This window comes from Ruegeria arenilitoris, from assembly GCF_013032445.1.
Classification (GTDB): domain Bacteria; phylum Pseudomonadota; class Alphaproteobacteria; order Rhodobacterales; family Rhodobacteraceae; genus Ruegeria; species Ruegeria arenilitoris_F.
Window position 1 is genome coordinate 114,136 of record NZ_WQCA01000003.1, and the last position, 55,057, is coordinate 169,192.

A 55,057-nucleotide genomic window follows, 5' to 3' on the forward strand; every position below is an offset into this window, starting at 1 on the left:
GGAACGCCCGAAGACGTGGCCGCGGTCGAGCGCAGTCATACCGGCCGGTATCTGAAACAAATGCTTGATGGCGCGCGGGTCGCTGCGGAGTAGGGGGCTGATCCTCAGTTGAGGATATCAACCACCGCTCCGATCAGATTCAGCACCTTTCGTGTGTCGGGATCAACGCGATAGACATAGTCACCAGCGCGGATATAGCTGCCGCGGTCCAGCCCATAGCGGTAAGGATCATTGATCCAACGATAGTTGCGGTTGATGTAGTCACCCGTACGATACAGGTTTTTGACCTGTCCCGGCGGAACGCAGGGTACGGCTTTCTTTGCCAGACCCGGCGGGCAGTGCCCGGCTTTACCTTTGCCGTTCCCGGCCATGGTCATGCCAGAGCTGAGCGCAAGCGCCAGAATTGCCGTCGAAATGGTCAATACGCGTGACATCTTGCTTCCTTTGCTTGAACACTGTGGCCAAGGATAGATGGCCGCAGCCGGGCTGCGGGTCAACCCCATGGGCAGGAAGCCGCCCATGGGGTCCGCTCTTAGCCTCGTCCGCGTTTTTCGAACCTCGGCAACATGGCCGAGAAGTCCATTCCTAGCCCGTCTTCGGCCTCGACGAATTTCTGATAGAGCGCGGTAGCAACCTGACCCATCGGCGTGTCCGCATCCGCGCTCTCCGCAGCCTGTTGGCTGAGCCGCAGATCCTTTAGCATCAGTTCGGCGGCAAAGCCGGGCTGGTACTCGTTATCCGCCGGGCTGGTAGGGCCGACGCCGGGGGCAGGGCAATAGGCGTTCATCGTCCAGCTATAACCCGAAGAGGTGCTGACCACGTCAAACATCTTTTGCCGGTCCAGCCCCAATTTGTCGGCCAGCGCAAAGGCCTCGCAAGTGGCGATCATGGTGACGCCCAGGATCATGTTGTTGCAGATTTTCGCGGCCTGACCGGCACCGGATTCGCCACAATGCACGGCTTTCTGGCCCATAATGTCAAACAGAGGCTCGGCCTTGACAAAAGCGTCGTCGCTGCCGCCGGCCATGAAGGTCAGCGTGCCAGCGGCCGCGCCACCGATCCCGCCCGAGACCGGCGCATCAACCGAGAGGACACCGGCATCTTTCGCCTGATCCGCAACGGCGTGGGCGCTGTCAACGTCAACTGTCGAACAGTCAATCCACACAGACCCAGACTGCATCACGGGGATGATTTCATTCGCCACCGCGCGCAGGATTTGTCCGTTCGGAAGCATCGTGATGACGATGTCGGCACCTTCGGCAGCATCGGCACCCGAACCGGCTATGGTGACGCCGGCAACATCAACATCGGCCATGTCAAAACCCGTCACCTCATGCCCGGCCTTGGCTAGGTTGGCGGCCATTGGGTTGCCCATGTTGCCTAAGCCGATAAACCCGATTTTCATCTCTTATGTCTCCTCAAAAGTCAGCATGTCTTTGCCCAGTGGCTGCAACATCTTTGACACAGCGACCGCTGGCACGGCCTGATCGGCAAACTGCCAGCGCGGCGTGCGGTCCTTGTCGATGACCTGGGCGCGAATGCCTTCCAGAAAATCTCCGTGCTCCATTGCGCGGAAGGTATAGCGGTATTCCAACTCCAGCGCTTTGCGCAGTGTCAGGCTGGGGGTGCGCAAACGGTGCAGCATCTCAACCGTACACGCCATGGAAAGAGGCGAATTACGGTCCATGAATTTGCGCGCCTCAATGGCTACTGTGTGATCGGAATGGGTCAGGGTGTTCAGGATGTCCCCGAGAGTTTCACCGTCAAAACTGGCATCGATCTCAGGTTGCTGTTGCTCCAACTCGCTTTCGGGTGGCGCCACCGAGTGTTTCTGCAGCATCTCGGTGTCCCCCGATGCCTCGAGCATCTCGATCAGATCGGACCACTCGGCGAGGGGAATGTAATGATCAGCGAAACCGGCAAAGATGGCGTCTCCGGGGTCCATGCGGTGGCCGGTGGTGCCCAGATATTCTCCCAACCGACCGGGGGCCAGCGCCAGTATCAAAGTGCTGCCAACATCCGGAACCAGGCCAATGGAACACTCAGGCAAAGCAATTTTGGAGCTTTCACCAACGATGCGGTGACTGCCGTGACATCCGATGCCAACGCCTCCACCCATAGTGAACCCCTGCAGGAAGCTGACGACCGGTTTGGGGTATTCGAAGATCAGCGCGTTCAGACGGTATTCATCCCGCCAAAATGTGTGCCCGTAATCGTAATCCCCCTTGATGCCGGTTGCGTAGAGGTCGGCAATGTCTCCACCTGCGCAAAAGGCCTTGTCGCCCTCGGCATCCATGATCACCAGATCCACGGCGTCATCTTCGCGCCAGTTCCGCAGCGCCGCGTCGATCGCCATGCACATATCATAGGTCAGCGCGTTCAGCGCTTTGGGGCGGGTCAGGGTGATGCGCCCGGCGCGGCCAGTGATACGGATGTCGATGTCAGGCATGGGCCCCTCAGCGGTCTGCAAGCATTTGTCGGGCGACAATGACCCGCATGATTTCGTTCGTGCCTTCCAGAATCTGATGCACGCGGAGATCGCGGACCAGTTTCTCGATTCCATAGTCCGCCAGATACCCGTAGCCACCATGCAGTTGCAGACACTGGTCCACAACCTTGGACCCGGTCTCGGTCACGAATTTCTTGGCCATGGCGCAGAATTTGGTCGCATCGGGTGCGCCCTGATCCAGTTTCCACGCCGCCTGCCGCAGGAAGGTGCGGGCGGCCTGCAGTTCGATCTCCATATCCGCCAGCCGGAATTGCAGCGCCTGAAACTGGTCGATGGATTGGCCAAAGGCCTTGCGTTCCGACATATATTGCAGGGTCATGTTCAGCCCGGTCTGCGCGGCCCCCAGCGAGCAGGAGGCGATGTTCAACCGCCCGCCATCCAGCCCCATCATCGCGTATTTGAAGCCGTCGCCCTCGGTGCCAACAAGGTTGCCTGCCGGGATTTCGCAGTCGTCGAACTGCACCTGCGCCGTAGGCTGGCTTTTCCAGCCCATCTTCTGTTCCAGCGCGCCAAAGCTGAGGCCGGGCGTGCCGTCCTCGACATAGACGGTCGAGATCCCCTTGGGGCCGTCCTGACCGGTGCGCACCATGCAGACATAAGCGTCGGAATAACCTCCGCCCGAGATAAAGGCCTTGGTGCCGTTCAGTGTGTAGCCTTCATTGGTGCGATCCGCTCGGGTTTTCAACGCGGCAGCGTCCGAGCCCGATCCGGGTTCGGTCAGGCAATAGCTGAGGACTGTTTTTAGACTCAGCACATCGGGCATGATACGGGATTTCAAATCGTCGCTGGCGAAGCTGTCAAGCATCTTGGCGCACATATTGTGGATCGACAGAAACGCCGCGACCGAGGGGCAGGCCATCGAAAGTGCCTCAAACACCAGTGTCGCATCCAGACGGGACAAGCCCGAACCGCCGCTGTCTTCCGAGACATAGAGGCCACCGAACCCCAGCTCTCCGATCTGGGGCCACAGGTCTTTGGGGATAGTGCCGTCGGCCTCCCACTGGCGGGCGTTGGGTGCGATGTTGTCCTGCCCGAAGTCATAGGCCATATCGAAGATCGCGGTTTGCTCTTCTGTCAGTGCAAAATCCAAGGGTTGCCTCCCACGCTGTCGAATGAATTGAACGACTGTTTATTTCTGAATTCTTACAGAAGTTTTGCAGGGCCAGCAATCACGCGCTGATATGTCAAAGGTCCATGTGATATTCTTCGATAAGATGCCGGACCACCGCCTTGCCCGGATTGTCGCCCTTTGCCACGGCCTCGGCGTATGTGCGGCGTTGTCGCGTGGCTGAAGTGCCGGTTTGTGCAATCTGCTGCAGGCGAGCCAGCTCTGTCATGGTGCCCAGCGCCTCGGCATCTTCTGCCAGCATACCCATGAGTTCACCCATCAGTTCGGGCATAGGTTTGATCGAGCGGTCACCGAAATCGATCAGACCTTCGCCGACGCCGTACCGCTGCGCGCGCCAGCGGTTTTCGCCGATCAGAAACTGGTCGTAATGCCGCCAGCGCAGATTCCGGTCTTTCAAGCGGCACAGCATACGGGTCAAGGCTTGTAGCAGAGCGGCGAGCGACAGCGTATGTTCCAGCCGCGGCTGTACATCCATAATCCGGGTTTCCAGCGTCGGGAATCGGTGTGACGGGCGCAGGTCCCACCAAATTTTCGTTGTGTCCTCGATCACGCCAAGTTCCACCAGAATGCCGGTGGTGCGTTCGTAATCCGACCAACTGGCCAGAACCGGAGGCAGGCCAGTGCGCGGCAGGTTGTCAAACACGGTCAGGCGGTAAGAGGACAGCCCCGTATCCTCTCCGTTCCAATAAGGAGAAGAGGTTGACAGCGCGAGCAGATGCGGCAGGAAATACGAAAGCTGCGGCATCAGGTCGGCGCGCAGGGCAGGGTCCTCGACCCCGACGTGAACATGCATCCCGCAGATCAGCATCCTCCGCGCGACGCCGCCCAGCGCATGATGAAGCGCGTCATAGCGATCCTTGCGGGTGTGGTGCTGTTTCTTCCAGTCGGCAAACGGATGACAGGACACCGCAATCGGGGCGAGGTTATATTCGGCGGCGCGTTCGGCAACGCAGGATCGCAGGCGTTTCAGGTCCTCGCGGGCCGACTTGACCGTCGTGTGGGGGCGGGTGCCGACCTCGATCTGGCACTGCAGGAATTCGGGGCTGACCCGTCCTTCGAAGTCTGCTTGGCACGCCTCCATAAGTGCGGCAGGGGCTTCGGCAAGCTCAAGGCTGTCGCGGTCGACCAGCAGATACTCTTCTTCAATGCCTAGCGTGTATTCTTGCTGCATGGCGGCCCTCGTATAACTATTCCAACCAGTGAATACGGAAATTCCTGTTTTGCCAAGCGTTTGACGCAGCCCGCCTTGCAGAGGCCTGGCAAGCAGCGGTAAGGAACAGGCGATAGGATTGTGGAGCCGCTCGTGAAACCCAGAAAATTCCCCAAGATCAATGAGGCCCTGGATGAGTTGGGGGTGAAGCTTATCGACAAGGCCGTTGAAAACGACGAACGCGCTCGGCTTGAAGCGTTTGAACTTGCGGGGGGATTGACCCGCCCGGCTTATGCCTTGTCACCAGGGATGGACGGGTTCGATATCGGCCAGTTGGTTGCCGAGTACGACCAACATGCCGAGGCGCTGGAAGCCCTGAAAGACCCGGCACTCAATCAGACAGGCTATCGGATCGGCAACGGGTACTATGACAGCCCCGACGCCGACGCGCTGTATCTGATGATCCGGCGGTTTACACCGAAGCGGGTGATCGAAGTCGGCTGCGGGAACTCAACCCGCGTAACCCGGCAGGCGATTATCGATGGCGGGTTGGACACGCACATCACCGCGATTGACCCCTATCCCCGTGCCGACATCGCGCATGTTGTGGATCACTTCGAACAGAAACGGTTGGAAGAGATTGACCCGACGCTGTTCGATCAGCTTGAGGCAGGCGACGTTCTGTTCATCGACTCTAGCCATGTGGTTCGGATGAGCAACGACGTCGCGCATCTGTTCTGCCGCATCATTCCGACGTTGAAACCTGGGGTGGTGATCCATGTCCACGATGTTTTTCTGCCCTACGAATACCCCAAGCGGTTCTTCTATGACTGCCCGGGTTGGGGGGAGCAGTACATGTTGCACGCCTTGCTGCAATCCGGCGCCTTTTCAATGCTTTGGCCCGGGTATTACTTGCAACAGTCTCGTCCTGAAGCGGTTGAAGCACTACCATTTCTGAAGGACGGCCGTGCGCAAAGTTTCTGGGTGCAAATAAAAGAAAAGTGATCCGGGCTGGCTGAGCTTCCGTACCCCTTTGCATAACAAGCTGGAGAGGAGACAACAGCCATGTTTCGCCGTACATTCATGGGCGCCGCCGCCGCACTTGCCCTTGCTCTGCCTGTAAAGGCGCAGGCCGCTGACATCGTGGACACCGCAGTTTCGGCCGGATCGTTCAACACTCTGGTCGCTGCCGTTCAGGCTGCGGGTCTGGTGGATACGTTGAAGGGCGATGGCCCGTACACCGTTTTCGCCCCGACAGATGAGGCTTTTGCTGCGCTGCCCGAAGGTACTGTCGAGACGCTGTTGCAGCCGGAAAACAAGGACCAGTTGGTCGAAATCCTGACCTATCACGTGGTTCCGGCCAAGGTGATGTCGGGCGATATTGCCGGTAAGCGCGCCAAGGTTCTGACCGTGCAAGGCGACCGTCTGAGTGTGAATGCCCGGAACGGCGTTAAAGTTAATGACGCTAAGGTCGTGCAGGCCGACATCGAAGCCAGCAATGGCGTGATACATGTCGTAGATGCAGTAATCCTGCCAGAATAACGCCCCCCCCCGCGAAAGAAAAAGCCCCGGTCCTGATGGCCGGGGCTTTGTTCGTCAGACCAGTCTGACCTGAGTTCCGATCTGCACCAGAGGATACAGTTCTTCTACATGCTGATTATACAGGCCAATACATCCCGATGAGCTTTGGCGACCAATCTTGCGTGTATCGTGGGTACCGTGCACCAGATAAGCGGGCCAACCCAGATACATCGCACGCGTGCCCAGCGGATTACCCGGATCACCACCTTCCACGCGAACCGGCAGGGTCGGGTCGCGTTCACGCATATTGGCAGTTGGCGTCCAGCTTGGGTTTTCGGTCTTGCGTACGACTTTGGTGTAGCCGCGCTTTGTCAGCTCTTCACTCATAGGAACCGAGCTGGGGTACAATTTGTAGGTTCCATCCGGGCTCCAATAGTGAACCGCGCGGCTGGTGATGTCGGCCAGCAGACAACCAACGCCCAACTCGTCGAAGTGATCCTGCCAGTTCTGTTGCGAGAACGACGACACGTTGCGGCGGACCGGCAGTTGCGTGCTAATCGCTTCTTCATTGGTCGGAAATGCGTCGCTGCTTTGCGCACGCACAATGGCTGGCGTCGCCAGAAGAGACGCTGCGCCCAACAATGCAGAGCGGCGAGTCATGCGGGGATTTGTCAAATTGGCCTCCGGTTCAGGAACTGCTCGAGCAATAATTTGCCGTAAAATATTGACCATCGCCCCAATTTTCTAGGGTGCCCACGCTGAATTTATCGTGAAATCGAATGTTTTGGCGGCGCTTTGCCGAAAAAAACCCGGCCTGTTACAGGCCGGGTTCGGTTCATGCAGAATTCAGCAGTGGATCAGTCCATTGCCTTGAAGTTGAACTCGCCACCTTCTTTGATGCCCGAGGGCCAGCGCGCGGTGACGGTCTTGGTGCGGGTGTAGAACTTGAAGCTGTCCGGACCGTGCTGGTTCAGGTCACCGAACATGGATTTCTTCCAGCCGCCAAAGGTGTGGTAGGCCAGCGGAACCGGGATCGGAACGTTGACGCCGACCATGCCGATGTTGATCCGGCTGGCAAAGTCACGCGCGGTGTCACCGTCACGGGTGAAGATCGCGGTGCCGTTGCCGTATTCGTGATCCATCGCCAGGCCAATCGCCTCTTCGTACGAACCAGCGCGGACAGTCGACAGAACAGGGCCGAAGATTTCCTGCTTGTAGATGTCCATCTCGGGCGTGACGTGGTCGAACAGGTGCGGGCCGACAAAGAAGCCGTCCTCATAGCCCTGCAAGCTGAAATCGCGGTTGTCGACAACCAGCTTGGCACCTTGCTCAACGCCGGAGTTGATCAGGCCGAGGATGCGCTCTTTCGCAGCGGCGGTCACAACGGGGCCCATGTCCACGTCGTCGCCGGCGGTGTAGGGGCCAACCTTCAGTTTTTCAATGCGCGGGATCAGTTTTTCGATCAGCGCGTCGGCGGTCTCTTCACCAACCGGAACAGCAACCGAAACCGCCATGCAGCGTTCGCCCGCTGCGCCGAAACCAGCACCAACCAGCGCGTCAGCCGCCTGATCCAGATCCGCGTCGGGCATTACGATCATGTGGTTCTTGGCACCGCCGAAGCATTGTGCACGCTTGCCGTTGGCGGTTGCGCGACTGTAAATATACTGTGCGATCGGGGTAGAACCTACAAAGCTGACGCCCTGAATGATCTCGCTGTCGAGGATGGTGTCCACGGCTTCCTTGTCGCCGTTGACGACCTGGAAGACACCCTTGGGCAGACCGGCTTCGACGAACAGTTCGGCCAGCATCAGCGGTACCGAGGGGTCACGCTCGGAAGGCTTCAGAACCACGGCGTTGCCGCAGGCTAGTGCCGGACCAACGTGCCACAGCGGCATCATGGCGGGGAAGTTGAAGGGCATGATCGAGCCAACAACACCCAGAGGCTGACGCATCGAGTACATGTCGATACCGGGGCCCGCGCTGTCGGTGAATTCACCCTTCAGCATCTGAGGTGCGCCGATGCAGTATTCGATCACTTCCAGACCACGCTGCAGGTCGCCTTTGGCATCGGGGATTGTTTTGCCGTGCTCGCGGCTCAGTGCTTCGGCCAGTTTGTCCATGTCGCGGTTCATCAAGCCGACCATGGCCATCATCACGCGCGCACGCTTCTGCGGGTTAGTTGCGCCCCAGGCGGGTTGCGCCGCAGCGGCAGCCTCGATGGCGGCGGTGGTTTCCGCAACACTGGCCATCGGGCAGCGATACTGAACCTCGCCGGTTGCCGGGTTGAACACGTCGTCGAAACGACCTGAGGTTCCGGCGGTCATCTCGCCATTCAGGAAGTGGGTCAGATCTTGCATCTATAGCTCCTCCGATAGATTTGAGCGCACAATAGGCTTGCATAAATTCTGGGAACAGAGGCAATGTCTCAAAAGAGCTTTGCAAAAATGCAAAAGGTAGCACATGAACCCAAATTGGGATGACATGCGTGTTTTTCTGGAGGTCGCGCGCGAAGAAAGCCTGTCTTCTGCAGGGCGCATCCTGAAGATCGACCCGGCTACGGTTGGACGGCGCATTGCCCGGTTAGAGGCGACGTTGGACGCAACCCTGTTCACAAAGTCCCAACAGGGATACGTGCTGACGTCAGCGGGAGAGCGCCTGTTGGATCACGGCCTGCAGGCCGAAGAAGCAATGCGTGCAGCAGCGGGGGCTGTGGTAGGCTCGACCAAATCGCTGAGCGGTCAGATCCGGATCGGGGCGCCTGATGGCAGCGCGAACTATCTGTTGCCGCAGGTTTGTGCGAAGATTAGCGACGCCAACCCTGACCTGGATATCCAGATTCTGGCCTTGCCGCGGATCATCAACCTGTCCCGGCGCGAAGCGGATATGGCCTTGACCGTGAGTGCACCAACCGCAGGAAAGCTTCTGGTCAAACGGATCAGCGATTACAAATTGCACCTCGTGGCAACACTGGATTACTTGGAGCGCCAAGAGCCCATTCACTCTGTCGCCGATCTGAAAGGCCACAGGTTGATTGGTTATATCCCGGACATGATCTTTGACCGCGAACTGGACTATCTCAACGATATCGGCGTTGACCGTGTCGCGCTTGCATCGAATTCGGTTTCGGTTCAACTGCGTCAGGTGTCGCTTGGCACCGGGGTGGGTGTGGCCCATGACTTCACGTTGCCCTTCCACCGGAACCTGCGGAAAATCCTGACGGATCAAGTGAGTTTGACCCGAAGTTTCTACCTTGTCCGGCATCAGGGCGACCAGCGTAACGAACGGTTAAACCGCTTCGCCGACGCTCTGACGCAAGGCATCCGTGACGAAGTTGCGCGGTTAGAAGCCGATGCCGATGCTTGACAGGTCGACTCAATCGCGCAACGCTTTGGAATAAGATTATTATTTCGGAGGTGTTCTTCATGCTCGTACAGGCCATTCTGAAATCCAAGACAACAGAAGGCGTGGTTACGGTCGAACCTTCGGCGACAGTCTCAGAAGCTTCGAAGATTCTTGCTGAAAAACGTATCGGTACCGTGGTCGTATCTGAGGATGGCGGGCAGACCGCAGCCGGAATTTTGTCCGAACGCGATATCGTCCGGGAACTGGCCGCAAGCGGAAGCGGGTGCCTGAACCAACCAGTCAGCTCTTATATGACGCAGGAACTAATTACGACGACGCGGCAGGCCACTGTTCAGGATATCATGGCCAGCATGACCGAAGGCCGCTTTCGCCACATGCCGGTGGTTGAAGAAGGCAAGCTGGTTGGAATTGTAACCCTTGGCGACGTGGTTAAGGCGCAGCTGGCGGAACTGGCGATGGAAAAAGATGCGCTGCAAGGCATGATTATGGGTCACTGACGGCCCGGACCTCCGAACAGATCGCTTGCACCTGCATCCAGTTTATGTTTGCTTGCGCAGAAATTTTATTGCGCAGGAGGGCGTAATGCGGGTTGCATTATATCCTGGTACCTTTGACCCGATCACTTTGGGCCATATTGACATTATCCGCCGCGCCTCGGCGCTGGTGGACAAGCTGGTGATCGGCGTCGCCATCAATCGGGACAAAGGGCCGATGTTTACTCTGGAAGAGCGCGTTGCCATGATTGAGGCAGAATGTGCGCATCTGTCCGAACAGACTGGGACCGAGATTGTCGCACATCCGTTTGAAAACCTGCTGATCGATTGCGCCCGCGACGTGGGTGCTCAGATCATCGTGCGAGGGCTGCGGGCTGTGGCGGATTTCGAGTATGAATTCCAGATGGTTGGCATGAACCGCGCGCTGGACAACTCAATCGAGACCGTGTTCCTGATGGCCGAGGCGCGGCATCAGGCCATCGCATCGAAACTGGTGAAAGAGATCGCGCGGCTGAACGGGGACGTGTCGAAATTCGTCACGCCCCGGGTTAATGACGCCCTGCGTGAAAGGTTAGGCTAGGGCGCCCATAGCGGCTGCTGTGTCCAGCATCCGGTTAGAGAATCCCCATTCATTGTCGTACCACGCTAGCACGCGCACCAGCGTGCCGTCGGTGACTTTGGTTTCCGCGAGCGACACGGTCGAGCTGTGGGCGTCGTGGTTGAAATCCATTGACACCAGCGGGCGGCTTTCTGCGGCCAGAACGCCGGGGATTTTGGCAGCAGCTTCGACGAACAGCGCATTGACCTCTTCCTCGGAGGTAGGGCGCGAAACCTCGGCCACAAGATCAACGACGGATACGTTCGGTGTGGGGACGCGGATCGCCTGACCGGTAAGTTTCCCCGCCAGTTGCGGCAGAACCAGCCCAACGGCAGCGGCTGCGCCAGTTGTGGTCGGGATCATCGACAAAGCCGCGGCGCGTGACAGGTAAGGGTCCTTGCCAGCGGTATCGTGGACCGGCTGGCTGGCGGTATAGGCGTGAACGGTGGTCATGTTGCCATGCAGGATGCCCAGTCCAGCGTCCAGCGCAGCGGCCACTGGAGACAGGCAGTTCGTGGTGCACGAAGCGTTCGATACCACTGTGTCCTCGGCGGTCAGTTCGTGCTCGTTTACGCCAAACACAATCGTTTTAACCGCGCCATCACCGCGCGCAGGCGCCGAGATCAACACTTTTTTCGAACCATTTTTCAGATGACGTTCAGCAGCTTCGCGTGTGCGGAACACGCCGGTGCACTCCAAAACCACGTCGACATCCGACCAGTTCAACGCCTCGGGGTCTCGCTCGCTGGTCAGACGGATGGGTCCGGCGCCAACGTCCAGGACTGCTTCGGACAACGTGACTGTGTTGGGGTAACGACCATGAACGCTGTCGAACTCAAACAGATGCGCGTTCATTTCGGGTTTCGCCAGATCGTTGATCGCAACAATTTCCACATCCGTGCGCCCGGTCTCCATCACCGCGCGCAGAACGCCGCGTCCGATCCGCCCGAATCCGTTGATTGCCAGCTTGAGTGTCATTTTCTGCTCCGTTCGAAAATCGGGTTGTTTAGTTAGCGCTAACATCGCGAGAAAAACGAAAATGTCAAGCAAAACCTCTTTCAGCGCCAGAAAGCGAGCCAATCAAGAAAGTCGTAGAGCTTTTTTCCGAGAAACAGCAAATGCTCGGGGCCAAAAATGGCGTAATCGATAATGATCGCACCAAGGATCAAGAGGCCGAGCCAGATAGCGATTTGGTTGGTCATGGTGGCCCCAAACGAAAATGCCCGCCCAGATAACCTGAGCGGGCAAAAAGGTTCAAGATTTCAAACCGGTCTTAGTTAAGGCGACCCATGGCAACGGCCACATCGGCCATACGGACAGAGAAGCCCCATTCGTTGTCATACCAGGCCAGGACGCGAACCAAACGGCCATCCACAACGCGGGTTTGATCCGGTGCGAAGATCGAGCTTTCTTCGGTGTGGTTGAAATCGGTCGAAACCAGCGGCGCGGGCTCATAGCCCAGAACGCGCTGCATCGGTCCTTGTGCGGCTTCGCGGACGATCTCGTTAACCTCTTTGACGGTCACTTCGCGCGAGGAGCGGAAGGTGAGGTCAACTGCCGAGACGTTCGGGGTGGGAACGCGGATCGCCGATCCGTCCAGACGGCCTTTCAGATTCGGCAGAACCTCACCCAGAGCTTTGGCGGCACCTGTCGAAGTCGGGATCATCGACATCGCTGCAGCGCGAGCGCGATACAGGTCGCTGTGACGACGGTCCAGTGTCGGCTGGTCACCGGTATAGGCGTGGATCGTGGTCATGATGCCGTTTTCGATGCCCAGGCCTTCGTCCAGAACCTTGGCAAGCGGAGCAAGGCAGTTCGTGGTGCAGGATCCGTTCGAAACCATATTGTCGTTTGCGGTCAGAGTGTTGTGGTTCACTCCAAACACGATGGTCTTGTCGACATTCTTACCCGGTGCGGACAGCAGAACCTTGCCGGCGCCACGCTCCAGGTGAGTTTTGGCTTTCAGACCGTCATTGAATTTTCCGGTGCATTCCAGAACGACGTCGCAGCCTTCCCAGTCCAGTTCGTTCATGTCGTAGGTCGAGAACATCTCCATCGGGCCACGGCCCAGATCCATTGTGTTGCCATTGATAGCGATGTCACGGGGGAAACGGCCATGTACACTGTCGTATTTCAGCAGATGCGCGGTTGTTTCCAGCGGGCCGGTCGCGTTAACCTTGATCACTTCGATGTCGTTACGGCCTGACGCGGCGATGTGCGACAGGGTGCAGCGGCCGATGCGGCCAAAACCATTGATACCGACCTTGATGGTCATATGACGTCTCCAAATGCGCTTGCTTTGCAGGCCATATAGCGGTGAAATCTGAGACTCAAAAGACTAAAAGCGGCATATTTTTAAGGTGTTAGCGCAAACCCCATGAGATTGCGCTAACGCTTGCGCTAGCTGAGGGATCGGGTAGGGTCCGGTTGCGGCAGGATACTGGAAAGGATGCGCGATGAGCGGTCTGTTGGCCCTTTTGGATGATGTGGCGGGAATAGCCAAGGTTGCGGCGTCATCGGTGGACGACGTGGTTGCGGCTGCGGGAAAGGCCGGGGCCAAGACGGCCGGCGTGATTATCGACGACGCGGCGGTCACTCCGAAATACGTTCAGGGCTTTGCGCCAGCGCGCGAGTTGCCGATCATCTGGCGCATTGCGCGCGGGTCGATTTTCAACAAGATCGTGCTGTTGCTGCCGGTGGCTTTGTTGTTGGCCAATTTCGCGCCGTGGCTGATCACGCCTTTGCTGATGTTGGGTGGGTCGTATTTATGTTTCGAAGGGGCCGAGAAGATATTCCACGTCCTGTTCCCGCATGGCAGCCACGTCATCGACGAAGACATGAACGTGCGCGACCCCGGTCATCTTGAGGAGCAGAAGGTCAAAGGTGCAATCAAGACTGATTTCATCCTGTCTGCTGAAATCATGACCATCGCACTGGCTGCAATCGAGGCCCCAAACCTGTGGATGCAGGCCGCGACGTTGGCTGTTGTGGGGATTGGTGTGACGGTTGCCGTTTATGGCTCGGTCGCGCTTATCGTGAAGATGGATGATGTGGGCCTTTATCTGGCTCAAAATGCTCCGACACCCATTGGCCGCGGACTAGGGCGCGGTTTGGTCAAAGCGATGCCGGGCGTGATGAAGACTCTGTCGATTGTCGGGACTGCCGCAATGCTGTGGGTCGGCGGGTCGATTGTCATCCACGGGATGGAGGTTCTGGGCTTTGGTTGGCTGGGCCATCACATCCACGATTGGGCCTATGCTGTCGGACACATGGTGTCAGCGCATTACGAAAGTGCCGTCGAATGGATCGCCAAAGCGACCATGGACGGCGTGTTTGGTCTGGCTTGGGGCATGGTTTTGATCCCCCTAGCAACGAAACTGCTGAAGAAGCACTGAGTTTTTCCCGTGGCGACAAACGCCACGGGGCAGCACATATCAGTATTCGTTCGGGTTGCCTTTGACGACGACACCTGCGCCGTCCACTTTTCCGTCTTTGTACAGGGTTACAGCTGCGCCATCGATTTTGAGGTCCCAGCAGTTCTCAGGATCGGTGCCGTATTGAAAGCACATCCCGTTATCGGTGGCTTTCCAAACGCCTGTGTACCCATCGCCTTTTATGGTGCCGTCTGCGGCGTAATACTCAGTGAACGCGCCCGACAACATACCGCCTTGGTAAGTGTGGTCGCTCATTGCGTTTTGGATTTCTTCCTTGGATGCAATCGAACCAGCTGCGGCAGAAGAGGCCGCGACGAACGTTGTAAGAAGAATAGCCGTTTTGCGTAACATGTCTGTGCTCCCTGTTCCTGACAGAATGCACCTGACTTAGCCGGGGTAGGGGCAGGGTGTAGGATGATGGCCTTCACAACAGCTCACCAATTCGTGACGTTACCAGCATGAAAAAAGGCGACCGGATGGGCCGCCTTCTTTTGTTCTTCTCTCGGAAGATTTAACCCAGCAATTCCTTGACCTTGGCCACGGTGGCCTCGGCGGTGATGCCGAAGTGCTTGTACAGTTCACCTGCAGGCGCAGACGCACCAAAGCCCGACATGCCGATGAAACCGGCTTTGGCTTCGCGGCCACGCTCGCCCAGCAGCCAGCGGTCCCAACCACCGGCGCGGACGGCAGCCTCGATGCCGACACGAACCGCACCAGCGGGCAGAACGCGTTTGCGGTAGGCTTCGTCCTGTTCTGCGAACAGCTCCATGCAGGGCATCGAGACGACGCGAGTGCCGATGCCATCGGCCTCAAGCATGGCCTTGGCTTCCATCGCCAGCGAAACCTCGGAACCGGTGGCGATCAGGATGGCCTGACGTTTACCTTCGGCTTCGGCCAGAACGTAAGCGCCTTGTGCAACAAGGTTCTTAGTCTTGTGATCTTTCCGCACTGTTGGCACGCCCTGACGGGTCAACGACAGGACCGAGGGGCTTTCTTTGAAGGTCAGCGCCAGTTCCCAGGCTTCGGCGGTTTCAACCGTGTCGGCGGGGCGGAACACATAGGTGTTCGGCGTCGCGCGCGAAATGGCCAGATGCTCGACCGGCTGGTGCGTTGGGCCGTCTTCACCCAGACCGATCGAGTCGTGGGTCATCACGAAGACCGACGGCACTTTCATCAATGCTGCCAGACGCATGGACGGGCGGGCATAGTCGGTGAAGGCCATGAAGGTACCTCCATAGGGGCGAATGCCACCGTGCAGTGCCATGCCGTTCATCGCTGCGGCCATGCCGTGTTCACGGATACCGTAGTGAATGTAGCGACCCTTGCGGTTTTCCGGCAGGAACACGCCCATATCTGCTGATTTGGTGTTGTTCGAGCCGGTCAGGTCGGCCGATCCGCCAACAGTTTCGGTCATGATCGGGTTCACAACGTTCAGAACCTTTTCAGACGAGGCGCGGGTGGCCAGTTTCGGCTGGTCTTCCGACATCTGTTTCTTGAACGAACGGATGGCGCCGGCCAGTTTCTTCGGCGCTTCGAACGCATAGGCACGGTTGAACTCGGCCTGCTTACGCTCGGACAGCTGCGCGAAACGCTCTTCCCATTCGGCACGCTCGGCAGCACCGCGGGCACCGATGGCTTCCCATGCGGATTTCACATTAGCCGGGACTTCGAACGCGTCATGCGGCCAACCGTAACCGTCTTTCGCGGCCTTCAGCTGATCCTGATCAGTCAGCGCGCCGTGACCCTTTGAAGTGTCCTGCGCAGCGTGACCCAGAGCGATGTGGCTTTCACATGCGATCATGGTCGGCTTGTTCGACTTCTTCGCCTGAACAATGGCTGCGTCGATTGCCTGAGGGTCATGACCGTCGATCTCGATCACATGCCAGCCCGAGGCCGCGAAACGGCGCACCTGATCGGTGCGGTCAGCCATATCCACGGTGCCGTCGATGGTGATGTTGTTGTTGTCCCAGAAGACGATCAGTTTGCTCAACTCGTGACGACCGGCCAGCGTAATTGCCTCTTGGCTGACGCCTTCCATCAGGCAGCCGTCGCCCGCGATCACATAGGTGTAGTGGTCCACGACCTTCTTGCCATAATGCGCGCGCTGGATTTCCTCGGCCATGGCAAAGCCCACAGCGTTCGAGATGCCCTGACCCAGCGGGCCGGTTGTGGTCTCGATCCCGTCGACAAGGAAGTTTTCAGGATGGCCTGCAGTCTTAGCGCCCAACTGACGGAAGTTCTTGATCTCGTCCAGCGTGACGTCCGAATGACCCGTGAGATACAGCAGTGAGTAGATCAGCATCGAGCCATGACCCGCCGACAGGATGAACCGGTCACGGTCAGGCCAGCTTGGGGCCGAGGCGTCGAATTTCAGGTGCTTTTCGAACAGCACGGTCGCAACATCGGCCATGCCCATCGGCATACCGGAATGGCCGGAATTGGCGGCGGCGACGGCGTCTAGGGTCAGTGTGCGGATGGCCGCAGCTTTGTCCCAGTGTTCGGGGTTTGCATTGCGCAGCGCAGTCAGGTCCACGGGCGTTGTTCCTTTGGATTACAGGCAGATGGGCGCTCAATACCATCCACCCCCCAAAGTGCAAGCGGAACCGGGCTTTCTGACTTTTGTGTGGTTCAAGAACCCGGCCCAAGTTGTTGAAAGCAAACAGTGGGTATTTTCCACCGCGTTGGGTTAGACTAGGCCAAGACACGGTTGATGTTGATTCGGACACAACTGAGAAGCAAGGAACCTTGGTTAAGAGGTGGCAGGGGCATGAGCCAGATCGAAGAACTACAGCGCCGTATCATTGCCGCGATGGATCGTATTGGAACCGGAGTTGAGGCGCTGAGGGATGTGGCCCCGGTGGGCGTGGGTGCGGATGATACCCTGCGTGCGGCACTGGATGACGAACGCGTCGCCAATGCGCAGTTGGAAGAACGTCTGAAAACACTGAAGGAACGTCACGAACGGGAAGTCGATGCCATGCGCACCGACATGGAAAGCCTGCGGACGGCGCCGGTGGAAAATCCCGAAAATGGAGCGTTGCGCGAACAACTGGCAGCGGCGACTGCAAAGCTGGCCTCGGTCGAGGCCGCCCGTGCGGAATTGGCGGCGGCCAAGGCGGCGCTGGAAAATCAGGATGAGCTTGAAGCGCTCAAAGCTGAAAATGCTCAACTGGCGGCGGCGGTCAGTGCTGCGCAGGCCGTTGAGGCAGAAAACCAGCGCCTTAGATCGGAACTGGCCGATAGCGAGCGTGTGTCCGAATTGAGCGCTGAACTGGATATGCTGCGTGCTGAACGCGCCAGTCACGGGGCAGCAATGTCACGGCTGGATGATGATCTGCAGCGGATGCGCAAAGCGAACGAGCAACTGCGCCAATCGGTGGACGAACTACGCGCTGCGGCCGAAGATGGCCTTCCCGACGCTGATCTGCTCAATCGCGCCACAGTGGCCGAGCTTGAGGCGACGCGCGCCGCGCAGGCAACGGATGCGGCCGAGGCACACGCAGTTTTGGCCAGACTTGAACCGCTGTTGTCGCAAGCGAAACTGGCGGAAGGAGAGGTGGAATAATGCCCGAAGTGACCATTCAAATCGGTGGACGCGGCTTTGACGTCTCTTGTCAGGAAGGCGAAGAGGCTTTTCTGCATTCCGCAGCCAAGATGCTGGATGACGAAGCACAGGTTCTGTCTGATCAGATCGGCCGCATGCCTGAATCTCGTATGCTTTTGATGGCCGGTTTGATGTTGGCGGATAAAACAGCCGGGACGGAAGAAAAAATCATGGCGCTCGAAGCTAAGCTGGCCTCTGTCGAAGCAGAGTTACACGCGCTTAGAAACATGCCGCCGCCAGAGCCAGAGCGCATTGAGGTGGCCGTTGTGCCGCCTTCGGTGACAGATACCCTAGCGGAACTGGCCGCACGAGCAGAAGCACTGGCCTCTGTGATCGAAGAAAGGTCTTCCGAATGAGCGCTGTCAGAACCCTAACCTGTGCCGTGATGATGGCGCTCCCAGCCGGTTTGGCCTGGGCTGAGATCGACATTCTGCCGGTCACATTTACTTGCGATAACGGGGTTCCTTTGGAAGTTGCCTATTTCAACGCTCCGGACGGGTCTAGCGCAGCGGCTATGGTCGTGGACAATCAACTGGTCACCCTGCAGCAAGCCGAAAGCGGATCAGGCATTCGCTACGAATCGTCAGGAGGGGCAGGGACGTACATCTTACGTTCAAAAGGCTGGGACGCCACCGTGGGCTATCTGGCGGCAGGATCGGATGCCGCCAGCGAGCAAATCGTTCTACAAAACTGCAGCAGCCGCTGATCAGGCGTTCGCTTCGCGGATCTTGTCTGCGGCTTCCTTGTTGTAGCCGACGCCGTTGTCGTCAAACAGTGTATCCAGCTCGCCCGACAGGGTCATCTCGGTGATGATGTCGCAACCGCCAACGAACTCACCTTTGACGAAAAGCTGCGGCACGGTCGGCCAGTCAGAATAGTCCTTGATGCCCTGACGCACCTCTTCATCGGCCAGAACGTTCACATCGGTGTAGTCCACACCCATGTAGTTCAGAACACCGGCCACGCGGGACGAGAACCCACACTGGGGCATTTCCTTGGTGCCTTTCATGTACAGCACCACATCGTTGGCTTTGACGGTTTCGTCGATCTGAGTTTTAACGTCGCTCATCTTGCTTGTCCTCTTCACCCGCATCCGCGGTGGTCGTTTCCTTCTGTGACGGGTCAGAGGTCCATCCTTCTTCCTCCAACCGTCGGTGTTCGGCTTGCGCCAGGGCCAGTGGGTCCAGCCCGTATCTTTCGATGCCACCAACCTTGCTGATCTGGTCCGGGTCCGGACGCATGTCGGTGAGGTTACGTTTTCTGTTCCGCTTCACATAGGCTTCGATCAGGGCGGCGGCAACAACCAATGTTGCTATTGCGCCTATCCAGAACAGCCAGCCACTCATTCTTTTGGAGCCATGGCTTTGGCGTATTCATGAGGGTCTCTTGGAATTAGTCCAGCTTGCCCTTGATCCCCATTAAGTCCGTTAAAGCTTGAAGCAACCAGTGTAGCGTTTTGGCTGGGAGTCGCACCTTTGGGAGTCCGGGTAACCGGTTTTCGATTTGATTTGCTACGCCTGAAAATCGCCACCATGTACACGCCGATGATGGCTAACAGCACAACGCCCCAAATCGAGTATGCCCAAAAAGCTGTGCTCATTCAGGCACTTTCGTCGTCAACGCCAGCGCGTGCAACTCTCCGTCCGGGCCGTCCATCTTGCCTTTCAGCGCCGCATAGACCGCGCGTTGCTGTTGTACCCGGTTTTTCCCGCGAAAGCTTTCGTCCACGACCATGGCGGACATGTGTACGCCGTCATGCCCGCCGACCTGAATTTCCGCATCCGGAAAGGCTTCGCGCAGCAGGTGTTCGATTTCGTGGGCGCTCATCGGCATGTAGGTAACTCCTGAAGGTCTTTCCCAAGATGTAGAGCGCCAAGGCGGGGCGCGCAAGGGTGTGAAGTGGGTCCGAAAACGACAAAACCCGCGCCCATCAGGACGCAGGTTTTGCGATCAAATCGTGATCAATGGTCAGGCCACGGCCTCGGCAAAACTGCTGCGGAAGGTGGCTGTCAAATCCTCAAGCGCGGCCTCGGTGTTGCCGATGCGTACGCTGTCACCTGTAAAGCGACCAACAGAAACCAGCGGAACGCCGGCCTGACCGGCTGCAATCATCAGAGCCTCGGCCTGATCGAAGTTGCAGGCCACCAGATAACGGGCCTGATCTTCGCCGAACAGGAACTCGGTCGAGGCATCGTCGAGGTGAACACCCACGCCTGCGGCCTCGGCCAGTTCGAAGGCTGCCAGTGCCAGACCGCCATCGCCCAAGTCGGTGCAGGCTTTGATCATCTCGCGATTGGCGCGGATGAAGTCACCGTTCCGTTTTTCAGCGTCCAGATCTACATGCGGCGCGTCGCCATCTTCGCGGTTGAAGACCTCGGCCAGCAAAGCGGATTGACCCAGATGGCCGTTGGTTTCGCCGATGACCAGAACCACGTGGCCCTCGCGGACTTCGTTGCCGATGATCTCATCGGTGTGGGACAGCAGACCAACCGCGCCAATTGTCGGGGTCGGCAGGATCGCCTGACCATCGGTCTCGTTATACAGCGAGACGTTGCCCGAAACGATGGGCATGTCCAGTGCGGCCACAGCCTCACCAATACCCTGAATGGCACCAACGAACTGGCCCATGATCTCGGGCTTTTCCGGGTTGCCGAAGTTCAGGTTGTCGGTGGTCGCCAGCGGTTTGGCACCTACGGCGGTCAGGTTCCGATAGGCTTCGGCTACGGCCTGCTTGCCGCCTTCAACAGGGTTGGCGCGCACATAGCGCGGGGTCACGTCGCTGGTGAAAGCAAGCGCCTTATCGGTGCCGTGGACGCGGACCATGCCAGCACCCAGTCCGGGCGTGCGAGAAGTATCGGCCATAACCATGGTGTCATATTGCTCATACACCCACTGCTTGCCCGCATAGTTGGGCGAGGCGAGCAGGGCGCGCAGGCCGTCGATCGGGTCGATCTGAGGCACTTCGGCCAGCTCTTCAGCCTCGGGTGTTGCAACCCATGGGCGGTCATATTCCGGCGCGGTCGAGGATAGTTTCGACAGGACCAGATCGGCTTTGACCTCACCATTGTGGACGATCAGGAAGCGGTCTTCGGCGATGGTCTCGCCAACAATAGCGAAGTCGAGGTCCCATTTCTCGAACACGGCGCGGGCTTCAGCCTCCAACTCAGGCTTCAGAACCATCAGCATGCGTTCCTGAGACTCCGACAGCATCATTTCGTAAGCGGTCATGTTCTCTTCGCGCTGAGGAACGTTCTCCAGATCCAGACGCACGCCCAGACCACCTTTGTCGCCCATTTCAACAGCGGAACAGGTCAGGCCAGCTGCACCCATATCCTGAATCGAGATCACGGCGCCGGTCTGCATTAGCTCCAGCGTCGCTTCCATCAGGCGCTTTTCGGTAAAAGGGTCACCGACCTGAACGGTGGGGCGTTTTTCTTCGATGGTGTCGTCGAACTCGGCCGAGGCCATGGTTGCGCCACCAACACCGTCACGGCCGGTTTTGGCGCCCAGATACACAACGGGCATGCCGACGCCCGACGCCGCCGAGTAGAAAATCTTGTCGCTGTCGGCCAGACCGGCGGCGAATGCGTTCACAAGACAGTTGCCGTTATAGGCCGAGTGGAAGCGGACTTCGCCGCCGACGCAGGGAACGCCAAAGCAGTTTCCATAGCCGCCGATGCCTTCGACCACGCCGTTGACCAGTCGACGGGTCTTGTGATGGCCGGGTTCGCCGAAGGACAGAGCGTTCATCGAGGCAATCGGACGTGCACCCATGGTGAAGACGTCACGCAGGATGCCTCCGACGCCGGTCGCTGCACCTTGATAGGGTTCGATGTAGGACGGGTGGTTGTGGCTTTCCATCTTGAAAACCACGGCCTGACCGTCGCCAATGTCGACCACGCCCGCGTTCTCACCCGGTCCGCAGATTACCTGAGGACCCGAGGTGGGGAGGGTGCGAAGCCACTTCTTCGAGGACTTGTAAGAACAATGCTCGTTCCACATCGCCGAAAAGATGCCCAGTTCGGTGAATGTCGGCTCACGCCCGATGATCTCGAGGACCATGTCGTATTCGTCGGGCTTGAGCCCATGTGCGGCGATCAGATCGGGTGTGATTGCGGGCTCTTGCATCTTCTGTCCTGTGTCCAAGTGGGCCGAGATTGCGCGCCTTTTAGGGCAAGGGCGCGCCCGTGGAAAGGGTTAAGACCCGCAAGGCATAGTTTGACGCGGTCTGCGGGTTTAAAAATGGCCGCCCGGCTGGGTCAGCAGGGCGGCCATTCTGGTTTTCAGAGGGTTCCGGATTATTCTGGCGCGCCGTGTGCCGAGCCGGGTTTCTGCGCCTGTTGTTCGGCTTGCTGGTTGGCGGCCTCTCCGGCTGCAGCGCCGATGGCGGCCTTTTGTTCCTCGGTCAGGTGATCGGCGTCATCCAGACCGGGGATCGCAACGCGTACCTCGCGGCGGGCAAAGTCGATGCCGTTTTCCTTAAACGCGGCTTTGACCCGGTTGAAGATTTCCTTGCGCAGCGTGAACTGCTTACCCGGCTTGGCCATGAATTTACCACGGATGATCATGCCTACATCGTCAAAGTCGAACACACCCTGAGACTTGAAGGGCTGCAGGAAACCGTCCTTGTGGGTCTCGTCCTCCATCATCTCGGCACCGATCTTCTTGAAGATTTTCTTTACCTTGTTGGGGTCGGTGTCGAAGGGCACGGTGAATTTCAGCTTCATGATCACCCAGTCACGGCTGTAATTGGTCAGCTTCTGAATCTCACCGTAGGGAATGGTGTGGACCGGGCCGCGGTGGTGGCGCAGCTGCATCGAGCGGATCGAGATTTTCTCGACCGTACCTGTCGTGCCGCCAACATCGACATATTCGCCGACACGGAAGGCATCATCCACCAGGAAGAATATCCCACCGACAATATCGGCCACCAGTTTCTGGGCACCAAAGCCGATGGCCAGACCTAGAACACCGGCACCGGCCAGAAGCGGCGTGATGTTGATCCCCAACGCGCCCAAGGCGAGCAGGACAAAAATCACCGCAATGGCCGCCTGAGCGGTCACACGCAGAAGGGGCAGAACTGTCGCCAGACGCGACCCGCCAGAACCACCACCTTCGCCGGCTTCTTCATCGGGGCTTTGTTCGGAGGCGGTTTGTTCCTTGGCCAGGCGACGGTTGATCCAGAGCGAGACGACCTCGTTCAGGATGTAACCGACGGCAATGATGATGAAGAACTGGATCAACTTGCTGCCGGATTCATCACCGCCACCTGCGATTTCCTGAAGGTCCAGGTCCCATGCTCTCGCAATCATAAGGATGACCAGTATCCCAGCCAGTACCCGACCAATACGGATATAACTGCGTTTCGTGGATTTATACGCCCGCTCGGCCACTGGGCCTTCACCCATCATAGGTGGCTGCAGATGGCGCACCAAGCCGCGGATCAGGGTATCCAACGCTGGCGCAATCAGCAGCCAGAACATGGTTGTGAAATGCGCGCCTTTCAAAAGCAGGTTGCGGATCATGGGATCGCGTTGCGCTGCAAGGAATTCAACCAGAAGCCAGATCACGGCCGAGACCCCGATCGCAAAATAGGGGTAGTAATGTGCTACTTCCTCGTCGAATTTGGTGCGGTCGGGGTCGGTGCCCAGCATCATCTGCGACAGACCTTCACGCGCCTTCCAGGCAATAACGCCGATATATATGTGAATCCCTGCATTGAGCCAGAATCCGATGCGCGTTTCGCCTCCCGTGACTCCGTTCAGCCTGTTGAAATGCAGGATAAACAGCGTCAGCCCGATCAGGATCAAAAGACCGATCAGATTGCGGTGCAGGTACTTGGCCCAATGGTTGTCAATATTGACAAGCCGATAATGCGGTTGGTTCGGAGCTAGAATGAACCGTGATGCGGCCGCTCCAAGACGGGGAATCCAGATCAGGTAGAAAACGAAGGGCGCGGCATAGGTTAACTGTTCCGGGCTCAAAAGGCCTCGTCCGACAGCACGTATCACCACATAGAACACGACCAAGCCTGCTATTTCACGGCAAAACCGGCCAAAGAGGTACCGGACGGCACCCCAAAGATCATTTTCGTCTTCGGCTGCGGGAGGTCTATGCCACTTGCGAGTAAGAAAACCGAACAGCTTTTCGGCTACCAACCCGACGATCAGTACACTCAGAACCAATCCCATCAGAACGAAAGCACCGTTTGTCCCAAAGGTGCCGACAAAATTGTCGACTGCATGTGCTTGAGCGCTGAAAAGATTGGGTATGGTGACAATTACATGCGTCCATGAGGCCACCATCGCGGCCCAAATCGCGTTTATTTCTTTAATTGGATCTTCCCGGTCCTCAGCTTCGGCGGCTTTTTGTTCGGCGACCGCATCCAGACGTTCCAACAGGATGGCACGGACCTGATCGTCAGACATGCGCGCGACCAGATCGTCCACCTGCTCAGGCGTCAAATCATCGGGAATGCTAACGGTACTAGCGGAACTGGTTGCGCCGTTTTCCTGTGCCAGAACAGGCCCAGTAAAGAAAATAACGGAAATTATCGCCAGCAATAGGCGAAGGGGTTGAAACATCGAATCTGTCCTCGAACACAAGTCGTCGTGATTTTTTCGTGATCATAGGTCTAAGTACCCGAGTTTCCCAGATGTTTTGCCAACCGGAGCTGCATACGTGGCCCAAAAGCAAAAAAAAGGCCGAGCACTAAGCTCGGCCGTAGTCCAACAGGGAGGTACGAAGATGATGAGCGTTTCAGCATCACCGCCTTCGAGTGCTCATTTAGGGATCAGTTTGTGAACGATCAAGATGTTTCAGACTGATTGCTGAACATGTCCGCTATGCCGAGTGCGCATAGCTAGAGTTTTCCCATCTGCTTCAACTGTTTGCGTTGGGCGATGATCTCGTCCTGAACGAAGTCGCGGAAGGCCGCGACGCGCTTGGAATGGCGCAACTCCTCGGGGTAGGCGAGGTAAACGGGAACGTCAGCGGTTTCGATATCGGACAGAACCGGCACCAGATGCGGGAAATCCTGTGTGACGTAGTCCGGCAAGACGCCGATGCCAAGATTATGCAGCACACCCTGTAAAACGCCAAAATAGTTGTTCACAGTTAGCAGCGAGCCGGGATTATAAGTCATCAGGTGCCGGACCATTGATGCGCTGGCTCCAACCTGCGGGGCCGAAGGCGTTTGACAGATAAGCCGGTGATCTTTGATCTCGTCCAAAGAACCCAGCATCCCTCCGTGTGTTTCGATATACTCCTGAGTGGCGTACAGCATCATCTGTACGGTCATCAGTCGCTTGCGGACCAGATCAGCCTGGCTGGGTTCCTTCATCCGAATGGCCACGTCGGCCTCGCGCATGGGAAGGTCCAGAACGCGTTCTTCCAGCATCAAATCTATGTTGAGATCGGGGTATTGGTCGTACAGTTTCGGCAGGCGGGGGGCCAGCCACAGCGTACCGAAGCCGAAAGTGGTGGTAACGCGCAAAACGCCAAAGACTTCTTCTTCGCTGTCGCGGATGCGCGCGGCAGCGGCGTCAAGACGTTTAGACATGGCTGAGGTTGCATCGAACAGCAACTCACCTTGTTCAGTCAGGATCAACCCGCGCGCATGGCGGTGAAACAGGGTTGAATCAAGTGACTCTTCCAGTGCCCTGATCTGGCGGCTGACGGCCGATTGCGACAGGTTCAGCTTGTCACCCGCATGAGTTAGGCTGCCTGCATCCGCCACTGCGTGAAATATCCTAAGCTTGTCCCAATCCATCGCCGCAACTTTCGTTATCTTTCGGAACGCCTATATGAAATAGGTAACAACTTCCACATTCAAAGGCTGAAATCCTTTGGCTTCAGCGGATAAACTCTATACGGGTCAGAAATTATGACCTAAAATGGGTGAAAATGTAGCACACTGATCTGACGAGGGGAGGCGTCTGATGAGTCAGCCACAAATATCGCTGAATGACCGGTTTGATCTGGAAAAGAACCCTATCCTTTTGAACGGCACGCAAGCGCTGGTACGCCTGATGCTGATCCAAAAAGCGCGGGACATGCAGGCAGGGTTAAACACTGCAGGTCTCGTGACTGGGTACCGCGGTTCTCCATTGGGTGCCGTGGACCAACAGATGATGCGAGCCCGGAAACAACTCGCCGAAAGCAACATCACTTTCCAATATGGCCTGAATGAAGATCTGGCCGCGACGGCCCTGTGGGGCAGTCAACAAGCGGGGCTGCGCGGGGACGGGCGGTTCGACGGTGTGTTCGGCCTCTGGTACGGCAAGGGGCCGGGCGTGGACAGGTCCGGCGATGTAATGCGCCATGCCAACATGGCGGGCACCGCCGAACACGGCGGCGTGCTGATGGCTATGGGCGACGACCATACTGGCGAGAGCTCGACTGTTTTGCACCAGTCCGAGTGGTCTCTGGTTGACATGTACATGCCCATTGTCAGCCCGGCGGGGGTTCAGGAGGTTCTGGATTACGGCGTTTATGGGTTCGCGCTCAGCAGGTTCTCTGGCCTTTGGGTCGGGCTGAAGACGATGAAGGACACGATCGAGGTGACTTCGGTCGTAGATGGCAGCGCCGACCGGATGAATTTGGTCGTGCCCGAGTTCGACATGCCCGAAGGTGGGCTGAACATCCGTCTGGGCGACACGCCGCACCTGCAGGAAGGGCGGGTCATCGATTTCAAGCGCTTCGCGGCAGAGACATTCGCGCGCGCCAACAAGATGGACAGGAGGGTCTGGGGCAAGCCGGGGGCTAAGATCGGCTTTGTCGCGGCGGGCAAGAACTGGTTGGACCTGACGCACGCGATGTCTCTTTTGAACATCGACGAGGATGAAGCCGAGCGTTTGGGCATCACCTCCTACAAGATCGGTCAGACCTTCCCGCTGGACATGGCCGGGTTCCATGATTGGGCCGAAGGGTTAGACCTAATTGTTATCGTTGAAGAAAAACGAAAGCTGATCGAGGTGCAGGTCAAAGAGGCCATCTTTGACGATCGCAGCGGCCGTCGCGTCTATGGCTGGTACAAAGGCGGGGCCGGGACCCTGCATCGCGAGGAGCTTTTCCCGACGTGTGGCGCACTAGATCCGATCATGATCGCCGAGAAACTGGGCGGAATTCTGATTGAAGAAGGTCGCGATACCGACGGTGTCCGTGCCGGGCTTGCCAGGCTTTCTGAAGCCCGCCGTGCCGATAATGCCGAGGAAATCGCGACACGCCTGCCGTATTTCTGTTCCGGTTGCCCGCATAACAGCTCAACCCGGTTGCCCGATGGCAGTCGTGCTTATGCGGGTATCGGCTGTCATTACATGGTGCAGTGGATGGACCGGGAAACTACTGGCTTTACCCAGATGGGCGGTGAGGGCGCGAACTGGATCGGCGAGGCGCCATTTTCGACCACCAAACACGTGTTCCAGAACCTTGGCGACGGTACCTATAACCACTCGGGAGTGCAGGCGATCCGCGCGGCCTTGGCGGCAGGGACGAATATCACTTTCAAGATCCTCTACAATGACGCCGTCGCGATGACCGGCGGGCAAGAGAACGAAGGCGGCCTAACCGCAGAACGGATCGTGGCCGAGGTCAAAGCCATGGGTGTTCAGCATGTCGCCGTGGTCTATGATAAAAAAGAAGATTTGAATTTTAAGGCTCTGCCTGCCGGAGTTGACACCTTTGAACGCTCCGAACTTATGCAGGTGCAGGAGCGGTTCCGCGAAATCGAGGGCGTCTCGGTCATCGTCTACGTCCAGACCTGCGCGGCCGAAAAGCGACGTCGGCGCAAAAAGGGCGCGTTTCCGGACCCGGACAAACGGGTTTTTATCAATACCGATATCTGCGAAGGCTGCGGGGATTGCGGGGTTCAATCGAACTGCGTCTCGATCGTGCCGAAAGAAACCGAATTGGGCCGGAAACGGACCATCGATCAATCCAGCTGCAATAAGGATTTCTCTTGTCTAAATGGGTTTTGCCCGTCGTTCGTAACGTTGGAAGGCGCGCATATCCGCAAGGAAGCAACGACCGAGATCGACTTGCCGGACCTGCCCGAACCCGTGCTGCCCGAAATCAAGGGGACGCATAACGTGGTCATTACCGGGGTCGGGGGTACTGGTGTTGTGACCTTGGGCGCAATTCTGGCCCAGGCCGCACAGATCGACGGCAAAGGCGCGGGCATGATGGAGATGGCAGGCCTGGCCCAAAAGGGCGGCGCCGTGCATATCAACTGCCGTCTGGCCAACCGCCCCGAGGATATTAGCGCCATTCGTGTGGCTACGGGCGAAGCGCACGCGTTGATCGGTGGCGATCTGGTGGTGTCCGCAGGGGCGAAGACGCTGGGGCTGACGCGGGTGGGTCAAACCGGGGCTGTCGTCAACTCTCATGAAACTGTTACCGGCGACTTCACCCGCAATACCGAGTTCCGCATTCCGGGTGATCGGCTCAAACTGTCCTTGCAAGCGCGGTTGAAAGAAGACGTCTCACTGTTCGATGCAACCGAACTGGCGCGCGCCGTGATGGGGGACTCGATTTATTCCAACATGATGATCTTCGGCGCGGCGTGGCAACGCAGTCTGTTACCGGTCAGCCATGAGGCCATCTTGTCCGCCATCGCACTGAACGGTACGGCGGTCGAGCGCAACAAACGCGCGTTCGACATCGGTCGCTGGGCCGTGCTGCATCCGCAGGAGGTTGCTGGGATTCTCGAGCCTAATACGGCTGAAATGCCGAAAACTCTGGATCAGATCATCGATTTCCGTGCCCAGCACCTGACCGCCTACCAAAGTGGCCGTCTGGCCAAGCGGTATCTCAAACTGATCAATGCGTTTGACGATGAAGGTATCCGAAAAGCCGTGGCGAAAGGCTATCACAAGCTGTTGTCTTATAAGGATGAATACGAAGTCGCCCGGTTGATGCTGGGCAGCCGAGAAAAGGCCGCAGCTGAGTTCGATGGGGCTTTCAAAATGACCTTTCACCTGGCTCCGCCCATTCTAGGTGGCACCGGGTCGGACGGTCGACCTAAGAAACGGGCCTATGGGGAGTGGTTGCTGAAGCCGATGAAGGTTCTGGCCAAACTTAAAGTCCTGCGCGGGACGCCGCTGGACATCTTCGGTTACAGTGTCGAACGGCGGATGGAGCGGAGCCTGATCAAGCAATATGAACGGGATATCAAAGAGATAACACCGCTTGTTACACCGCAGACACGGGATGCTGTTATAGCCCTTGCGCAACTGCCGCTGGACATTCGCGGATTCGGGCCGGTGTTGCGCGCCAACGAGGCCAAGGCAGCCAATAGGCGCGAGGAACTGCTGGCCGTGATCCGTGACGGCGGGCCTGAACTGCGCGCAGCTGCCGAGTAAATCGTCACGGTCTTGTCACGAAACCTAGGCAAAATTGTTGCTTAAACCTATCTTGCAGGCAGCAAACCTCGGAGACTCGAATGCCCTCGCGCCGCCACGTCGCTCGTGACATTTCTTATGCCCATTCCGCCGAAACCAAGGGCGGGAAGATGGTGATCAAACTTATGGAGAACACCACAGGCCGTTTGCGTCTGATTAAGCGCGCGGATGGTTATGAGAAAGAAGTGACCGATGGACGTGATTTCTGGACTGTGATGGTAGATCGCTATGGTCTGTCGCTGGATGTCGTCGGCGGGGGTCTGTCGAACATTCCGAAAACCGGCCCGCTGATCCTGATCGCCAATCACCCATACGGCATTCTGGATGGCCTCATGATGGGGCACATGTTGTCCGAGACGCGCGGTGATTTCCGAATTCTGGCCCATCGCGTGTTCCGCAAGGCCGAGGACATAAACCGCATCATCCTGCCGATCTCATTTGACGAGACCAAAGAGGCGATGAAGCTGAACCTTGAGACACGGAAAACCGCGCTGAATTATCTGGGTGAGGGCGGCGCGATCGGGATATTCCCGGGTGGTACAGTCAGCACGGGCGTCAAACCTTTTTCGCACCCGATGGATCCGGGCTGGCGCGGATTTACGGCGCGGATGGTGGCCAAGTCGAACGCGACCGTCGTGCCGGTTTTCTTTGACGGTCACACCTCGCGCCTGTTCCAGATCGCCAGCCACTTGCACAGCACTTTGCGCATGGGTCTGCTGATCAAAGAGTTCAAAAAACGGGTGGATACTCCGGTCAAGGTTGTCATTGGCGACCCTATCGGGCGCGACGTTCTAGACCCTTTGGCCAAGGACACGCGCAAGATGATGGATTTCTTGCGCAAAGCCACGTATGAGCTTTCCCCAACGCCGCTGAAGTCTTACGACTACGGCTACGAGTTTGAGGAACGGCATCGCGCCTAAAGGGGCAAATGGCAGTAGGCATCTTTGATTCTGGATTGGGCGGTCTGACCGTTCTGGACGCCGCGCAGAAACGTCTGCCGGACGTGGATTTCCTGTATTTTGCGGACAGCGCCCATGCGCCCTATGGCGTGCGCGATGCCGAGAATATCTATGACCTGACGCGCCGCGCCGTTTACGGCCTGTGGAATCGAGGCTGTGATCTGGTGATTCTGGCTTGCAACACCGCCAGTGCCGCCGCGTTGCGCCGGATGCAGGAAGAGGGTGTGCCCGAGGGCAAACGCGTTCTCGGCGTTTTTGTGCCGCTGATCGAAGCCCTAACCGAGCGGCAATGGGGTGACAATAGCCCTCCACGTGAGGTTGCCGTGAAACATGTGGCGCTTTTTGCCACGCCTGCGACGGTCTCCAGCCGCGCTTTCCAGCGGGAACTGGCGTTTCGCGCAATTGGTGTGGACGTCGAGGCGCAAGCCTGTGGCGGTGTTGTCGATGCCATCGAAGACGGCGACATGATCCTGGCCGAGGCGCTGGTGCGCAGCCATGTGGATGCGCTGAAACGGAAAATGCCGGAACCTCAGGCCGCGATACTGGGCTGCACCCATTATCCGCTGATGGCCGAAACCTTTCAGGCTGCCTTGGGCCCGGACGTTCAGGTGTTCAGCCAGGGTGCTCTGGTGGCTGAAAGCCTTGCGGACTACCTGCAACGGCACCCGAAAATGCAGGGTGAGGGCCAAGGCGGCTTTCTAACAACCGGCAAGCCAGGATTTGTCAGTGATCGGGCCACGCAGTTCCTCCGACGACAAATCACGTTCGAAGCCGCCTGACTTAGGTCAAGGACGGCTCATCCCACTCTCCTTTATTCGAAGGCCGTCGCATCGGCGGTCGTGATATGTGACACTATGGAACAAGAGGTCTGACATGACCCATAAAATCGCAATTCTGGGTGCTTCCGGCTATACCGGCGCCGAACTGGTGCGGCTGATCGCCGAGCACCCGAACATGGAAATCACCGCCTTGGCCGCCGAGCGCAAGGCAGGGATGTCGATGGCGCAGGTTTTTCCGCACCTGCGTCACATGGACCTGCCGGACCTGTGCAAGATCAGTGAGATTGATTTCTCGCAAATCGATCTGTGTTTCTGCGCGTTGCCGCACAAGACCAGCCAAGAGGTCATTCGCGACCTGCCGAAAAACCTGAAGATCATCGACCTGTCTGCGGATTTCCGTCTGCGGGATGCAGATGAGTATGAAAAGTGGTACGGTAACCCGCACGTGGCCTTGGAACAGCAAGAAGAGGCTGTTTATGGCCTGACCGAATTCTATCGCGACGATATTCGTGCGGCGCGGCTGGTGGCAGGCACAGGGTGTAATGCGGCAACGGGTCAGTATGTACTACGGCCGCTGATTTCCGCAGGCGTGATTGATTTGGACGATATCGTGCTGGACCTGAAATGTGCCGTGTCTGGCGCTGGTCGGTCGCTGAAAGAAAACCTGCTGCACGCTGAACTCAGCGAGGGGTACAATGCCTATGCCGTGGGCGGCACCCACCGGCATCTGGGTGAGTTCGATCAGGAGTTTTCGTCGCTGGCCGGTCGGGCCGTGCATGTGCAGTTCACGCCGCACCTGATCCCGGCCAACCGGGGTATTCTGGCGACGACCTATGTTAAGGGCGATCCAGCCAGTGTGTATGAAGCGCTGGCCAAAGCCTATGAGAATGAACCGTTTATCCGGATGTTGCCGTTTGGCGAGACGCCTTCAACCCACCATGTACGGGGCTCGAACTTCTGCCATATCGGTGTTGTTGGCGACCGGATCGAACGTCGCGCCATCGTGATTGGCGCATTGGATAACCTGACAAAAGGTAGCAGTGGACAAGCCTTGCAGAACGCTAACCTGATGTTAGGTGAGGATGAAACTGCGGGCCTAATGATGGCCCCGTTGTTCCCGTGAGGACGAAATGAAAACGCTCAAGAAACGCCGTCGCGTACAAGTCATTTTGCTGGCCGTCGTGGCCCTAGTTGTGGCCACGGGGTTGATTGGGTATGCGTTGCAGGACGGTATCAACTTTTTCCGCTCCCCTAGCCAGGTGATCGCCGAGCCGCCAAAACCAACCGAAGTGTTCCGCATCGGTGGTCTGGTCGAGGAAGGCTCGATCATTCGCGGGCAGGGCGAAACGGTGCATTTTGTCGTGACTGATGGGGGCGAGAGCGTCCCGGTGGCGTTTACTGGCGTGCTGCCTGATCTGTTTGCTGAAAATCAGGGCATGGTGGGTACGGGTTCTTATGTGAACGGAGTTTTCGAAGCTACTGAAATCCTTGCCAAACACGACGAAACCTACATGCCGAAAGAGGTAGTGGATGCTCTGAAAGAGCAAGGCGTTTATCAGGAAGCTGACGAAAGCTGACCGCAGTTCCGCTGCGTGCCTCCGGCGGGAGTATTTCGGAAAAAGATGAAACGGGCGTTGCGCGCAACAGGCGGGCAGCGCCCTGTTTCGTCGGGCGAACTTAACAGGTTTGAGAAACCGTGTGTCGGACCAAAGGCGGAGGGTGCGATGCAGACGGTGCGACAGATTGCAACTGAAATCGTGGCGCGTGAAGGCGGGTTTGTGGATGATCCGGACGATCCCGGCGGGGCGACCAAATACGGTGTGACCATTCACACAATGCGGCGTCTCGGGCTGGATCTGTCGGGCGATGGGGCGATCAATGGGGCCGATGTGCGAATGCTCAGCAAATCGCATGCTATCGATATCTTTGTGCAGCATTACTTTGAGCATCCCCGACTGAGCCTGCTACCGCAGGTTCTGCACTCAACGGTGTTTGACATGTACGTCAACGCGGGGAGGCAGGCGGTCAAGATCCTTCAGCGTCTGCTGCGCGAGATGGGGTTTGGGGTCGCGGCGGACGGTGTGGTTGGACCGAAAACTGCGCGGGCCTGCCAGAATGCTGCGGACCCTGATCCGGTTGCGTTACGCGATGCCTATGGGGTCGCGCGACGAAACTTTTACTTTCGTCTGGCCGATCACAGACCCGCTTCCCGCAAATACGCCCGGAGCCGGGCTGGTGGTAAAGGCGGGTGGATTCGCCGGGCCGAGGAATTTGTCTCTCCAACCTATCACCTGAGCGATGCAGAGTTTCAAAGGAGGGTTGCGGGATGGGATTGATCTCGAGTGTTTTGACGTTTCTGTTTGGCGGCGGGCGCAACGTCGTTCGTGAAACTACTGAAATTTTTCGGGAAAACGCCGAAAACGGGGCCGAGCGCAGCCTGACGTTGCAGCAACAGGCAATGATTCAGTTCGGCCAGGAATTTCAGGCGCCGCAAAAGGGGACGTTCGATCGGTTCATGGACGGGCTCAACCGGTTGCCGCGCCCGGCGATGGCGCTTGGGACTTTGGGTTTGTTCATCGCCGCAATGGTCGATCCGTTATGGTTCGCGGCGCGGATGCAAGGGATCGCCTTGGTGCCGGAACCGTTGTGGTGGCTGCTTGGGGTGATCGTGTCGTTTTATTTCGGTGCACGTCATCAGGCCAAGGTTCAGGACATGCAGAGAGAAATCACTGCCACGATGCAGCGCACCCCACAGGTGCTGGAAAACTTGCGGGCGTTGAAAGCCATGCGCAGCGATGGAATTGGGGCTGCCGATCCGGGTACAGACGTTGATTTGGCCGAAAGCGCAGGCCATCCGGACGTCAACCCGGCGCTGGAGGATTGGAGGCGTAAACGCGTGGCCTGACCCGCGACACTATGCTCGCCCCAAAGGGGCGAAAGTGATTGGTGCTTGCCCGGCAACGGGATTATATCCGGGGCCATGATTACAGAACTTGGCCACTTTGCCCTGATCCTCGCCTTTCTTGTTGCCATCGTGCAGTCGGTGGTTCCGCTGATTGGTGCCGCCAAACGGTGGCCCGGATGGATGTCCTTCGCCGAACCTGCAGCCATCCTTCAGTTCCTGCTGGTGGGGTTCTCTTTCTGGGCGCTGGTCTGGGCGTTTGTGACCTCGGATTTCTCGCTGCGGGTGGTGGTTGAAAACAGTCATTCCGCCAAACCGATGCTCTACAAGATCAGCGGCACATGGGGGAACCACGAGGGCTCGATGTTGTTGTGGGTACTGATCGTCTCGTTGTTCGGTGCCATGGCCGCGTTTTTTGGAGGCGGTCTGCCACCCACGTTGAAAGCGCGGGTTCTGGCGGTTCAGTCCGCGATCGCTGTGGCGTTCTTTGCCTTCATCCTGTTCACCTCGAACCCGTTTGACCGGCTGATTGTGGCTCCATTTGACGGGCGCGATCTGAACCCGCTGTTGCAGGACCCCGGTTTGGCCTTCCATCCGCCGTTCCTGTATCTGGGTTACGTGGGTTTGAGCATGGCCTTCAGCTTTGCTGTTGCCGCTTTGATTGAGGGGCGCGTGGATGCCGCATGGGGCCGCTGGGTGCGCCCTTGGACGCTGGCCGCCTGGGTGTTCCTGACTATTGGTATCGCGCTGGGGTCTTGGTGGGCGTATTACGAGCTTGGCTGGGGCGGGTTCTGGTTCTGGGACCCTGTCGAAAATGCCTCGTTCATGCCGTGGCTTTTGGCTGCAGCGCTTCTGCACTCAGCTATCGTTGTGGAAAAGCGCGAAGCGTTGAAAAGCTGGACCATTCTGCTGGCGATCATTGCCTTTGGTTTCTCGCTGATCGGCACATTTATTGTGCGGTCGGGGTTGCTGACGTCGGTTCACGCATTCGCCAATGACCCCGAACGCGGTGTGTTCATCCTGTTCATTCTGGTGATCTTCATTGGCGGGTCTCTGACCCTGTTTGCCGCGCGCGCGCAGGCGATGGAGGCCAAGGGCGTCTTTGGCATGGTCAGCCGCGAAAGCGCGCTGATACTGAATAATATCCTGCTGGCCGTCAGCTGTTTCGTCGTGTTCGTCGGGACGATGTGGCCGATGGTGGCCGAAATGGCGTTTGACCGCAAACTGTCGGTCGGGGCGCCGTTCTTCAACTCGGCCTTTACACCGTTCATGGTTGCTTTGGGCATTGCACTGCCAGTGGGTGCGATGTTGCCGTGGAAACGCGGCAAGCTTGGCAAGACCGCTTATTCCCTGCGCTACGCCTTCCTGCTGGCGCTGGCTTTGGCCTTGCTTGTCTGGGCGATGCAAACGGGGCGCAGTGCGCTGGGGCCGGTTGGTCTGTTCCTTGGTGCATGGATCACCTTTGGCGCCGCCATCGATTTGTGGAGCCGCACGGGCCGCAAAGGCAGCCTCAAGCGCCTGTTCCGTTTGCCCGGTGCAGATTGGGGCAAGGCCGTGGCGCATACCGGTCTGGGCGTGACCATGTTTGCCATTGCCGGCTTGACGGCCTGGGAGGTCGAAGACATCCGCGTCGCGCAAGCGGGTCAGCCGTTCGAGGTCGGGCAGTTCACCCTGACCCTGGAAGATGTGCGACGCGTGGAAGGGCCGAACTATTTCTCGACCATGGCAGATGTTCGGGTTGAAAAGAACGGGCGGCCAATGGGCACGCTTCATCCTGAAAAACGGGACTATCCGGTCGCGCGGATGCCCACCACCGAGGCAGCGATCGACTATCGGTTCCTTGGCGACCTCTATGTGGTGATCGGCGACCAGCAAGCCGATGGCGGCTGGGTCATGCGGACTTATATCAAGCCGCTGGCGAACTGGATCTGGGGTGGGTGTATACTGATGGCTCTGGGCGGTTTGCTCAGCCTGTCGGACCGCCGGTTCCGGGTTGCAGCCGGCGCTCGCAAGGCGCCAACGGGTGGAGTACCTGCGGAATGAAACGTCTTATCCTGATCCTGTCTCTGATCGCGTCGCCTTTATTCGCCGTGCAGCCCGACGAGGTGCTGGATGATTCGGTGCTGGAACAACGGGCCCGGGACCTGAGCACCGGGCTGCGCTGTCTGGTGTGTCGTAACGAAAGCATTGATGAAAGCAACGCTGAGCTGGCGCGCGACCTGCGCCTGCTTCTTCGGGAGCGACTGGTCGCCGGTGACACGGACCAAGAGGCGATTGCCTTCATCGTAGATCGTTACGGTGAATATGTTCTGTTGAAACCGACCACGTCAGGCTCGAACCTGATGCTGTGGTTGGCAGGTCCGATCATGTTGCTGATCGCCGCGGCGTTGGGGTGGAGCTTTCTGCACAAGCGGTCTCAGGTTCAAGCCAGCGGTGAAAAGGACAAATTAACCGACGCCGAGAAAGAGCGTTTGCGCCAAATTCTTGAAGACTGACCCAGGGTTCTGCTTTTCCTTCCACTGCATTTCGGTCAGGGTTCCGAAAAGACCGGAAATTTTGGGGAGGGGTTCATGGAATACGAAACAGTCCTGCTGGACATCACGGACGATCTGGCGGTTGTTATCCTGAACCGTCCCGACAAGCTGAATGCACTGACGGCCCAGATGCGGGCCGAGATCACGCACGCCATGAAGCATGCAGCACGTCACGCACGGGCAATTGTTTTGACTGGGTCCGGCGGTGCGTTTTGTTCGGGCCAGGACCTCGGGGATTCCTCCAGCACCGGCAAGATCGATCTGGAACGGACGCTGCGCGATGAATACGAGCCGATGTTGGAGTCGATCTATGATTGTCCGGTTCCCACCATTGCCGCCGTTAACGGGCCGGCCGCCGGGGCAGGGGCGAACCTTGCGCTTTGCGCAGATGTGGTGATCGCAACCGAAAGTGCATATTTCCTTCAGGCCTTTGCCCGAATTGGCTTGTTGCCTGACGCAGGGGGAACGTGGTTTTCGCCGCGTCAGATGGGGTTCGCCAAGGCCATGGGCGCCGCATTATTCGCCGACAAGATCAGTGCGCGGCAGGCGGATGACTGGGGCTTGATCTGGGAGGCTGTGCCCGACGACGCGTTCGACGCCCATTGGCGTAAGCGCGCGGCGTATCTCGCCAGCGGCCCCACAGCCGGGTTCGGAGCGATCAAAAAGGCCATTCGTGGGACTTATGAAAAAACGCTGCCGCAGCAATTGGCGATTGAGGCGCATTTGCAGGGCGATTGCGGGCGCAGCCGCGATTTTGCCGAAGGTGTCGTGGCCTTCATGGAAAAACGCCCCCCGAAATTCGAGGGGCGCTGAAGCTTAGGCGCGACGGCGGCGTCGAGTGCGCCGCTCGGGCGCGGCATCGTCGCCGGTGCCATCCGACGCTGAGGAAAACGGCCCCAGAGCATCGGTGATCTGGTCCAGCGTCGGGCGTGATCCGCGCGGCGTGGTATCCAGAGCCTCGCGCATTTTTCGAATATGGACGGGCATGGTGCCGCAGCAACCGCCAATTATGGTGGCCCCTGCATCGCGTGCCATAACGGAATATTGCGCCATCAGTTCGGGTGTTCCGTCGTAGTGGATGCTGCCATCCACATATTTCGGAATGCCTGCGTTACCTTTGGAAATCAGCGAACGCTCGGTTCCCTGGGCAACAAATCCCAGAACAGTGCGCATGATATCGGACGAGCCGGTACCGCAATTTGCCCCAAAGGCAATCGGTGGGTTCGGCAGGGTTTCGACCAACTGCGCCAGATCGGCAGAGGTGACACCCATCATGGTGCGCCCGGCAGTGTCAAAGCTCATGGTACCGCACCACGGCATGTCGGCCAACGCAAACGCCTCGGTCGCTGCGCGGAATTCTTCGGGGGCGCTGATCGTTTCGACCCACAGAACGTCCGCGCCACCTTCCTTGAGCGCCTCGGCCTGCTCATGAAACATTTCAACGGCGTCCGCGTGCGACAGGCTGCCGACGGGCTCCATGATTTCACCGGTCGGACCAACCGAACCGGCGACGACAACGGTGCGACCGGCCTTATCGGCGATTTCGCGGCCCAATTCAGCACCAATGCGGTTCAGTTCGGCCACCCGATCCTGCGCATCATGCAGTTTCAGACGCGCGGCGGTTCCCCCAAAAGTATTGGTGAGGAACAGATCGCTGCCCGCATCTACCCAACCTTGGTAAAGCGCCCGGATCTTTTCGGGCGAATCCACGTTCCACAGCTCGGGTGCGTCGCCTGATTGCAGGCCCATGTTGAACAGATTGGTTCCTGTTGCCCCATCGGCCAGAATAGCATCGTTGGTTTCGAGTAGCTTGCTCAGTGCATTTGTCATTGGGGTGTTCCAAAAAAGGCAGAAAAGCCTGATAAATATAGAGACGCCCCGTGTCTCACGACCGGGGCGTTAAATCAAATTCATAAATCTCATGAAGATCATGAGGTAGGCGCTAAGGCCTTAGTCTGTTTCGCTGAGGACCTGCGATTTGGCTTCGGGCAGAAGCTCAGCCATCTTGGCCCGGATTTCTTCGTCCGAGGACAGAGCACCCAGGTCGCCGGAAACTTTGCGCACAACGTCTTCGTGGCCAACTTCTTCCATATCGGCGATCACGACGGTTTTAGCGTAGTCTTCGGCATCTGCACCGGATTTGCCCAGCTTCTCTGCGGCCCACAAGCCAAGCAGCTTGTTGCAGCGGGCCTGTGCCTTGAACTGCATTTCCTCATCATGAGCAAATTTGGCTTCAAAGGCGTTTTCGCGTTCGTCAAACGTGGTCATTGGTTGGGGACCCCTTGGATTACAACTTCTTCCCAGATGATATGACTATACGTGCAGCTGTTCGCAAGGGAATTGCGCTGCGTCAAAGCCCCTCGGGTCAGTAAACTTGCGGGAAAGGGGGGCTTGCACTATGAGAACGCCAACGTGAGGGGACTCATTCCCTCTGTTCAGAGTGGAAAGGTCGCTTATGGCGCGTCGCAAGAAAATCTATGAAGGTAAGGCCAAGATTCTTTACGAAGGACCCGAGCCGGGCACCATCGTTCAGTATTTCAAGGACGACGCCACCGCGTTCAACGCCGAGAAGAAGGACGTGATCGACGGCAAGGGCGTGCTGAACAACCGCCTGAGCGAGTTCTTCATGAATGGTCTGGCCCAGATTGGCGTGCCGACCCACTTTATCCGCCGTCTGAACATGCGTGAACAACTGGTGCGCAGCTGCGAGATCGTGCCGCTGGAAGTGATCGTGCGCAACTATGCCGCCGGGTCGATGTCGAAACGCCTGGGCATTGCCGAGGGCACGCAATTGCCGCGTCCGATCGTGGAATACTGCTACAAAGACGACGCGCTGGGTGATCCTCTGGTCACCGAGGAACATATCGCTGCCTTTGGCTGGGCCAGCCAGCAGGACATGGAGGACATCCTCAGCCTCGCGCTGCGGGTGAATGACTTCATGAGCGGTGTGATGCTGGCAGTTGGAATCCGTCTAGTCGACTTCAAGATTGAGATCGGGCGTGTCTATGACGGCGACTACCAACGTCTGATCATCGCGGATGAGATCAGCCCTGACAGCTGCCGCTTGTGGGATATCGAGACCGGTCAGAAGCTGGACAAGGACGTGTTTCGCCGCGATCTGGGCAGCCTGACCGATGCCTATTCCGAGGTTGCGCGCCGTCTGGGCGTCTTGCCGAAAAGCAACGTGACCAAGCCGACGCTGATCAACTAAGCGTTTCGGTGCAGTTACGTTGAAAGCGCTGTCCATTCAGACGGCGCTTTTTTCTTTTGCTCTAGTGGTTTGACAGCGCGCCCGGTCCTTCGCATTGTCGGGGCAGGTACAACCAGGGTGGTCCCGACATGGCCGAATTGTTCGATCAGGCTGTCTTTCTGAAGTTCCTCGCGGCGCTGCTGGCGATTTTTAATCCGCTGTACGGCATTCCGATTTTCCTGAGCATGACCGAAGGCTATTCGGCGCCCGAGCGCAAGCGCGTTGCGCTGATCGTCACGGGCACCGTTGTGATCGTGGCCCTGATCGCTGTGCTGGTAGGCGAAGAGGTGCTGGCCATCTTCGGCATCGACATCCCGTCGTTCCGCATTGCCGGTGGGTTGATCATTCTGGGGGTGGGCATGTCGATGCTGAACGCCTCGGACCGGCCACAAGGCGATCAGCAGGCAGTGGAAGAAGGCGCCAAGAAGAAAAGCAACATCGCCGTTGTGCCGTTGGCGATTCCTCTGACAATCGGACCGGGGACCATTGCGACCACGATTGTCTTTGCCCACACGCTGTCGGACGGGGCCGAGATTGTAACCTTGGGGTCCGCGGTGCTGATTGCCTGCGCGATCGTGGGGCTGGGGTTACTGTTCGCTGACCCGATCTCGCGGTTTTTTGGACCGACCATGATCAACGTCATCACCCGCGTCATGGCGATTATCCTGGTCGCCGTGGCCGTTGAGATGGTGCTGACCGGCACGTTTAACGCAATAGAAGCGCGCTTTCCCAGTTTGAGCGGTGGAGGCTGATCGGCCAACCTGCGTCAAACTGTATTCTGACAAGGGTTGTCGAACGCTGTTTCGCACGCTATCCCCCGCGCAACGGAACGGGCCTGAAACCACGGCCCTCAGCTGGAGTTGCGGGAATGAAAGCACGGGTGCATGTGATGCTGAAGAACGGGGTCCTCGACCCGCAGGGTGAGGCCGTACGGCACGCTTTGGGCGCCATGGGCTTTGATCAGGTCGAAGGCGTGCGTCAGGGCAAGGTGATCGACCTTGAACTGGCCGAAGGCGCGACCGAGGCCGACATCACCGAGATGTGCGAAAAGCTGTTGGCCAACACCGTCATCGAACGCTACGAGATCGAACTGGTCTGACTTGATGCGGGCGGCCCGTCTGATCACCTATCGTCAACCGCTTGAGGTGACGACCATTCCCGACCCGGAACCGGCCGAGGACGGCGTTGTCGTCCGGGTGCTGGCCTGCGGCGTTTGCCGGTCGGATTGGCATGCGTGGTCGGGGTCTGATCCCGATGTGATCTTGCCGATGACACCCGGGCATGAATACTGCGGCGAGGTTGTCGCAGTTGGTGCACGTGTAAATCGCTGGAAGGTCGGGGATAGGGTGATCGCGCCCTTCATTTTGGCCTGCGGCCATTGCCCGGACTGTGCGCAGGGGCATCAGACGATCTGCTCGGATCAGGTGGTGCCCGGTTTTACCTGCGACGGGGCCTTTGCCGAATACATTGCCGTCGCGCATGCTGACGCCAACTTGACTGCCCTGCCGGACACGCTTGCACCGGAAATTGCAGCGGCCTTGGGCTGCCGGGTAACCACCGCGTGGCAGGCATTGGTCGGTCGAGCTCAAATACAGGGCGGCGAGTGGCTGGCCATATTCGGCGGTGGCGGTGTAGGTATCTCGACGCTCTTGCTGGGCAAGGCGCTGGGTGCGCGCGTCGTGGTGGTCGATATCGCGGACGACAAGCTGGCCTATGCCAAAAGCCTTGGTGCCGATGCGGTCATCAATGCGGCCACCGGTATTGCGCCGGAGGCCGTGAAAGAAATCACCAACGGCGGGGCGCACATCGCGATTGAGGCGCTGGGGATCGAAACGACCACCGTTGCTGCCGTAAACTCACTGCGCAAGCTGGGCCGCATGGTGCAAATTGGAATGCCGACCGGGCAGCATTCGAACATGTCCCTGCCGATGGACGTGCTGTATTCCGGGCAGCTGGCCATCTACGGCACCCGCGGGATGCCAAGCTGGCGCTATCCGTCGCTGTTGTCGCTGATTTCCGGGGGCAGTGTTGATCTGAGCCCGCTGGTGACGCGAAAAATAACTCTGAACCAGGTGAGTGACGAGCTTGCCGCCTTTGACCACCCAGCGCCACCCGGTGTTGCCGTGGTCACCGATTTTGTCTGTTAGGAGGGTCCGCAATGCGCGCAGCCGTCATCGTTTTCCCCGGTTCGAACTGTGACCGGGACCTTGCAGTGGCCTTTGAACAGGCTGGGTTTCAGGTCGATATGGTCTGGCACAAGGATGCCGCGCTGCCCGAGGGTATCGACATCGTGGGCGTACCCGGCGGGTTCTCGTATGGTGATTACCTGCGCTGTGGAGCTATCGCCGCACAATCGCCGATCTGCAAGGCCGTGGTCGATCACACCAACCGTGGCGGGTACGCCGTGGGTGTCTGCAACGGGTTTCAGATTCTGACCGAGACCGGAATTCTGCCCGGCGCCCTGCTGCGCAACGCAGGATTGAAGTACATCTGCAAGACCGTCGGCCTTAAGGTGGAAACCAGCGACAGCGCCTTTACCCAAGGCTATAACGCAGGCGACGTGATCGGGATTCCGATCGCCCACCATGACGGAAACTATTTTGCTGACGACGCCACATTGTCCACGCTTCAGGATCAAGATCGGATCGCATTCACCTATACCGAGAATCCGAATGGATCGGTCGGTGACATCGCCGGTATCCTATCGGAAAACCGCAGAGTTCTCGGGATGATGCCCCACCCGGAACGCGCGGCCGATGCAGGCCACGGAGGCACCGATGGAACGGCATTGTTCCGCGCATTGTCCGGTGTTCTCGCACCAGCGTGACTTGAGGTTACGCTTCAGCAAGCGTAATTTTCACGGATGAGCTCCGATGTTCAATATGGCCGGTCCTTTTTGAAAAAACCGTTTCGCGGTGCCCCTCTTGGGTGGCGCCTGCGCTTGGCTGTGATCGCTCTGCTGGTTGCCGCTTGCGCGACGATCTGGGTTACGAACCGTCTGTTGACCGACAGGTTCACAGAGTCGACCCGCAACCGCGCCGAAGTGCGTCTGGCGTTATACTCCGGCAACCTGCTGAGTGAACTGCGCAGAAATGCAATTGTACCGCAATTGCTATCCCGCGATCCCACATTGATCTCGGCGCTCCAGTCCAGTGATTATTCCTTGTCCAGCCAGCGCCTGATCTCATTTGTCGAAGAGATCGGTGCCGCATCCTTGATGTTGTTGGACCGGGATGGTCTTGCGCGGGCGGCAACAGACAGAAATAGGCTGGGCGAAGCGCATCGCAGTTCGCCCTATTTCATAGATGCCTTACGCTCGAATGCCACAATTTTTACGGTTATTCCGAAGGAGTCCGGTGGCTACAGCTTCGTCTATTCCCGCCGCATCGACGCCAATGGCGATGTACTTGGTGTAATTGTCGTTGAGGTCGATCTGCACAAATTCGAGTTGACCTGGGCCGGTATCTCAGACGCGGTGATGGTTACAGACAGCACAGGAACCATCATTTTGTCGACCGAGCCGCAGTGGCGCGGGCTGGATGAAAACGCCGCCATGCTGCGTCAGCCGCCGGAAGGCGCTATCCAGCGCGCGATCCGGGCAACAGCGGATTGGACCGCTCCTCTACCACCTGATGCCTACCTACAGGGCGAGGCCGTGATGCGAATGGAAACGCGTATTCCGTTCCGCGGTTGGCAAATGACATCGTTCACGACTTATGCCTCGATCAGGGAAAAGGTGAACAGCGTCCTTGCGCTTGAGATCATGGGATTTGCGATTCTTTTGGCGCTGGCCTTTTACGCGCTTAGCCGTCGAGCGACGTTCCGGATGGCATTGTTCCAGCGTGAGTCGGCAGAGCTTCGCGCATTGAACATGCGGCTACAGCGGGAAATTGCTGAGCGGGAAAGGGTTGAAAAGACACTGGAAGTTGCCGAGCAGACGCTGGCGCAAAGTTCGAAACTGGCCGCTCTGGGTGAGATGTCAGCGGCCGTCAGTCATGAGCTTAATCAACCGCTGGCTGCAATGAAAACCTATCTGGCGGGCGCGCGTTTACTGCTGCGCAGGAACCGCCCGGAAGAGGCCTTGGCCAGCTTCGGCCGCATCGACGGTCTGATCGAACGGATGGGCGCGATTACACGGCAACTCAAATCTTACGCACGCAAGGGTGCGGACGCGTTTTCCCCTGTAAATCTTGGTGAAGCACTGGCCTCATCCCTGTCGATGATGGAACCGCAACTGCGGCAACGCGATGTAAAAATAACTCAAATTCTTCCCGAGGAACCTGTTATAGTGATGGGGGATCGGATGCGGATAGAACAGGTTATGGTCAACCTCTTGCGCAACGCGCTGGATGCCACCAAATCAGTATCAGAGCCGGATGTGGAAATCATCCTGGCGGCGGGTGACATGGCGGTGCTGACCGTGCGCGACAATGGTCACGGAATCGAAAATATCGAGAACCTGTTTGAACCGTTTTATACCACCAAGCAGCCCGGAGACGGGGTCGGTTTGGGACTTGCCATCTCTTCTGGTATCGTGAACGACCACGGGGGACGGCTGACTGCCCGCAACAGCCAGCAAGGTGGTGCGGTGTTTGAGATGCAGTTGCCGATACTGGGAAGCGATGGCCTTGAGGCCGCTGAATAACAAAGGAATTACTATGGCACAGGCCATGAAAATCGCCATTGTTGATGACGAACAGGACATGCGCCAGTCGATCAGCCAATGGCTGGCGCTGTCGGGATATGACACCGAAACCTTCTCGAGCGCCGAAGATGCGCTGAAAGTACTGGGGCCGGATTATCCGGGTATTGTCATCTCGGACATCAAGATGCCTGGCATGGACGGCATTCAGCTTCTGAAAAAGCTGATGGGCGCGGACAGCACTTTGCCGGTCATCATGATTACGGGTCACGGTGACGTTCCGATGGCGGTTGAGGCGATGCGCGTCGGAGCTTTTGACTTCCTTGAAAAGCCCTTCAACCCCGATCGGATGTCCGAACTGGCCAAACGCGCCAGCAATGCACGCCGTCTTACGCTGGATAATCGGGCGTTGCGGCGTGAGCTATCGGATGGCACCCAGATCATGAACAAGTTGATCGGTGCCAGCCCGGTGATGGAACGTCTTCGCGAAGACATTCTGGATTTGGGGCAGGCGGACGGCCACGTTTTGATTGATGGCGAGACTGGTACTGGCAAAACGCTGGTTGCACACGCTCTGCATGCTGTCGGCAGCCGGGCTGGTAAGAAATTCGTTCTGGTGTCCTGTGCGGCGTTGGAAGAAGAGGTTCTGTCCAAACGTCTGTTTGGCCCGATGCTGCCTGAAGATGCCCAATTGCCGGCCATTGAGGAGGCGCGCGGGGGTACTCTGGTTCTTGAAGACGTTGAAGCACTCAGCGACACGCTTCAGGCTCGGCTGCTGAGCGTCATGAACGATCAGGGAACGCCAGCCGAGACACGGATCGTCGCGATTTCCAATCTGCAAGAGGCCGGAAAAACCAGCGAAGACGTGCTGCGCCCAGACCTGTTCTACCGTTTGGCTGCTCTGCGGATCACAATGCCCCCGCTGCGCCAGCGCGGCGAGGACATCCTGACGCTGTTCACCCGCCTTAGCGAGCAGTTTGCCGAGGAATACGGCTGTGATGCACCGCAGGTCAGCGCCCAAGAAGCTGCGCAACTGCTGCAGGCGCCTTGGCCAGGCAACGTGCGACAACTGATCAATATTGCCGAACGCGCCGTGCTGCAGTCTCGCCGTGGATCGGGCACGATTGCGTCGCTGCTGATGTCGGATCACGAGGAAATGCAGCCTGTGATGACGACCGAGGGCAAACCACTCAAGGAATATGTCGAAGCGTTTGAGCGGATGCTAATCGACAACACAATGCGTCGCCACAAGGGTTCGATTGCGTCTGTGATGGAAGAACTGTGTCTGCCGCGGCGAACGCTGAACGAGAAGATGGCCAAATACGGCCTGCAGCGTTCGGATTACCTGTAATTGGGCAGGGGGCTCTGCCCCCGCCGCCCTTTGGGCGAATCCCCTAGGAAATTTTTGACCAGATGAAGGGATCCTGATCGGTGTTCGGGACCCTTGGTGCAGTTTGCCCATTGTCTTTTCCACAGGACTGCTTTTATTGTGTCCGAACGGGCCGGGCCGGTTTTCAGCCCCTAAGCCCCGAATCTTTGAGTTTCGCTGCTCTGCCGCGGATGGCTATAATCCCACGAGGCAAAGCAGACCGATTAGGCCCCAGGTTGGGGCAAATGAACGCCTGAGCCCGCTGATGCGGGCGAAAGGAATATAATGGGCAGACAGCGGTGAGCCGCGTCTGTCGGAGAAGAACCGCGATGACGCGCGCGCAACGATCGAGAATACGGGCAGGGGGCCACAGTGCCAGACCCTGCCGCGCGCCGTCCGATATCGCCCTGACAAGACACCACCCCAAAAGCGCCTGTCCCCCCGGACGGGTCAGGACAACGCGTTTGGCGCGGTGCACCAAGGACACATGGCTAAGAAAATGCTTATCGATGCCACCCACGCGGAAGAGACCCGCGTTGTGGTGGTCGACGGAAACAAGGTTGAGGAGTTCGACTTTGAATCCGAAAACAAACGCCAGCTTGCCGGCAACATCTACCTTGCAAAAGTAACACGGGTCGAACCGTCGCTGCAGGCGGCTTTTGTGGACTACGGCGGAAACCGGCATGGTTTCCTCGCGTTCTCGGAAATTCACCCGGATTATTACCAGATCCCGGTCGCCGACCGCGAAGCGCTTATGGAAGAAGAGCGCGCCTATGCCGAGGCGATGAAAGCCCGGGATGAGGCCGAAGAGGCCAAGCCCAAGAAACGCCGCTCGCGGTCGCGCACCAAGGCAGCGGATGTGAAATCGGACGATCCGGTCGAAACGATTGAGGTTTCTTCTGAGCCTTCGGGCATGGAAACGATCGATCTGGACGAAGGGGAAGAGGGCGCTGATCTGTCGGTTCCCGAAGGCACCTCTCCGATGGATCATGTCGCTGAGACCCCGGTCGAAGAACCCTCAGATGAGGCGTCGGAGGAGGCTGAAGCCCCCGCAGAGGAAGCTGCGGTTGCGGAAGAACCCGCTGCTGAGGTCGAGGCAGGCGTGACTGACGCATCGGAAACGGCGACGGCGGAAGCCGAAGAACCCGAGGGTGAAACGGTTGAGGCATCTGCCGAGGCTGACGTCGAGAGTGCGGCTGATGAGGCCGGCGCTGCCGAGGACGCACCGGCGGAAGAGACCGCAGCAGACGAGAACAAGACTGAAGCTGACAACGAGGCCGAGGAAGAGTCTCGCCCTGATGCGTCCGCCAAGGATGACAGCATCGAGTCGGTGGCCGATGAGGATGACAGCGAAGACATTCGTCCGCCGCGCAAACCGCGTCCGCGTCGCTATAAGATTCAGGAAGTCATCAAGGTTCGTCAGGTCCTGCTGGTGCAGGTCGTCAAGGAAGAGCGTGGCAACAAGGGAGCGGCGCTGACCACTTACCTGTCGCTGGCCGGTCGCTACTGCGTTCTGATGCCGAACACCGCGCGTGGTGGCGGGATCAGCCGCAAGATCACCAACGCGCCGGACCGTAAGAAGCTGAAAGAGATCGCCTCGGAAATCGACGTTCCGACCGGAGCGGGCCTGATCATCCGAACCGCGGGCGCCAAGCGCACCAAGTCCGAGATCAAGCGCGACTACGAGTACCTGCAGCGGATGTGGGAACAGATCCGCGAACTGACCCTGCAATCCATTGCGCCTGCGAAAATCTATGAAGAAGGCGACCTGATCAAACGCTCGATTCGCGACCTTTATAATCGCGATATCGACGAGGTTCTGGTCGAAGGTGAGGGCGGTTACCGCATCGCCAAGGACTTCATGAAGATGATCATGCCGTCCCACGCAAAGAACGTGAAACGGTATGAGGATGCGCTGCCGCTGTTCGCACGCTATCAGGTGGAAAGCTACCTGACGGGCATGTTCAACCCGACAGTGCAGCTGAAATCCGGTGGCTACATCGTGATCGGCGTCACCGAGGCGCTGGTAGCGATCGACGTGAACTCGGGCCGGGCAACCAAGGAAGGTTCGATCGAGGAAACCGCGCTCAAAACCAACCTTGAAGCTGCCGAAGAAGTGGCGCGTCAGCTGCGCCTGCGCGACCTGGCCGGTCTGATCGTCATCGACTTCATCGACATGGACGAGCGCAAGAACAACTCGGCCGTCGAAAAGCGCCTGAAGGAAAAGCTCAAAACCGACCGCGCGCGCATTCAGGTGGGCCGAATTTCCGGCTTTGGCCTGATGGAGATGAGCCGTCAGCGTCTGCGCCCCGGTATGCTTGAGGCGACGACACAGCCATGCCCGTCGTGCCACGGCACCGGTTTGATCCGTTCCGACGACAACATGGCGCTGACTATCCTGCGCCAGATCGAAGAGGAAGGCACCCGCCGCCGCTCGCGCGAGGTTCTGGTGCGTTGCCCGGTCAGCATCGCCAACTTCCTGATGAACCAGAAACGCGAGCATATCGCGCAGATCGAAGCGCGTTATGGTCTGTCGGTTCGGGTCGAAGGTGATGTGCACCTAGTCAGCCCTGATTTCTCGATGGAGAAGTTCAAGACCGCCAGCCGCGTCGTGCCCGAGGCTACAGCACCGGTGGTGTCGGTGGACGCCTCGCTGATGGATTTGGTAGACGCGGACGAAGAAGAAGCGGTCGTCGAAGAAGAAGCGGTTCAGACCGACGAAGAGACTAAGCCTAAGCGCAAGCGTCGTCGCCGTCGCCGCAAGAAGAGCAATACGGCTGGTGAAACGCCTGAAACTTCGACCGACGAAGAGGCTTCTGCTGAGGCGGACGAAGAGCCCGGGTCAGAGCCCGAGGCGGAAGAGGCTGCTCAGGAAGAGACAACCGAAAAACCCAAGCGTCGCCGGGCTCCGCGCCGCAAGAAGAAGGATGCGGACCCTGTCGAAGCGGCGGAGGAAAGCCCGGTTGAGCCCGTCGCTGAAGCGGTAGAAGAAGCCCCTGCGCCCGAAGCCGAGGCCGTGACGGAGCCCGAAGCAGAAGAGGCCAGCGAACAGCCCGAACCCGTTGAGGTTGCGGAAGAGGCACCTGAGGCTGAGTCTGAGGAAGCAAGCGAACCGGAGACCGAAGAAGTGGCCGAACCCTTTGCTGAAACTGTGGAAGCGGTCGAGGCTGTGGAAACCGTTGAGGTTGAGGTCGCAGTAGAAGAGGTGGTCGAAGAGACCCCGGAACCTGTTCTTGAGGTTGTGGCGAAAGAGCCCGAACAGCCCAGCGAACCCGCCAAGCCGAAACGGCGCGGCTGGTGGTCATTGGGGCAATAAGAGAAAAAGGCGGGCTTCGGGCCCGCCTTTTTCTTGGTCCGGATGTTTTTCTGCCTCAGCCTGCTTTTTGGATAAGGTAGATTTGGTGTCCGTCCGCGTCCTCTTGCGACAACAGTTGGTGCCCGCTTTCAGCGCAGAAATGCGGAACATCGATGATGGCGGCGGGATCATCGGCCAAAACGCGCAAAACCGACCCCGAAGGCATCGATTTGAGGCGTTTTCTGGCTTTCAGGACGGGCAAGGGGCACAACAGACCCAGCGCATCCAGCGTTTCAGTGGGATTTGACATGAGGTTGAGATATTTCCACTTTGCCTGACTGTCCAGCACCGACGCACGGGGATGTGACCGAATGGCCCCGTGACGCGGCTGGTTGGATACCCTATGTGCTGATCCATGTTCGGAATTGATATCATCGACGCAGGCCTGCTGCCTGCCATGTTCATCGCGATGCTGGGCGGGCTGATCAGCTTTCTGTCGCCTTGCGTGCTGCCCATCGTGCCGCCCTATCTGGCATATATGAGCGGTGTGACAATCAATGAGATGCAGGATGAGGCCGCGGCGCGGCGCAAGGCGACCATGTCCGCGCTGTTCTTTGTGCTGGGCCTGTCGACGGTGTTCCTGCTACTGGGTTTCACGGCTTCGGCTTTCGGGGCGTTTGTGCTGCAGAATCAGGTGTTGTTTGCCAAGCTGTCAGGCGCGGTCGTGATCGTTTTCGGGCTACACTTCCTGAACGTGTTCCGCATTCCCTTCCTGGATCGAGAAGCGCGGATCGACGCGGGTGATTCCGGAGGCTCAGTCTTTGGCGCCTATATTCTGGGGCTGGCATTTGCGTTCGGATGGACGCCGTGCATTGGCCCGCAGTTGGGTGCGATCCTGTCGCTGGCCGCGTCAGAGGCCTCGGTTGCACGAGGCACCTTGTTGCTGGGTGTCTATGCCGCAGGACTGGGCATTCCGTTCCTGCTGGCGGCGATGTTCCTGAACCGGTCGATGTCGGTGATGAACCGGATCAAGCCCCACATGGGCACGATCGAAAAGGTCATGGGTGGTCTGCTGCTGTTCGTCGGCATCATGCTGATCACCGGCCTGTTCACCGAATTCAGCTGGTGGCTGTTGGAGACCTTCCCGGCGCTGGCCAATTTCGGGTAAATTGCTGATCCGACTTACCTTGCCGGTAAGGCTGCGCTAACCTGCGCCACAGAAGGTAAGGGCATGAGCAGTCACACAAATCAGCCTCGGGTGCGCAGGCGTCGGGTGTTCTACATTCCCGGCTATGATCCGATTCATCCGCGCCGATATCGCGAGCTGTACCGCAAGGAAAGCCGGGCGCAGGCAGAGATATCCGGCTATCAGGTTTCGATTTCGCCAAAGTCGGGTGAGGGGCCATACGGCTGGCACGTTCGTTCCCATCAGGACGGTGTCGACGTCGAGGCGGATATCGACGTTTTGGTCTGGTCGGATATCGTGCGCGACAGCATGTCGAACTCGATCCCCGCGACATATTTGCAACTGTTGCGGACCGCGTGGACGTATATCGGGTCCGGTGCGTTGTGGCGCCTGATGCGGCTGCGCAAGGGGCCGGTGATCGCCGCGCTTTACCCTGTTGGAATGCTCATTGTGCAATTGGCGGTGGCGCTTTTGGTGGCGTGGGCCGTGGCTGCGCTGCTTTGGTCCATCGCAGAGTGGTTTGCCTTGGTGCCATCGATTGCCGCCGCATTTACCCTGCTGCAATGGTTCCGCAAAATCGACAACCGTCTGTTTGTCTATTACCTGATGCACGACTACGCCTATTCAGCCGTGCAGAACGGCGCTGTTCCGGTGGAACTGAAGACCCGGTTGCGGGCATTCACCTCTCATATTCGAAACGCACTTGAGGCCGAAGTGGACGAGGTTCTGGTCGTCGGCCATTCCTCGGGCGCGCATCTTGGGGTAACGGTTCTGGCTGATCTGATCCGCGAAGCCGGGCTGTCTGATACCCGACCGGCACTGTCCTTTCTGACTTTGGGGCAGGTGGTGCCGATGGTTTCGTTTCTGCCCGACGCGGAAGACCTGCGCACTGATCTGCAATTCCTGTCCGAGCAACCCGATATCACCTGGGTTGATGTGTCCGCGCCTGGCGACGGGTGTGCGTTTGCCCTATGTGACCCGGTGAGTGTCAGCGGCGTGGCGATCGACCAAAAGCGCTGGCCTTTGGTCCTTTCGGCAGCATTCACGCAAACCCTGTCACCAGAGCGTTGGCAGGAACTGCGCTGGCGCTTTTTCCGGCTACATTTCCAGTATCTCTGCGCATTTGATCGCCCCAGAGACTACGACTATTTCCGTATCACCGCAGGCCCTTTGACCCTGGGCCAGCGGTTTGACGGGCGCGCGCCTTCGAAATCACGGATCGAGCAGCCAATCTCGAAATACAGATCAGTGCGATCATGAAACCGCCAAAGCCATCGCCTCGTCCGGACAAGGTATCGTTGTGGCGGTATCTGAAACTGTTCCGCAAGGACCTGCTGTCGGCGCAGCCGCAACGGCTTTATCGCGCATGGATGGCTGAGTTTCGCACGCCGTTCTTCCGATCTTACATGATCAACCAGCCCGAGCTTGTGGAAACGGTTCTCAAGAAACGCCCCGACGATTTTCCCAAATCCGGTCGCATCAGCGAGGGGTTGCGCCCGCTGCTGGGAGACTCGGTCTTTCTGACCAATGGTGAGACTTGGAAAAGACAGCGCCGGATCATCGATCCGGCATTTGAGGGCGGACGGCTGAAGGATACCTTTCCGGCCATGCTGGAGGCCGCCGAAGCCTGCGTTTCACGGTTGAAAGGGCAGGCGGGTGATGTGATCGAATGCGAGGAACTCACAAGCCACGCCGCTGCAGATGTGATTTTCCGAACCCTTTTCTCGGTGCCTATCGAAAATGAGGTGGCGTCACAGGTGTTCGAAAAGTTTCGGGCCTATCAGCGGCAACAACCTTTGCTGAACATCGCAGCATTTATCCCGTTGCCGCGTTGGGTGCCGCGCTTGCACGCTCGGAAAACGCGCCACAACGCCAAGGATATCCGCGCGTTGATCCAGCAGCTTACAGCGGAGCGGGCAAAACTGATTGCCTTGGGTCAGGCTCCCGACGATCTCGCCACCAAGATCATGACCACGCCCGATCCCGAAACCGGACAGTGTTTTGACACGCAAGAGATGGTGGATCAGGTCGCTATCTTCTTCTTAGCGGGGCATGAGACCAGTGCATCGGCATTAGCGTGGACCCTCTACCTAATGGCGCTGTACCCTGAATGGCAGGAAAAGCTGAGCGCTGAGACAGGCTTTCTGGACGATCCCAGCTTTGCCACCGTATCCAAACTGCGCCTTAGCCGGGATGTCTTCCGCGAGGCGCTGCGCCTGTATCCTCCGGTGCCGATGATGGTGCGAGAGGCGACCTGTCCGGAACAATTCCGGGGCAGGGAGGTCGCCGAAGGGTCGCAGATCGTCATCAGCCCCTGGCATCTGCACCGGCAGGAACGTCTCTGGGACCACCCCGACGATTTTGACCCCACCCGCTGGACCACCGACAACGGCAAGTCATGCCAGCGGCAGGCCTTTATCCCGTTTTCGGCAGGCCCGCGTGTCTGCACCGGGGCTGGGTTTGCGATGGTCGAAGGGCCCTTGTTGTTGTCGATGTTGCTGCGGCACTTCCGATTTGAACTGGTCGAGGGCCGCACGCCCGTTCCGGTGGCACATCTAACGGTGCGGTCGAAGGACGGCATTTGGTTGCGCGTGGTTGAGCGCTAACAAACTACCATCACTCTGCGCCTTGCTGTATGCGATGGAAAACGCGGAATCATCATTAAACGGGAAAGTCTTATGTCCAAAGCAGAACAGCGCGAACAAATGTCCAACGGCGCGGGTTTCATTGCAGCCCTGGATCAAAGTGGCGGCTCGACACCCAAGGCGCTGGCGCTTTACGGGGTTGAGGCCTCGGAATACAGCTCGGACGAAGAGATGTTCGGTGAAATCCAGAAAATGCGCGCCCGCATCATTCTGGCTGATGACTTTACCAAGGACAAAGTGATCGGCGCGATCCTGTTTGAACGCACGCTGGGCGAAGAGATCGACGGTCGCAAGGTTGCGGATTACCTGTGGTCGCAGAAAGGCATCGTTCCGTTCCTGAAGATCGACAAAGGGCTGGAGGATCAGGCAAACGGCGTTCAGATGATGAAACCGATCCCAGGTCTGGCGGATACTCTGGCCAAGGCCGATGGCGTATTCGGCACCAAAGAGCGTTCGGTGATCCACGAAGCCAATGCCGAAGGTATTGCCGCTGTGGTGGCTCAGCAGTTCGACGTGGCCCGTGAAGTTGTCACCGCAGGCATGGTCCCGATTGTCGAGCCAGAAGTGAACATAAACTCGGACACCAAAGCTGAAGCTGAGGACATCCTGAAGGCCGAAATCCTGAAAAACCTCGACCAACTGGCCGAGGGTCAGGACATCATGCTGAAGCTGACCATCCCCAGCCAGGCGAACCTGTATGACGAACTGGCCGATCATCCGCGCGTGGTCCGCGTCGTGGCGCTGTCGGGCGGCTATTCGACCGAGCAGGCCTGTGATCTGTTGGATCAGAACGGCAAGATGATTGCTTCGTTCTCGCGCGCGCTGACCGAGGGGCTGTCGAAGCAGCAATCGGATGCCGAATTCAACGCTGCGCTGGGTGGCAACATCGACAAGATCTTCCGCGCCTCGGTCTAAGGGGCGTTAAACCGGCTTGGTGAATTCGCGGCGCATTTGCGCCGCTTTTTCACGCATGGAACACCCAATGGCGTGGTCGTTCACCAGCCCCATGGCCTGCATGAAGGCAAACACCGTGGTTGGGCCAACGAACTTCCAGCCGCGTTTCTTCAAATCCTTAGACATCGCAATGGATTCGGCTGAGGTCGACGCTGTCTGTGGCTCGGGAGGGTTGTCTGCCTCATACCGCCAGACGTAAGCGGCGATGGATCCTTCAGTCGCCACAAGCTCCTGCGCGCGGCGGGCGTTGTTGATGACCGCTTCGATCTTGCCGCGATGCCGGATAATGCCCGCGTCCTGCAGAAGACGTTCGACATCCGCTTCCTCAAACTTGGCTACCGCGCTGAAATCGAACTGCTTAAACGCTTTGCGGAAGTTTTCGCGCTTGGCCAGAATAGTGCGCCAACTGAGGCCTGACTGAAAGCTCTCAAGGCACAGTTTTTCGAACAGGCGTTGATCGTCAGCCACCGGGTAACCCCATTCGTTGTCGTGGTATTCAAAGAACTCTGGTGCTGCCTGACACCATGCACAACGTGGTTGGCCATCCGGGCCCGAAACGATTTTGGTCATGGAAACCTCAGGTCAAAAGAAAGTTCAGGCGGGTGTCTGCTCGGGCAGGTTCCAACTCAAGAACCTCGGCTGTCACCACATTGGCAACAACAAAAGGATCCTGATCGACGAAATGGGTCACCGCATCCTGACTGTCTGCTACGGCCAGAATGCCACCACCAACGCCCGGTTTCAAACTTCCGGCAAGCAGGAACATACCGGTGTCGAAACCCTGTTTCAGCCAGGCGCGGTGCCCGTCCAAATGATCAGGGGCGAGGTTCTTGTTTTCGGAAAAGCGCAGTAAAATTATATACATGAGAAACCTTCCTCAGGTCGCGTCGGGTTGTGGTAAAAGATGGTCCAGCCAGATATTCAGTTGCTGCACCTCGCGGTTAATGAAGGCCTCGTCCTGATAAGCCTGCGCAAGCGTTGCGATGCCCTGGCTTTGTGCCAACAGCCGCATAGCCAAATCCGGTGCATCTTCCGAAAGGCCAGTTGCAGAAAACTGCCGCTCCAACCAGTCGCGGAACAGGTCGAACAACAAGTTGGCGTCGTCTTGTGCGCTGTGTTCAAGTTTCGACAATTCGGTACACAGGGTACCGACCGGGCAGCCGTACCGCGTTATCTTTGAGCGGTTCATGATCATAATCCCGATGAACTGTCCGATGCATTGTTTCGGGCCCGGGAGGTCTTGCTCCCAATCGTCCAGCATCTGCTTTGTCGTGCTTAACCGCAGGTCAATCACCGCTTTGAGAATCTGATCCTTCGTCTTGAAATGATAATAAAAATTTC

57 protein-coding genes (2 of these 57 running past the window's edge) are annotated in these 55,057 nt (G+C 58.2%); 32 read left to right on the plus strand and 25 right to left on the minus strand.

Features of this window, described 5'->3' with window-relative positions; translation table 11 throughout:
- Positions 1 to 93: the end of an excinuclease ABC subunit UvrA gene (gene uvrA, locus GOW98_RS04970; protein ID WP_170329963.1), read on the plus strand. The gene continues 2,766 nt to the left of window position 1, outside the view; the window shows 93 of its 2,859 coding nt (coding positions 2,767-2,859); its start codon lies beyond the left edge, outside the window; the stop codon is at positions 91 to 93.
- Positions 94 to 104: 11 nt separating this feature from the next.
- Here uvrA and GOW98_RS04975 read toward each other — a convergent pair whose 3' ends face one another.
- From GOW98_RS04975 to GOW98_RS04995, 5 genes are all read right to left on the minus strand, one after another.
- A complete protein-coding gene (locus GOW98_RS04975; protein ID WP_170329964.1) occupies positions 105 to 434 on the minus strand; it encodes a hypothetical protein in 330 nt (109 codons plus the stop codon).
- Positions 435 to 532: 98 nt separating this feature from the next.
- The gene (mmsB, locus tag GOW98_RS04980; protein ID WP_170329965.1) at positions 533 to 1,405 is read right to left on the minus strand and encodes a 3-hydroxyisobutyrate dehydrogenase; all 873 of its coding nucleotides are present in this window, start codon (positions 1,403 to 1,405) and stop codon (positions 533 to 535) included.
- Between the two features lie 3 nt (positions 1,406 to 1,408).
- Positions 1,409 to 2,449 carry an enoyl-CoA hydratase/isomerase family protein gene (locus GOW98_RS04985; RefSeq protein WP_170329966.1) on the minus strand — a complete coding sequence of 347 codons (1,041 nt, stop codon included), beginning with the start codon at positions 2,447 to 2,449 and terminating at the stop codon, positions 1,409 to 1,411.
- A gap of 7 nt (positions 2,450 to 2,456) precedes the next feature.
- Entirely contained in the window at positions 2,457 to 3,599 is a 1,143-nt protein-coding gene (locus GOW98_RS04990; RefSeq protein WP_170329967.1) for an acyl-CoA dehydrogenase family protein, read from the minus strand.
- 94 nt (positions 3,600 to 3,693) lie between these two features.
- A complete protein-coding gene (locus GOW98_RS04995) occupies positions 3,694 to 4,809 on the minus strand; it encodes a carboxylate-amine ligase (RefSeq protein ID WP_170329968.1) in 1,116 nt (371 codons plus the stop codon).
- Positions 4,810 to 4,941: 132 nt separating this feature from the next.
- Between GOW98_RS04995 and GOW98_RS05000 the strand changes: the two genes are divergently transcribed.
- Both GOW98_RS05000 and GOW98_RS05005 read left to right on the plus strand, forming a co-directional pair.
- A complete protein-coding gene (locus GOW98_RS05000) occupies positions 4,942 to 5,793 on the plus strand; it encodes a class I SAM-dependent methyltransferase (protein WP_170329969.1) in 852 nt (283 codons plus the stop codon).
- A gap of 60 nt (positions 5,794 to 5,853) precedes the next feature.
- Complete coding sequence (locus tag GOW98_RS05005) at positions 5,854 to 6,330, plus strand: fasciclin domain-containing protein (protein WP_170329970.1); 477 nt, start codon at positions 5,854 to 5,856, stop codon at positions 6,328 to 6,330.
- 54 nt (positions 6,331 to 6,384) lie between these two features.
- On the opposite strand, the gene GOW98_RS05010 is transcribed toward GOW98_RS05005, so the two are convergent.
- Both GOW98_RS05010 and GOW98_RS05015 read right to left on the minus strand, forming a co-directional pair.
- Positions 6,385 to 6,969, minus strand: coding sequence for a L,D-transpeptidase (locus tag GOW98_RS05010; RefSeq protein WP_170329971.1), 585 nt, complete (start codon positions 6,967 to 6,969; stop codon positions 6,385 to 6,387).
- A 197-nt stretch (positions 6,970 to 7,166) separates the two neighbouring features.
- Positions 7,167 to 8,666: a CoA-acylating methylmalonate-semialdehyde dehydrogenase gene (locus GOW98_RS05015; protein WP_170329972.1), complete on the minus strand. Its 1,500-nt coding sequence runs from the start codon at positions 8,664 to 8,666 to the stop codon at positions 7,167 to 7,169.
- Between the two features lie 103 nt (positions 8,667 to 8,769).
- Here GOW98_RS05015 and GOW98_RS05020 point away from each other — a divergent pair, with 103 nt between their 5' ends.
- The 3 genes from GOW98_RS05020 to coaD all read left to right on the plus strand — a co-directional run bounded on the left by GOW98_RS05020 (position 8,770) and on the right by coaD (position 10,746).
- On the plus strand, positions 8,770 to 9,672 hold the full coding sequence (locus GOW98_RS05020; protein WP_170329973.1) for a LysR family transcriptional regulator: 903 nt from the start codon (positions 8,770 to 8,772) through the stop codon (positions 9,670 to 9,672).
- Positions 9,673 to 9,731: 59 nt separating this feature from the next.
- Entirely contained in the window at positions 9,732 to 10,169 is a 438-nt protein-coding gene (locus GOW98_RS05025; protein ID WP_170329974.1) for a CBS domain-containing protein, read from the plus strand.
- An 85-nt stretch (positions 10,170 to 10,254) separates the two neighbouring features.
- Positions 10,255 to 10,746 carry a pantetheine-phosphate adenylyltransferase gene (gene coaD, locus GOW98_RS05030; RefSeq protein ID WP_170329975.1) on the plus strand — a complete coding sequence of 164 codons (492 nt, stop codon included), beginning with the start codon at positions 10,255 to 10,257 and terminating at the stop codon, positions 10,744 to 10,746.
- Here the strand turns inward: coaD and gap (GOW98_RS05035) are convergent.
- From gap (GOW98_RS05035) to gap (GOW98_RS05045), 3 genes are all read right to left on the minus strand, one after another.
- The gene (gene gap / locus GOW98_RS05035; protein WP_170329976.1) at positions 10,738 to 11,742 is read right to left on the minus strand and encodes a type I glyceraldehyde-3-phosphate dehydrogenase; all 1,005 of its coding nucleotides are present in this window, start codon (positions 11,740 to 11,742) and stop codon (positions 10,738 to 10,740) included. The genes coaD and gap (GOW98_RS05035) overlap by 9 nt on opposite strands.
- A gap of 80 nt (positions 11,743 to 11,822) precedes the next feature.
- Positions 11,823 to 11,966, minus strand: coding sequence for a hypothetical protein (locus GOW98_RS05040; RefSeq protein ID WP_170329977.1), 144 nt, complete (start codon positions 11,964 to 11,966; stop codon positions 11,823 to 11,825).
- Positions 11,967 to 12,037: 71 nt separating this feature from the next.
- Positions 12,038 to 13,039: a type I glyceraldehyde-3-phosphate dehydrogenase gene (gene gap, locus GOW98_RS05045; RefSeq protein WP_170329978.1), complete on the minus strand. Its 1,002-nt coding sequence runs from the start codon at positions 13,037 to 13,039 to the stop codon at positions 12,038 to 12,040.
- 181 nt (positions 13,040 to 13,220) lie between these two features.
- Here gap (GOW98_RS05045) and GOW98_RS05050 point away from each other — a divergent pair, with 181 nt between their 5' ends.
- On the plus strand, positions 13,221 to 14,159 hold the full coding sequence (locus GOW98_RS05050; RefSeq protein ID WP_170329979.1) for a DUF808 domain-containing protein: 939 nt from the start codon (positions 13,221 to 13,223) through the stop codon (positions 14,157 to 14,159).
- Between the two features lie 39 nt (positions 14,160 to 14,198).
- Here GOW98_RS05050 and GOW98_RS05055 read toward each other — a convergent pair whose 3' ends face one another.
- Positions 14,199 to 14,549 (minus strand): hypothetical protein, encoded by a 351-nt coding sequence (locus tag GOW98_RS05055; RefSeq protein ID WP_170329980.1) that lies wholly within the window; start codon positions 14,547 to 14,549, stop codon positions 14,199 to 14,201.
- 160 nt (positions 14,550 to 14,709) lie between these two features.
- Positions 14,710 to 16,731: a transketolase gene (gene tkt, locus GOW98_RS05060; RefSeq protein WP_170329981.1), complete on the minus strand. Its 2,022-nt coding sequence runs from the start codon at positions 16,729 to 16,731 to the stop codon at positions 14,710 to 14,712.
- A gap of 234 nt (positions 16,732 to 16,965) precedes the next feature.
- Here tkt and GOW98_RS05065 point away from each other — a divergent pair, with 234 nt between their 5' ends.
- From GOW98_RS05065 to GOW98_RS05075, 3 genes are read left to right on the plus strand one after another with little or no spacing between them, the layout of a single operon-like run.
- Positions 16,966 to 17,763 (plus strand): hypothetical protein, encoded by a 798-nt coding sequence (locus GOW98_RS05065; protein ID WP_170329982.1) that lies wholly within the window; start codon positions 16,966 to 16,968, stop codon positions 17,761 to 17,763.
- Positions 17,763 to 18,158, plus strand: coding sequence for a cell division protein ZapA (locus GOW98_RS05070; RefSeq protein ID WP_170329983.1), 396 nt, complete (start codon positions 17,763 to 17,765; stop codon positions 18,156 to 18,158). The genes GOW98_RS05065 and GOW98_RS05070 overlap by 1 nt, the downstream gene beginning before the upstream one ends.
- Positions 18,155 to 18,508, plus strand: a complete 354-nt coding sequence (locus tag GOW98_RS05075; protein ID WP_170329984.1) for an MliC family protein — start codon at positions 18,155 to 18,157, stop codon at positions 18,506 to 18,508. The genes GOW98_RS05070 and GOW98_RS05075 overlap by 4 nt, the downstream gene beginning before the upstream one ends.
- Here GOW98_RS05075 and grxD read toward each other — a convergent pair whose 3' ends face one another.
- The 7 genes from grxD to GOW98_RS05110 form a co-directional block, all read right to left on the minus strand.
- Positions 18,509 to 18,871, minus strand: coding sequence for a Grx4 family monothiol glutaredoxin (gene grxD, locus GOW98_RS05080; RefSeq protein WP_170329985.1), 363 nt, complete (start codon positions 18,869 to 18,871; stop codon positions 18,509 to 18,511).
- Complete coding sequence (locus tag GOW98_RS05085) at positions 18,858 to 19,148, minus strand: hypothetical protein (protein WP_170329986.1); 291 nt, start codon at positions 19,146 to 19,148, stop codon at positions 18,858 to 18,860. The genes grxD and GOW98_RS05085 overlap by 14 nt, the downstream gene beginning before the upstream one ends.
- Positions 19,145 to 19,402, minus strand: a complete 258-nt coding sequence (locus tag GOW98_RS05090) for a hypothetical protein (RefSeq protein ID WP_170329987.1) — start codon at positions 19,400 to 19,402, stop codon at positions 19,145 to 19,147. Before GOW98_RS05090 ends, GOW98_RS05085 begins: the two co-directional genes overlap by 4 nt.
- Positions 19,399 to 19,635, minus strand: a complete 237-nt coding sequence (locus GOW98_RS05095; protein ID WP_155147029.1) for a BolA/IbaG family iron-sulfur metabolism protein — start codon at positions 19,633 to 19,635, stop codon at positions 19,399 to 19,401. The genes GOW98_RS05090 and GOW98_RS05095 overlap by 4 nt, the downstream gene beginning before the upstream one ends.
- 135 nt (positions 19,636 to 19,770) lie before the next feature.
- Entirely contained in the window at positions 19,771 to 21,930 is a 2,160-nt protein-coding gene (gene purL / locus GOW98_RS05100; protein WP_170329988.1) for a phosphoribosylformylglycinamidine synthase subunit PurL, read from the minus strand.
- 170 nt (positions 21,931 to 22,100) lie between these two features.
- Entirely contained in the window at positions 22,101 to 24,386 is a 2,286-nt protein-coding gene (locus GOW98_RS05105) for a mechanosensitive ion channel family protein (protein WP_170329989.1), read from the minus strand.
- 278 nt (positions 24,387 to 24,664) lie between these two features.
- Positions 24,665 to 25,573, minus strand: coding sequence for a LysR family transcriptional regulator (locus GOW98_RS05110; RefSeq protein WP_170329990.1), 909 nt, complete (start codon positions 25,571 to 25,573; stop codon positions 24,665 to 24,667).
- Positions 25,574 to 25,742: 169 nt separating this feature from the next.
- On the opposite strand from GOW98_RS05110, the gene GOW98_RS05115 reads away from it, so the two are divergent.
- From GOW98_RS05115 to GOW98_RS05160, 10 genes are all read left to right on the plus strand, one after another.
- Complete coding sequence (locus tag GOW98_RS05115; RefSeq protein ID WP_170329991.1) at positions 25,743 to 29,162, plus strand: indolepyruvate ferredoxin oxidoreductase family protein; 3,420 nt, start codon at positions 25,743 to 25,745, stop codon at positions 29,160 to 29,162.
- Positions 29,163 to 29,242: 80 nt separating this feature from the next.
- The gene (locus tag GOW98_RS05120; RefSeq protein ID WP_170329992.1) at positions 29,243 to 30,121 is read left to right on the plus strand and encodes a lysophospholipid acyltransferase family protein; all 879 of its coding nucleotides are present in this window, start codon (positions 29,243 to 29,245) and stop codon (positions 30,119 to 30,121) included.
- Between the two features lie 8 nt (positions 30,122 to 30,129).
- Entirely contained in the window at positions 30,130 to 30,939 is an 810-nt protein-coding gene (locus GOW98_RS05125) for a glutamate racemase (RefSeq protein WP_170329993.1), read from the plus strand.
- 94 nt (positions 30,940 to 31,033) lie between these two features.
- A complete protein-coding gene (gene argC, locus GOW98_RS05130; protein ID WP_170329994.1) occupies positions 31,034 to 32,062 on the plus strand; it encodes an N-acetyl-gamma-glutamyl-phosphate reductase in 1,029 nt (342 codons plus the stop codon).
- Between the two features lie 7 nt (positions 32,063 to 32,069).
- Positions 32,070 to 32,516: a cytochrome c maturation protein CcmE gene (gene ccmE, locus GOW98_RS05135; RefSeq protein ID WP_170329995.1), complete on the plus strand. Its 447-nt coding sequence runs from the start codon at positions 32,070 to 32,072 to the stop codon at positions 32,514 to 32,516.
- 147 nt (positions 32,517 to 32,663) lie between these two features.
- Complete coding sequence (locus GOW98_RS05140) at positions 32,664 to 33,275, plus strand: holin-associated N-acetylmuramidase (RefSeq protein ID WP_170329996.1); 612 nt, start codon at positions 32,664 to 32,666, stop codon at positions 33,273 to 33,275.
- Positions 33,266 to 33,844 carry a holin family protein gene (locus tag GOW98_RS05145; protein ID WP_170329997.1) on the plus strand — a complete coding sequence of 193 codons (579 nt, stop codon included), beginning with the start codon at positions 33,266 to 33,268 and terminating at the stop codon, positions 33,842 to 33,844. Before GOW98_RS05140 ends, GOW98_RS05145 begins: the two co-directional genes overlap by 10 nt.
- A 75-nt stretch (positions 33,845 to 33,919) precedes the next feature.
- On the plus strand, positions 33,920 to 35,884 hold the full coding sequence (locus GOW98_RS05150; RefSeq protein ID WP_170329998.1) for a heme lyase CcmF/NrfE family subunit: 1,965 nt from the start codon (positions 33,920 to 33,922) through the stop codon (positions 35,882 to 35,884).
- Positions 35,881 to 36,336: a cytochrome c-type biogenesis protein gene (locus GOW98_RS05155; protein WP_170329999.1), complete on the plus strand. Its 456-nt coding sequence runs from the start codon at positions 35,881 to 35,883 to the stop codon at positions 36,334 to 36,336. The genes GOW98_RS05150 and GOW98_RS05155 overlap by 4 nt, the downstream gene beginning before the upstream one ends.
- 75 nt (positions 36,337 to 36,411) lie before the next feature.
- Positions 36,412 to 37,188, plus strand: a complete 777-nt coding sequence (locus GOW98_RS05160; protein ID WP_170330000.1) for an enoyl-CoA hydratase-related protein — start codon at positions 36,412 to 36,414, stop codon at positions 37,186 to 37,188.
- Between the two features lie 3 nt (positions 37,189 to 37,191).
- Here GOW98_RS05160 and bmt read toward each other — a convergent pair whose 3' ends face one another.
- Both bmt and GOW98_RS05170 read right to left on the minus strand, forming a co-directional pair.
- The gene (gene bmt / locus GOW98_RS05165; protein ID WP_170330001.1) at positions 37,192 to 38,205 is read right to left on the minus strand and encodes a betaine--homocysteine S-methyltransferase; all 1,014 of its coding nucleotides are present in this window, start codon (positions 38,203 to 38,205) and stop codon (positions 37,192 to 37,194) included.
- Positions 38,206 to 38,325: 120 nt separating this feature from the next.
- Positions 38,326 to 38,643, minus strand: coding sequence for a DUF1476 domain-containing protein (locus GOW98_RS05170; protein WP_170330002.1), 318 nt, complete (start codon positions 38,641 to 38,643; stop codon positions 38,326 to 38,328).
- 187 nt (positions 38,644 to 38,830) lie between these two features.
- Between GOW98_RS05170 and purC the strand changes: the two genes are divergently transcribed.
- The 8 genes from purC (at position 38,831) to GOW98_RS05210 (ending at position 48,952) form a co-directional block, all read left to right on the plus strand.
- Positions 38,831 to 39,586, plus strand: a complete 756-nt coding sequence (purC, locus tag GOW98_RS05175) for a phosphoribosylaminoimidazolesuccinocarboxamide synthase (RefSeq protein WP_170324827.1) — start codon at positions 38,831 to 38,833, stop codon at positions 39,584 to 39,586.
- Between the two features lie 128 nt (positions 39,587 to 39,714).
- Positions 39,715 to 40,377: a MarC family protein gene (locus tag GOW98_RS05180; protein WP_170330003.1), complete on the plus strand. Its 663-nt coding sequence runs from the start codon at positions 39,715 to 39,717 to the stop codon at positions 40,375 to 40,377.
- A 116-nt stretch (positions 40,378 to 40,493) separates the two neighbouring features.
- A complete protein-coding gene (gene purS / locus GOW98_RS05185) occupies positions 40,494 to 40,724 on the plus strand; it encodes a phosphoribosylformylglycinamidine synthase subunit PurS (RefSeq protein WP_109311572.1) in 231 nt (76 codons plus the stop codon).
- Positions 40,725 to 40,728: 4 nt separating this feature from the next.
- The gene (locus GOW98_RS05190) at positions 40,729 to 41,772 is read left to right on the plus strand and encodes a zinc-dependent alcohol dehydrogenase family protein (RefSeq protein WP_170330004.1); all 1,044 of its coding nucleotides are present in this window, start codon (positions 40,729 to 40,731) and stop codon (positions 41,770 to 41,772) included.
- 11 nt (positions 41,773 to 41,783) lie between these two features.
- Positions 41,784 to 42,452 (plus strand): phosphoribosylformylglycinamidine synthase subunit PurQ, encoded by a 669-nt coding sequence (gene purQ, locus GOW98_RS05195; protein WP_170330005.1) that lies wholly within the window; start codon positions 41,784 to 41,786, stop codon positions 42,450 to 42,452.
- Positions 42,453 to 42,488: 36 nt separating this feature from the next.
- A complete protein-coding gene (locus tag GOW98_RS05200) occupies positions 42,489 to 44,270 on the plus strand; it encodes a sensor histidine kinase (RefSeq protein ID WP_170330006.1) in 1,782 nt (593 codons plus the stop codon).
- A 13-nt stretch (positions 44,271 to 44,283) separates the two neighbouring features.
- On the plus strand, positions 44,284 to 45,618 hold the full coding sequence (locus GOW98_RS05205) for a sigma-54-dependent transcriptional regulator (RefSeq protein WP_170330007.1): 1,335 nt from the start codon (positions 44,284 to 44,286) through the stop codon (positions 45,616 to 45,618).
- A gap of 505 nt (positions 45,619 to 46,123) precedes the next feature.
- Complete coding sequence (locus GOW98_RS05210) at positions 46,124 to 48,952, plus strand: Rne/Rng family ribonuclease (protein ID WP_170330008.1); 2,829 nt, start codon at positions 46,124 to 46,126, stop codon at positions 48,950 to 48,952.
- A 55-nt stretch (positions 48,953 to 49,007) separates the two neighbouring features.
- Here GOW98_RS05210 and GOW98_RS05215 read toward each other — a convergent pair whose 3' ends face one another.
- Positions 49,008 to 49,241, minus strand: coding sequence for a sulfurtransferase TusA family protein (locus tag GOW98_RS05215; RefSeq protein WP_170330009.1), 234 nt, complete (start codon positions 49,239 to 49,241; stop codon positions 49,008 to 49,010).
- Between the two features lie 105 nt (positions 49,242 to 49,346).
- Here GOW98_RS05215 and GOW98_RS05220 point away from each other — a divergent pair, with 105 nt between their 5' ends.
- The 4 genes from GOW98_RS05220 (at position 49,347) to GOW98_RS05235 (ending at position 53,677) form a co-directional block, all read left to right on the plus strand.
- On the plus strand, positions 49,347 to 50,099 hold the full coding sequence (locus GOW98_RS05220; RefSeq protein ID WP_170330010.1) for a cytochrome c biogenesis CcdA family protein: 753 nt from the start codon (positions 49,347 to 49,349) through the stop codon (positions 50,097 to 50,099).
- A gap of 63 nt (positions 50,100 to 50,162) precedes the next feature.
- Positions 50,163 to 51,377 carry a hypothetical protein gene (locus GOW98_RS05225; RefSeq protein ID WP_170330011.1) on the plus strand — a complete coding sequence of 405 codons (1,215 nt, stop codon included), beginning with the start codon at positions 50,163 to 50,165 and terminating at the stop codon, positions 51,375 to 51,377.
- The gene (locus GOW98_RS05230) at positions 51,374 to 52,723 is read left to right on the plus strand and encodes a cytochrome P450 (RefSeq protein WP_170330012.1); all 1,350 of its coding nucleotides are present in this window, start codon (positions 51,374 to 51,376) and stop codon (positions 52,721 to 52,723) included. The genes GOW98_RS05225 and GOW98_RS05230 overlap by 4 nt, the downstream gene beginning before the upstream one ends.
- 72 nt (positions 52,724 to 52,795) lie before the next feature.
- The gene (locus GOW98_RS05235) at positions 52,796 to 53,677 is read left to right on the plus strand and encodes a fructose bisphosphate aldolase (protein ID WP_170330013.1); all 882 of its coding nucleotides are present in this window, start codon (positions 52,796 to 52,798) and stop codon (positions 53,675 to 53,677) included.
- Positions 53,678 to 53,683: 6 nt separating this feature from the next.
- On the opposite strand, the gene GOW98_RS05240 is transcribed toward GOW98_RS05235, so the two are convergent.
- The 3 genes in view from GOW98_RS05240 to GOW98_RS05250 are tightly spaced (at most 12 nt apart) and all read right to left on the minus strand, a layout consistent with a single transcriptional unit that may run on beyond the window.
- Entirely contained in the window at positions 53,684 to 54,286 is a 603-nt protein-coding gene (locus tag GOW98_RS05240) for a DNA-3-methyladenine glycosylase I (protein ID WP_170330014.1), read from the minus strand.
- Positions 54,287 to 54,293: 7 nt separating this feature from the next.
- Positions 54,294 to 54,581: a YciI family protein gene (locus GOW98_RS05245; RefSeq protein WP_170330015.1), complete on the minus strand. Its 288-nt coding sequence runs from the start codon at positions 54,579 to 54,581 to the stop codon at positions 54,294 to 54,296.
- A gap of 12 nt (positions 54,582 to 54,593) precedes the next feature.
- Positions 54,594 to 55,057, minus strand: the 3' portion of a protein-coding gene (locus GOW98_RS05250) for a TetR/AcrR family transcriptional regulator (RefSeq protein WP_170330016.1). 118 nt of this gene lie beyond the right edge of the window; only the last 464 of its 582 coding nucleotides appear in the window; the start codon falls outside the window, past its right edge; its stop codon occupies positions 54,594 to 54,596.

Bases quoted from the DNA above. Each gene is read 5' to 3' on its own strand.
- GOW98_RS05110 (WP_170329990.1), bottom strand. From the start codon at position 25,573: ATGGATTGGGACAAGCTTAGGATATTTCACGCAGTGGCGGATGCAGGC.
- GOW98_RS05115 (WP_170329991.1), top strand. From the start codon at position 25,743: ATGAGTCAGCCACAAATATCGCTGAATGACCGGTTTGATCTGGAAAAG.
- GOW98_RS04985 (WP_170329966.1), bottom strand. From the start codon at position 2,449: ATGCCTGACATCGACATCCGTATCACTGGCCGCGCCGGGCGCATCACC.
- GOW98_RS05145 (WP_170329997.1), top strand. From the start codon at position 33,266: ATGGGATTGATCTCGAGTGTTTTGACGTTTCTGTTTGGCGGCGGGCGC.
- GOW98_RS05040 (WP_170329977.1), bottom strand. From the start codon at position 11,966: ATGACCAACCAAATCGCTATCTGGCTCGGCCTCTTGATCCTTGGTGCG.
- GOW98_RS05085 (WP_170329986.1), bottom strand. From the start codon at position 19,148: ATGAGTGGCTGGCTGTTCTGGATAGGCGCAATAGCAACATTGGTTGTT.
- GOW98_RS05240 (WP_170330014.1), bottom strand. From the start codon at position 54,286: ATGACCAAAATCGTTTCGGGCCCGGATGGCCAACCACGTTGTGCATGG.
- mmsB (WP_170329965.1), bottom strand. From the start codon at position 1,405: ATGAAAATCGGGTTTATCGGCTTAGGCAACATGGGCAACCCAATGGCC.
- GOW98_RS05215 (WP_170330009.1), bottom strand. From the start codon at position 49,241: ATGTCAAATCCCACTGAAACGCTGGATGCGCTGGGTCTGTTGTGCCCC.
- GOW98_RS05070 (WP_170329983.1), top strand. From the start codon at position 17,763: ATGCCCGAAGTGACCATTCAAATCGGTGGACGCGGCTTTGACGTCTCT.
- GOW98_RS05025 (WP_170329974.1), top strand. From the start codon at position 9,732: ATGCTCGTACAGGCCATTCTGAAATCCAAGACAACAGAAGGCGTGGTT.
- purS (WP_109311572.1), top strand. From the start codon at position 40,494: ATGAAAGCACGGGTGCATGTGATGCTGAAGAACGGGGTCCTCGACCCG.
- purC (WP_170324827.1), top strand. From the start codon at position 38,831: ATGGCGCGTCGCAAGAAAATCTATGAAGGTAAGGCCAAGATTCTTTAC.
- gap (WP_170329976.1), bottom strand. From the start codon at position 11,742: ATGACACTCAAGCTGGCAATCAACGGATTCGGGCGGATCGGACGCGGC.
- GOW98_RS05180 (WP_170330003.1), top strand. From the start codon at position 39,715: ATGGCCGAATTGTTCGATCAGGCTGTCTTTCTGAAGTTCCTCGCGGCG.
- GOW98_RS04995 (WP_170329968.1), bottom strand. From the start codon at position 4,809: ATGCAGCAAGAATACACGCTAGGCATTGAAGAAGAGTATCTGCTGGTC.
- GOW98_RS05150 (WP_170329998.1), top strand. From the start codon at position 33,920: ATGATTACAGAACTTGGCCACTTTGCCCTGATCCTCGCCTTTCTTGTT.
- grxD (WP_170329985.1), bottom strand. From the start codon at position 18,871: ATGAGCGACGTTAAAACTCAGATCGACGAAACCGTCAAAGCCAACGAT.
- GOW98_RS05095 (WP_155147029.1), bottom strand. From the start codon at position 19,635: ATGCCGATGAGCGCCCACGAAATCGAACACCTGCTGCGCGAAGCCTTT.
- GOW98_RS05055 (WP_170329980.1), bottom strand. From the start codon at position 14,549: ATGTTACGCAAAACGGCTATTCTTCTTACAACGTTCGTCGCGGCCTCT.
- GOW98_RS05105 (WP_170329989.1), bottom strand. From the start codon at position 24,386: ATGTTTCAACCCCTTCGCCTATTGCTGGCGATAATTTCCGTTATTTTC.
- GOW98_RS05065 (WP_170329982.1), top strand. From the start codon at position 16,966: ATGAGCCAGATCGAAGAACTACAGCGCCGTATCATTGCCGCGATGGAT.
- GOW98_RS05245 (WP_170330015.1), bottom strand. From the start codon at position 54,581: ATGTATATAATTTTACTGCGCTTTTCCGAAAACAAGAACCTCGCCCCT.
- GOW98_RS05075 (WP_170329984.1), top strand. From the start codon at position 18,155: ATGAGCGCTGTCAGAACCCTAACCTGTGCCGTGATGATGGCGCTCCCA.
- GOW98_RS05140 (WP_170329996.1), top strand. From the start codon at position 32,664: ATGCAGACGGTGCGACAGATTGCAACTGAAATCGTGGCGCGTGAAGGC.
- purL (WP_170329988.1), bottom strand. From the start codon at position 21,930: ATGCAAGAGCCCGCAATCACACCCGATCTGATCGCCGCACATGGGCTC.
- GOW98_RS05155 (WP_170329999.1), top strand. From the start codon at position 35,881: ATGAAACGTCTTATCCTGATCCTGTCTCTGATCGCGTCGCCTTTATTC.
- gap (WP_170329978.1), bottom strand. From the start codon at position 13,039: ATGACCATCAAGGTCGGTATCAATGGTTTTGGCCGCATCGGCCGCTGC.
- GOW98_RS05200 (WP_170330006.1), top strand. From the start codon at position 42,489: ATGAGCTCCGATGTTCAATATGGCCGGTCCTTTTTGAAAAAACCGTTT.
- purQ (WP_170330005.1), top strand. From the start codon at position 41,784: ATGCGCGCAGCCGTCATCGTTTTCCCCGGTTCGAACTGTGACCGGGAC.
- GOW98_RS04975 (WP_170329964.1), bottom strand. From the start codon at position 434: ATGTCACGCGTATTGACCATTTCGACGGCAATTCTGGCGCTTGCGCTC.
- GOW98_RS05205 (WP_170330007.1), top strand. From the start codon at position 44,284: ATGGCACAGGCCATGAAAATCGCCATTGTTGATGACGAACAGGACATG.
- bmt (WP_170330001.1), bottom strand. From the start codon at position 38,205: ATGACAAATGCACTGAGCAAGCTACTCGAAACCAACGATGCTATTCTG.
- GOW98_RS05210 (WP_170330008.1), top strand. From the start codon at position 46,124: ATGGCTAAGAAAATGCTTATCGATGCCACCCACGCGGAAGAGACCCGC.
- GOW98_RS05120 (WP_170329992.1), top strand. From the start codon at position 29,243: ATGCCCTCGCGCCGCCACGTCGCTCGTGACATTTCTTATGCCCATTCC.
- GOW98_RS05010 (WP_170329971.1), bottom strand. From the start codon at position 6,969: ATGACTCGCCGCTCTGCATTGTTGGGCGCAGCGTCTCTTCTGGCGACG.
- GOW98_RS05170 (WP_170330002.1), bottom strand. From the start codon at position 38,643: ATGACCACGTTTGACGAACGCGAAAACGCCTTTGAAGCCAAATTTGCT.
- GOW98_RS05090 (WP_170329987.1), bottom strand. From the start codon at position 19,402: ATGAGCACAGCTTTTTGGGCATACTCGATTTGGGGCGTTGTGCTGTTA.
- GOW98_RS05190 (WP_170330004.1), top strand. From the start codon at position 40,729: ATGCGGGCGGCCCGTCTGATCACCTATCGTCAACCGCTTGAGGTGACG.
- GOW98_RS05125 (WP_170329993.1), top strand. From the start codon at position 30,130: ATGGCAGTAGGCATCTTTGATTCTGGATTGGGCGGTCTGACCGTTCTG.
- GOW98_RS05050 (WP_170329979.1), top strand. From the start codon at position 13,221: ATGAGCGGTCTGTTGGCCCTTTTGGATGATGTGGCGGGAATAGCCAAG.
- ccmE (WP_170329995.1), top strand. From the start codon at position 32,070: ATGAAAACGCTCAAGAAACGCCGTCGCGTACAAGTCATTTTGCTGGCC.
- GOW98_RS05235 (WP_170330013.1), top strand. From the start codon at position 52,796: ATGTCCAAAGCAGAACAGCGCGAACAAATGTCCAACGGCGCGGGTTTC.
- GOW98_RS05225 (WP_170330011.1), top strand. From the start codon at position 50,163: ATGAGCAGTCACACAAATCAGCCTCGGGTGCGCAGGCGTCGGGTGTTC.
- GOW98_RS05020 (WP_170329973.1), top strand. From the start codon at position 8,770: ATGAACCCAAATTGGGATGACATGCGTGTTTTTCTGGAGGTCGCGCGC.
- coaD (WP_170329975.1), top strand. From the start codon at position 10,255: ATGCGGGTTGCATTATATCCTGGTACCTTTGACCCGATCACTTTGGGC.
- argC (WP_170329994.1), top strand. From the start codon at position 31,034: ATGACCCATAAAATCGCAATTCTGGGTGCTTCCGGCTATACCGGCGCC.
- GOW98_RS05230 (WP_170330012.1), top strand. From the start codon at position 51,374: ATGAAACCGCCAAAGCCATCGCCTCGTCCGGACAAGGTATCGTTGTGG.
- GOW98_RS05015 (WP_170329972.1), bottom strand. From the start codon at position 8,666: ATGCAAGATCTGACCCACTTCCTGAATGGCGAGATGACCGCCGGAACC.
- GOW98_RS05160 (WP_170330000.1), top strand. From the start codon at position 36,412: ATGGAATACGAAACAGTCCTGCTGGACATCACGGACGATCTGGCGGTT.
- GOW98_RS05005 (WP_170329970.1), top strand. From the start codon at position 5,854: ATGTTTCGCCGTACATTCATGGGCGCCGCCGCCGCACTTGCCCTTGCT.
- GOW98_RS05220 (WP_170330010.1), top strand. From the start codon at position 49,347: ATGTTCGGAATTGATATCATCGACGCAGGCCTGCTGCCTGCCATGTTC.